Below are 57671 nucleotides of genomic sequence, written 5' to 3'. Positions count from 1 at the left end.
ACAAATACCACACGATGATCGTCAGCAAATAACACAAAACCCGCCCCGTTGGCCCGGGACGGGTTCTGCCAGTCGGAGTGAGGCTGCCGGCCTGCCTCCGATCTCACCTGCTGGAGACCTCACATGTCTACCACCTGCAGGGTGGCCCACGCTTGCGCGGACCACCCCATGATAGCGCGTACGGCGCACGATCGGCTGACGATCTTGTGGTGTGTCGTGCCGAGCCGGCGCCTGCGATGACCACGGCCCAAGCCTGGGCAGGACCACTACCTCCACACGACGAACAGGCTGAACAGTCTGTCCTCGGTGCGATGCTCCTGTCCAAGGACGCAATTGCGGACGTCATCGACGCCGTCCAGATCGGCGACTTCTACAGGCCCGCCCACCAGACCATCTTCGACTGCATCCTCGGCCTCTACGGCCGCGGAGAGCCGGCAGACCCCGTGATGGTCGCCTCCGAGCTCGGTCGGGCAGGCGTTCTGCAGAGGGTCGGCGGAGCGCCTTACCTCCACACGCTGATCGCCATGGTGCCCACGGCGGCAAACGCTGGGTACTACGCCGCGATCGTGGCCGAGAAGGCTGTGCTGCGCCGGCTGATCGAGGCCGGCACGCGCATAGTCCAGATGGGTTACCAGGCCAACCACGCCGAGATCGACGAAGTGGTCGACCTGGCTCAAGCCGAGGTCTACAGCATCACCGAGCGGCGCACCCGGGCCGACTACCAAGCGCTGGACGAGCTTCTCGAGCCGACGCTCCTGGAGCTCGAGGCCATCGCCAGCAGTGGTGGCGGCGCCATCGGCATCCCGACCGGCTTCGTGGACCTGGACCGCCTCACCAACGGCCTGCAACCAGGACAGATGATCACTGTCGCTGGCCGGCCCGGCCACGGGAAGTCGACCCTCGGCCTCGACGTCGCGCGCTCTTGCTCGATCAAGCACGGATGGACCAGCGTGATCTTCTCGCTGGAGATGAGCAAGACCGAGATCGTTTCGCGCATGCTGTCAGCCGAGGCGGAGATCCGCATGGCGGACATGCGCAGCGGCAGCATGACCGACGAGCACTGGACCCGGCTTGCCCGGCGGATCACCGAGATCAGCGAGGCACCGCTGTTCATCGACGACTCGCCGAACCTGACGATGATGGAAATCCGGGCCAAGGCCCGCCGGCTCAAGCAACGCCACGACCTTCGGCTCGTGGTGGTCGACTACATGCAGCTGATGACGTCCGGCAAGCGGGTGGAGTCCCGCCAGCAGGAGGTCTCCGAGTTCTCCCGGAACCTGAAGCTCCTAGCCAAGGAGCTGGAGGTCCCGGTCATCGCGATCAGCCAGCTCAACCGCGGCCCCGAGCAGCGCGTGGACAAGCGGCCGATGCTGTCCGATCTACGCGAAAGCGGATCGATCGAGCAGGACAGCGACCTGGTAATCCTGGTCAACCGGCCTGACGCCTACGAGCGCGACGACCCCCGCGCCGGCGAGGCTGACCTGATCTTGGCCAAGCACCGAGGCGGCCCCACCGCGACGATCACGGTCGCACACCAGCTGCACTACAGCCGCTTCGCCGACCTGGCCTCCGACTACCCGTCACCCCACCCCGGGCACACGGGTTCCGCTACGCACACGAGGGGAGGTTCGCCGGAGCACGCCCTAAACAGGATGGCGTCCTGACGCAGCTGCTAACTGCACCAGGACGCCGTCCTCAGTTGCCCCACCTTCCGTAACGACGCGCGCTTGCCGGCTCCGGGTCGCTACGTAGGTTGGCTATACCCAAAATCACTGGCAACCAGGGTAGCCGGACATGCGCTCATGTCCAAGACCACAGGATCCTTGTCACCTGCTCAGCCCCCCGGGCTGACACTGGTGACGTTCAACGCACGCGAGCCCGGGCTCGACCGGGACGCGCTCGAACTCGCGCTGGCGTCCGCCGGCGAGCAGCTAGAGCTGCTCCCGGACGGGCGCGTGCTGCGCGGACTGGAGAACAGCAAGTTGGCGCGCCGCATGAGCACGGCGGCCAGCAGGGCCGGGCTACGGCCGCGCCTAATGCGGGTGTTCAACACCGCCGTCCACTTGACCGTCCACTACTCCCGCCTGGTCGACGAGGTGTCGCTGGGCCAGCTCGCGCACGAGGCCGGGCTGGGCCCCGGCGCGGCCCGCAAGCTCGGCGCCGACCTGGCCGAACTCGTCACCGCCGGCGTGCTGCTGTACCGGCCAGGCCGCGGCCGCGGCCGGATGAGCACCATCGGCATCCCCGCGCGGTTCGCTAGCGACGTCCTGCTGCGGCTGCAGCGCGAAGGCCGCTGGACCCCACCGGTCACCGACCAGCCCCGCGGCGACAACATCGACAACGCCACGCCCGAACCCAGTGTTAGCACTGGGGGGCCAGACGTTGTCGACCAACCCGAAGACGATCTCCATGCCGATCTTCGGAGGCCCGATTCAGCTGCTCACGAGGGTCACAACGTCCCTCAAAACTCACCGGGTAGGGGTGGGGTTTCCGAGCGCGCCCCCTCTTCTTATGTGCCGAAGGCACCCCTCCCACCTTCCAGCGCACCGGCTGCTAACACTGCCTCCAGCCCCCAGACGAGGGGGGCGGCAACGCCCCACGACAACCTCGACAACGCCGGCGACAACGTCCGCCGGGTCAGCCCCGCCGACCTGGACTGGATCCTCAACCGCCTGCCCCAGCAGCTGCGCACCACGCCGGGCAGCCGCGGCCGCCAGCGCCAAGTCGCCTCGCTGTGCACGGCTCTGGCCGAGGAGTTCCGCCGGAAGGAGATCCTCGACCGGATCACCCACGCCCTGCCCGCTGTGGTGGACAGCGCGGCAGGGTTCCTGGCCTACCGCGTCAGCCGGTTGATGGACTGCGCCGAGAGCCCCCGCCACCGCCGGCTCCGGGACCAGGCGCTCCAAGAAGCCAGCCGCGTCGCCGCCCAGGAATCGTCTGCCACCCGCGACGCCGCGGCCGACTGGCAGGCGACCGTGCTGGCTGAGCTCAGCCCGGCGTTGCTGGCAGCGATGGCCGAGCTCAGCCTGGCTACCGTCTGGCGCCGGCCCACGGCCGCCCTGGTCGACACCCCCAACCCGACTGGGCTGGCGCACACGGTCAGCTCGATGCTCCGCGAGGCGGTGGCGGGGGTCGAACCCAGTGTTAGCACTCGGGGCGAGGGGGTCGTGCGTGAAGCGGCGTTGCGGCTCCTGGCCGATGCGGGCCTGGAGCCGAAGGAACTCTCCTCCGACGCCGTCGACGCGGTGGTCCAGGCACCCACTCTGGCCGCCGCTGTGGTGGCGTTGTGCCGCCCTGACCAGCGCAACAACGCCACTGACACAGTGCTAACACTGCCTCCAGACCCCCGGCCGGGCCCCGCCGCGGAGGAGTTGTCGTGCGTGGCGTGCGGCGAGGAGGACGACACCGTGCAGCAACGCCCGGAGCTGCCGAGCGGCAGCGCCGTCTGCACCGCCTGCTACACCGCCGCAGTGGACGACAACCTCGTCGTCGAGCACGAGGTTGTCGAGACCGACGACGAGGTTGTCGATCGCCAGCCGTGGTGGGCCACGATCCACGATGACGACGAGGGCGACCTGGACGATGAGGAGGTCGCGTGACCACCAACGAGCTCGGCCGGATGCCACAGCGACCTCAAATTGTCAGGGTCAGCCGCCATGCTGGTCTGGTGGGCAGCTCACACCATGGTCAGGATCCCGATCAGCTGCCGCTGCTGGAGCTGCCGGTTCCGGCCGCCACCGTTGAGCCGGCGGCACCGCGGTCGGTCGGGCTGTACCTGGTGCGAGACCTGGCCGCCGAGCTGGCCGCCAACCCCGCCATCGCCTGGCGGTTCTGGTCGAAGGTGTGGACCGCCAACGGCGACGACTCCGAGTGCTGGTTGTGGGTGAGCTCGCTCAATGGAGCCAGCGCCGACGGTCGCAGCGGCGCCGGCTACGGCAACCTCCACATCAAGTACGACAAGCACCCGGTCACCGGCAAGCTCGTCGAGTGGGTGGCCTATGCCCACCACGTTTCCTGGCTGCTGGCCGGCAACGCCGATCTCACCCCGGGCCAGGTGCTGCGCCACAGCTGCGATGAACGGTCCTGCGCCAACCCGCATCACCTGTCGGTCGGCACCAAAGCGGACAACTACTGGGACTTCCGGCTCCGAGAGTTCGAGTGGCGCGGTCCGATGAACGATCCGCGTGGGCCTGGCCGGCGTGCCGCCGACATCCGCGAGGCCCTGAGGGCCGCCGGTGCCGACGACTACCAGACCTTGCTGCTCCCTGACAGTGCCGACCTCGACCTCCAGCGCGCCGCGGTAGCCAAGGCGCGCCAGGCCGGCTTCGACCAGATCGGCCAGGGCACGCTGTTGCCGGACGACGAGCTGGCCGGCTGACTCCCGCCCGCGCCCACGAGCACCAGCCCGGCAGGGCCGTCTCCCCTCGAAGGCCCGCTGCGACCGGCGGGAGTAAAACGCACGTTTTGCTACCGGCACGAGAGCGATCTGGGCCGGAACGCTCCGGACGCCGGCCTCCGTCGACGCTTGCCGCGCACCCACCGGCGAGGTTGCCTCGCAGCTCACAGCACCCCGGCCGGCCGTGGCAACGGCGTGAAGACCGACGACAACGTCTCGCCGAACATCCCCTCTGAGCTGGGCGACAACGCACGCCAACGGTTCCACAAACCTCGCTGAGCAGCGTGAACGCCACCGGATCCCGCACCACGGAACCAGGTGGTCACGATGGCAACACCCAGCACTTCCTTGACGCCCGGCCGCACCATGGCGGCCCGGTGGACCCTTGCCTCGGCGCTGCTCGACGACCTGCACTCGCTGGACGCGACGCCGCAGGCGTTGCTGGCCCTGCGCGGCTGGGGCACCGACGAGCCCGCCTTGGTCGGCATCGCGACGTTCGCCGAGCTCCGCGACAGCGTCCACCACGGCAAGGACGCCGACCGCGTCGACGAGATCCTGCTGGCGCTGGCCCGGCTGGCCTCCATCTACGGCGCCGGCGACGCGCTGGCTGCCCGCGTGCTGCTCGCGCTGATGGCCACCGGCCTGGCGGCCTGGCGTCGGCGGCTGGCCGATCTGGAGATGGGCGACCCCTGGTGCTACGGCGACGAGGTCGAGCAGGCCCTGGCCGCCGAGCTCGCCGTGCGCATCCGCACCTGGCGAGGCACCCGGGCTGTGGCCGCGAATCTGCTGCGCAGCTCTGCCCGCGACGTTCGGGAACGGCTGCTGCGCCAGCGCGACCTGCCCGACGTCGGCGCGAGCCGGGCCAGCCTGGACGTGGTCACCGACCACGACAGCTCGGACGACGCCGCCGGCGCGGACAGCCTCGCCCGCCGCACGCGGGCCAGCACGGTCACCGACCCCACGGCCGACCCCGCCGGCGACGCTGAAGTCCGCGAGCTGTTCGAGTGGGTCGTCACCTCCGGAGCGCTCTCGGCCGAAGACGCCGAACTCGTTCGCGCTCGCCGGCTGCTCGGCTTCTCCGACGACGAGCTGGCCGCCGCGACCGGCATGACCCGCCGTTCCTTGCAGCGGCGCTGCCAGCGCGCCGAAGCCCGCCTGGTCGTCGCCGTGGGCGACTGGGCCCAGGCCAGCTGAGACCCGTCTGGCCACACCACCAACTTCCCGCGCCGTCGTTGTCGCCGACGGTCGCCGACAGCCGCCTATAGGCAACGGACAGACCACCCGGAAGGAGGCGGCCGTGCCCGCACACCACGGCGTCACCGCGACGCCCGACCCCGAGCTCGACGAGCTGCGCGCCCGCGCCGCCGAGGGCGAACGCCGACTGGCCGACCTGATGGCGCAGTTGCTGGCCAAGCCCAGCGTGCTGGACCGCGGCCTGCTCGGCGAACTGGCCGCCGAGCTGGACCACAACGCCTGGATCGCGGTCGACGCCGCCGAGCAGGTCGCCCGCCGCCAGCCGCCGCCGGCCGCCGTCCGAGAATCCCGGAGGGCCGCCTGATGCCGCTCAAGCTCGGCCGCCGCCCAACCCCGCCCGGCCCGGCCTTCTACGCCCCGGTACGTCCCGACCCGCAGACGCAGATCACCGACGCCGAACCTCAGCGCAGTGGATGGCGGCGGTTGCTGTTCGGCCCCGGCAACGGCGGCGCCACCACCGGATCGGCCCGCCGCGAGCGGTGGGGCCAGCGGCAGCCGCTGCGCACCCGCGCCCTGGCCACGCTGCTGTGGCTGCTGCTGGCCGTCGCGGCCGGCGGCGGCCTGCTGGCGATCCTGCAGGTGATGCGGCCGGCCACGGCCACGCCGACCAGCGCCACCAAGACCACCGCCGTCGCCGATCCCGGGGCCGGCGCGTTCGGCGCGCTGTTCCTGCAGGCGTGGCTGCCGGCCGGCCGCGGCACCGAACGCACCCTGGCCCGGTTCATGCCCGCCGTGCCGGACCTGACCGCGGTCGTGCCCGGCGCGCTGGTGGCCACCGGCACCACCCCGGTGTCGGTGCAGCCGGTGCCCGGCCCGGGCGGCGCCGCCACCCCCGGCTACTGGTCGGTGACGGTGGCCGCCACCGTGGCCGCGGTCAAGGGCGACGGCAGCCTGACCCAGCTCGGACTGCGCTACTACCAGATCCCGGTGGCCTCCTGCGGTGTCGCCAGCGGCCCGGCCTGCCCGGCCGGAACCTCCTCCCCCGGCTACAGCGCGGTCACCGCCCCGGCGCTGGTGGCCGGGCCGGGCACCTACGGTCTGGCCGGCGCCGCGCCCGGCCAGACCGTGACGGTCACCTCCGCCGCCGGCGACACCATCGCCCGCTACCTGTCGGCCTACCTGGCCGGCGACGGCGAACTGGCCCGCTACTGCCCGACCTGCACGTCCCTGCCGGCGCCGGTGATGACCCACGTCGACGTCACCGCGATCACCGCCACCGGCGACCCGAACCAGATCCAGGCCGCCCAAGGCACCAGTCCGCCGGCCGACGGCAGCCAGCTGACGGTGCTGGTCACCGCGCGCGGCGTGGACACCGCCGGCGTCGTCCAGACCTTGTCCTACCCGCTGCTGATGGTGGTGCGCGCCGGGCAGTGGACGGTCACCGGCGTCACCGCCGCGCCGCCCATGGCCCCTGCGGCCACCTCCACGCCCGGCACGTCGACCGCGCCCGCGACGAGCAGCCCGTCGGCCCCGACCACCAGCTCGACCAGCACCACACCGCCCAGCCCGTCGGCCACGACCCGCTAGGCCCTCGGGAAAGGACATCCGATGCTCGACGCCGCACGAACGCTCATCAGCACCCTCGAAGACATCGGCCGCGCCCTGCTGATCCTGATCTGCCTGTTCACCGTCATCAAAGTCGCCTTCAAGACGAGTTTCGCGCTGGTGCCGATGATCGGCGTCATCGCCGCGGTCTGGTTCGTCAACTGGGCGATCGGCAACATCAGCTGGGCGAGCAACCTGTTCAACAAGGACGCCCAGAAACTCAGCAGCGCCCCAGCGCCAGCCTGGGTCCGCGACCGGGAGCCGATCACCGCCGACAGCGTGGTCCGGCTGCGGCCGCCCACGCCGGCCGGCGCCACGACCACCGCCACCTCGAGCTCGACGCGGGACGCGACGTGAGCCGGCCCGCGCCGGCCAGCCGACCACGCCCGGGCCGGAGGCGAGGCCGGTGAGCGCCGAGGACGAGGTGATCGTCCGCCGCACCTACACCCGCGCCCGCCGGTTCACCCAGTGGGTCCGGTGGGTCATGGGCTACCAGCTGCCGGTCGCCCTGCAGGCCGCGCAGTTCGTGACCGGCGTGGGCACCTTGGCGCTGCTGATCCAGACCCGGGCCTACTGGGCCGGCGGGATGCCGTGGTCCCTGCAGATCCTGCTCATCCTCGGCCTGCCGGTGGCGGTCGGCGTGGCCACCCGCTACCTGCGCACCGACGGCACCGGTCCAGCCGCCGTCGCCGCCGGCCTGCTGTCGCTGGCCACCGCCCCGATCAGCGGCCGGGTAAACGGCCGCACCCTGACCCTGCCCCGCGCGCACCGGGCCCCGGCGTTCTACAGCGTCCTGATCGACATCGACGAGCTCGCCCGCGTCGCCGACGCGGCGGCCGCCACCCGCTGGCCCGGATCGCCCGCCGCTCCCGCCACAACGCCGACCGCGACAACGTCGTCCGCCGCGGCCCCGGCGGGCGCACCGCACCGGGCCAGTGCTCCGGGCCCGCGCCGCGCACCCGCGGCCGCCACCGCGCCGGGGCCCCGGCTCGTGTCGGTCGCCGAACTCACCCGGGCCGCCACGGCCTTGGCCAACGGCGAGTTCCGTCACGGCCCCGAGGTTTCGTCACACGAGTCCGGCCAGCCGCCGCTGCGCACGGCGTCCGGCCACTGAGGAGAACGCCATGCTGCGCGCCGCCCCCGTCCGTCACATCTCCGGCAACCTGCTGTGGACCGTGCACGGCACCGTATGGGGTCTGTGGGAGCTCACGCCCAAGACCTACCTGTACCTGACCCGCCAGGAGAAGCTGCGGTTCTGGCAGGCCACCACCCGGGCGTTGAGCCGACTGCCCCGGCACTGGAGCCTGCTGTCGCTGTGCGCGCGCATCGACGCCACCTGCGTGCTGGAGCGGAGCCTGAGCGACGTCGACCTGGACGTGACCCCGCAGCTGCGCACCAAGACCACGGCGCTGCTGGAGCGGCTGGACGGCGTGGAGATGTTCGAGCGGCGCTTCTACCTGACCGCCGAGCTGCCCTCGGCCGGCCAGGGCTGGTCGGCCAGCGCCTCGGCGACCGCGTCGAACCTGCGCCGCCTGTTCGGCCTGACCCCGCCGCCGGTGACCGTCGCCGACCGCAGCGACGCCTTCGCCGCCATGGCGCGCCTGGAGGAGTCGATCGGCGCGCACCTGCCACTGCGCCGGCTGACCGCGGCCGAGCAGGTCTGGATGATGGACCGCTTCCCCCGCCGCGGCCTGGACGAGCCGCTGCTGGAGGACTACCAGGACCCGAAGCTGTTCTGCGACCGCGTGGTCGGCCCGGACACCGGCCCCGGCGCACCGCTGCGCGGGGTGTGCCTGGCCGGCATCCTGGATGAGCCGGTCTACCGCGAAGGCGGCACGGCCCGCCTGCCCAGCTGGCGGGACCTGGCCCGCAAGACCGCCACCGTGCCCCGCTACCTGCAGGTCCAGGTCGCGCCCCGGCCCGGCGCAGACCTGGACGCCGAGGACGCCGTGCACGACCTGGTCGGGCACCAGGCGTTCGTGGTCCAGCACTCCCTGCCCGGCGAGTTCCCGTTCCCCGGCGGCGAATGGTTCGCCGCCGCCGAGAACGTCGCGTTCCCAGTGGACTGGGTCGTCACCGGCTGCTCCATCCCCAACACCGAAGCCACCCGCCGCAACGCCACCGCCCAGAAGCACCTGGTCGGCCAGCACGAGCAGTGGGCCGGCTCCCCCAACGGCATGCCCACCGAGCTGGACCAGGCCCACAACGCCGCCGAAGCCGAGCAGTTGGCGCTGGCCGAGGACCGCAACGCCCCCGAACTGGAGCTGACCGCGGTGTTCGCCGTCTGGGCCGAAGACCCCGACGAGTGCCAGCGCCGCGCCCGCGTGCTGACCGACCAGCTCACCGACGGCGAATACGCCGCGACCCGGCCCGTCGGCCGGCAGGAGGAGTGCTACTGGGCGTTCTGGCCCGGGCAGCCGCTGGGCGGGCTGCACAAGGCCTACCGGCAGTGGATGATGCCGGCCGACTTGGCCGCGTTCGCGCCGCTGGCCGGCAGCAACCTGGGCGACCCCAGCGGCGCCCTGCTCGGGTTCAGCCTGGACGGGGTGGTGCTGCGGCCGGTTCTGCTGGACCCGGGACGCGGCACCCGCCTGGTCAACCGGCGCTCCGGCAACATCGTGCTGACCGGCGAGCCCGGCGCAGGCAAGTCCTACGCCCAGAAGCGCATGGGCGAGGACACCCTCGACCGCGGCGGCCGCCTGATCATCTTGGACCGCACCCCGCGGGCGGAGTGGTCCACCTGGGCGGAGGTGGTCGCGCACAACCCGGCGATCGTGCGGCTGACCGGCGGCAGCGGCTTGTGCTTCGACCCGCTGCGGGTGTTCGCGCACCTGGACGACCGGGGCGTGCGCTACACCAACGGCTACCTCACCCTGCTCACCGGCGTCGAGCCGCGCAGCCTGCACGGCACCATCCTCAAGCGGGCCATCAAGGTCGTCGCCGACCAGGGCGGCGGCATCAACGACGTCGTCGAGGAGCTGCTCGCCGCCGGCGCCACCGACCCTGCCGCCCGCGAGGTCGGCGAGCGCATGGCCAACCTCCGCAACGACGAGCTGGCCGGCATCGTGTTCGGCGAGGGCATCGTGCCCGACCTGGACGCCCACGACGCCGTGGTGTTCGCCGCGCCGGAGCTGCAGCTGCCCACCCGGGAAGACCTGGCCAGCGAGTACGCCCGCCGGCACCTGTCCGACGAGCAGATCCACAGCCAGGCGCTGCTGTACCTGCTGACCGCCGTCGCCCGGCACGTCGCCTTCGACGTCGTCACCCGCTTCACCGCGCTCGTGCTGGACGAGGCCTGGGCCCTGACCGACTCCGCTGAAGGGCAAGCGCTGGTGCGCGCCGCTCTGCGGGATGGCTCCAAGCATGACTGCGGCGTGTGGCTGTCCTCCCAGACCGTCGAGACCTTCAGCCCCGAGATGATCGACCTGTTCTCCCGGTGGATGTTGTTCCGGATGACCACCCGCGCCGCCGAACGCACGTTGGAAGCGTTCGGGATCCAGCCCGAGCCCGGCCTGGTGGAGCTGTTCGACGGCCTGGACGCCGGCCAGTGCCTGCACTCCGACCTGGACCGCAACGTCGGCATGCTCCAGATCAGCGCCTCCGTGCTGGCCACCCACGAGATGGCCACCCGCACCGACTACGAAGCCGCGCTGCACTACCTGGCCGAGCAGCACGCCGAGCAGGACCAGCACGCCGCGGCGGTGCCCGGCGCCGACAACGCCGCCTGACCAGGGCGGCAACGCCCGTCCCGCCGGACTGGGACGGCGACAACGCCGGCAGCCGCGGCGACAACGCCCCTCCGGATCCGGCCGCGTTGTCGCCGCCTCGGCTCCCCCACCGCCTATAGGCAACGGAGGCCACCGAGACCTCCGCCCGACCAAGGAGTCCCCGTGGCCCTGCTCCCCCACCCCGCGCCCGGTCCTCGACGCCAGTCCCGATGGACGGTTCTGACCGCCGCCGGCATGCTCGCCCTGGTCTGCGCCGGTGTGCTGGCCAGCGCGGGCGCCGCCGCGGCTGACCCCGTGCCAGTGCCGCTGCCCGTGCCGACACCGTCCGCGCCGGTGGCCACCGCGCCGCCGCCGGGCATCCCGCTGATCCCCGTGCCGGGCACCTCCACTGCGGCCGCACCGCCGGCCTCGGGGACGCCGGCAGCGCCGGGGACGCCGGACATCTGCAAGGACCCGGCGATGCAGAACCTGCCGATGTGCCTGCACGGGCTGCCCACCGGGCCACCCGCGGGCAGCCCGCCGGGGACGCTGCCCACCGAGGTCATCCACATGCCCGGTGAGGAGTTCAACCTGTCGGGCTCCGGCGGCGTGATGCCGACCCTGCTCGGGTCCGGCGGCGCCGACTTCACCAAGTTCGACATCGGCTACGACCCGGGCAACATCTTCACCGGCTCCGCCGACGAGTGGTTCTTCGGCATGCTCACCCGCCTGGCGTTCAGCCTGCACACCTGGCTGGTCGGGGTGAACACCTGGCTGGTCGACCAGGCGCTGGGCTTCTCGATCGCCGGGTTCTTGCTCGGCCCGGTCAACGCGCTGGCGGCCACCTGGAAAGGCCTGGTCGTCGACCGACTCGGGCTGCCCCAGTTCGCGATGGTCGCCACCGCGTTCGTCGGCGGCACGCTGATCCTGTCCGGCCGCCTGGCCCATGGCTTGACCGAGATGGCGACTTCGCTCATCGCCGGCGCCGTGTTCGTGGTGATCCTGGCCAACCCCAGCGCGACCCTGCTGGGCGACAACGGGCTGCTCGGCAAGGCCAAGAGTTTCTCCCTGCAGACCGCGGCGGTGGTGCTCAGCGACAACCCCAACCAGCAGCAGGTAATGGACTACCAGGTCGCCGACCCCCTGATCACCGGTCTGGGCTACGCCCTGGTCGTCGAGCCGCACATGATCCTGGACTGGGGCAAGTCGCTGGACGACCCGCAGCACCCCGACAACAACTGCCTGGCCGAGTACCAGATGATCGTCGACAGCGGGCCGCACGGCACCGACAACAGCCCTCGCGACCGGATGCGCGACGCCGGCTGCGGCAGCCTCGCCGACTTCAACGCCAAAGCCACCCCCGAACGCCTCATCGGCGTCGTGCTGGTGACCGGCGGCTCCCTGATCCTGATCGTGCTGCTGGCCCTGATGTCGTGCTCGCTGGCGTTGGCGCAGGTCATCCTCGCCGGGATGGTCGTCGCCGCGCCGTTCGCGTGCGTCTCGGCCTACGCCCCGCGCGGCGGCCGCAACGTGTTGTGGTGGTGGTGCGTGACCGTGGCCGCCGCCGTGCTGCTGGTGGTTCTCACCCTGGTCGGCCTGGCCGTCTACATCCGCCTGATCATCGGCATCTTCCAGGCCAGCAACGACTCGTCGCTGATCATGCGGTTCGTCGTGTTCGACATGGTCGTGCTCCTGGGCTTCCTGCTACACCGCAAGATCAAGCGCATGGCCGGCCGCGCCGCGCACAGCCTGATCGGCAAACTGGCCCGCACCGCCTCGGGCGGCGGCATGTCCGGAGGCCTGGGCGGCTACGGCGGCTACGGCGGGGGCGGCATGGCTCCCTGGGCGGCCGCCGGCGCCGGGCTGGCGTCCGGCGTGGCGCTGCGCCACATGATGTTCGAAGGCCGCCAGGAATGGCGGTCGGCGACCCGCCCGCTCAAGCGACTCACGCGCTTCGGCCGCCGCGGCGCGCGCCGCCTGGCCCGCACCGCCCCGGGCAAGGCCGCCATCGCCACCTTGCGCCAGCAGCGCCAGCGCCTGGTCAACACCCGCAAAGCCGCCTTCCGTAAGATCAAAACCGAGAGCTCGAGGGCTCTACAGACCGGCGCGATCTATGGCAGCCTGCTCGCCGGCGAGGCCGGCCAGGCCGCCAGTGCGGCCGCCGCCCGCCGCCACCGCATGTTCGCGGCCCGTGTGAACCCGCCCAAGTTCCCGCGCCGCCCGGGCAACCCTGGTTACCGCACCCCCGACGGCGTGGCCGGCGTGACCGTCACGCCGCGGCCGGGCACCAGCGCCGGCGGCCTGCGCCCCGGCGGCATCCGGCCCGGCGCCCGCGGACCGGTCGCGACCCGCGCCGCCGGACCGGTCCCGCGCCGGGAAACCCCGCACGCCGACGCCGCCGTCCGCAGCCGCCTGGCCCGGCAGCTGGCCGACAAGCGCGCCCGGGAAGCCGCGTCCCGCGCCGAAACCCGGGCCGGCGGACCCACTCCGCACGGCACATCCCGGCTGGGCATCCGCCACACCACCGCCGAGGCCGACCAGATCCTGCGCAACGCCGCCTCCGTCACGACCGGCCACAACGTCCCCTACGGCAGCGCCGCCGGTGTCGACCGGGCCGGCCGAACGCGTATGCGTCCCTCCAGCGGGGCCAACGGCGGTCAGGTCCCCGGCGGGGGCAGCTCACGGGATCGGCGAGCTCGGCTGCGTGGCCGGCTGAACCCGCCGAACGTGTAAGGCCCGGCGGTGCCCGTGCTCACCCCGCCGCGCCCGTCCGCCCGCCGTGGTGGGCGGGCCGGGCGGGCGCTGGCCGCGCTGGTCGGCCGCCGCCGCGGCCGGCAGGCGGCCGCCGTCCAGCGCAGCGCGACCCAGGTCGCCACCCGGGTGGTTGCCCGGCTGGCCTGGCGTTGGATCCGCCGCATCCTGCTAGCCAAGGCGTCGGTGATCATCCTCATCGTCGCCGTGGTGATCGTCGCCGCGTGGCTGGCGGTCCTGGCCCTGGCCGCCGGGGCCGCCAGCAGCGCGAACAGCGCGGCCGGGGTGCCGTCTTCGGTGCCGGGGCTGAACCCGATCGTGCTGGACGCGATCACCAAGGCCGTCGGCCGCGCCGGCCAGCTCGCTCCCGGCTGCACGATCCGGTGGAGCCTTCTGGCGGGCATCGGCGAGGTCGAGTCCAACAATGCCGGCGGCCGCACCGTGGCGCCCAACGGTGACGTCAGCCCGCCGATCGTCGGCCCGGTCCTGGACGGCTCGGGCGTTGGCGGCAACACCACCCCGATGAGCGAACGCGCCCAGGGCCCCTTCCAGTTCATGCCCTCGACGTGGGCCTCGGTCGGCCAGGACGGCAACGGCGACGGCAAACGCGACCCGCAGAACGTCTACGACGCCGCCGCGGCCGCCGTGGTGTACCTGTGCGGCGGCAAACCGGCCGACCTGACCAACCCCGACCAGGAACGCGCCGCCATCTACCGGTACAACCACTCCAACGCCTACGTCGCGCAGGTCATGGCCGCCGTGGCCCGGTTCGACGCCTATGGCACCAACCCTGGCGCCGGCGGCCCGGCCGGGCCGGCCGTGGAGACCGCCATCGCCTTCGCGCTCAAGCAGCAGGGCCTGCCCTACGTGTGGGGCGGCAACGGCCCGCCCAGCTCCGCCGGCTTCGACTGCTCCGGCCTGACCAAAGCCGCCTACGCCCAAGCCGGCATCACCCTGCCCCGGGTCGCGGTTGACCAGTTCGCCGTCGGTCCCCAGGTCGCCGGCCCCGGCGACGGCCTGGCCAAGCTGCAACGAGGCGACCTCTTGTACTGGGCGTATGACCCGCACAACCCCGCCACCATCCACCACGTCGCCCTCTACCTGGGCAACAACCAGATGATCGAAGCCGCCGACTTCGGCATCCCGGTGCGCGTGCGGTCCGTGTACTTCGAAGGCTTCGCCGGCGCGACCCGCCCCGCCGCCCACTGACCGAAGGGGACACCGTCATGCCGTCGTCGCGTCTGCTGCGTCCACTGCTGGTTCTCGGCCTGGCCGCCGCCGTCGTCGCGCTCACCGTGACGCTGCTGGGCGGCGGACCGGCCACAACCACCGGCGCTGCCGCCTCACCGTCGGCCGCAACGCCCGCTCCTCATGCCGTCTCGCCCGCCCCGGCGACAACCACGAACTCTCCGGACGGCCAACGGGCCTATCCGCCAATCGACCCGGGATACCCGGTGCCGCCCGGAGCGGGAGCGCTGGACGGTCCCATCACCGACCAGGCCCTGCAAACGCTGCTGGACCAGGGCAGCGACCTGGACCCCGCCCTGCGGTTGTCGGTGTGCACGCTCGGCGCCGAAGTCATCAACGCCGACTTGACCACCACCGGCGCGGCCGCCCTCGCCCGCACCTGGCCCCGGTTGTGGCCCGCCGGCCCGCCGGACCGGCCGGTGGTCACCGGGTTGAGGGTGCACGCCATCACCGCCCGCACCGACCGATCCACCGGCGGCTATCAGGTGATCGCGGTCTACTCCGGCACCAACGCCATCACCACCGAGACCATCGACCACGCCTCCATCACCATTCAGATTCAGCGCACCCCCAGCGGACTCCAGCCCGTCGCACCGTCCTGACCTGGGCGACAACGCCACCGCACCGCCCTGGCCGCCGGGAGTTGTCGCCGCCGTGGCGACCCGGCCGCCTATAGGCAACGAGGCCCGGGACCACCTGGACCGCTTGCCGTCGACCACGTGGGGAGCGCGTGTCATGTCGAGCAGCCGCCACCAGATGACGCCACCAGCAGGCCCGACCACAGCCGAAGCGCCCTGCCGCCGGGCGTACCGCCGATGACCGCGGCGCCGCAGCTGACGGTCATCCCCAACCGGGTCTACCGCGGCGACGGCGAGTTCGCCGTGCCTCGGCTCCTGCTCCCCTCACCCCGCCACCGAGGACTGTGGCAGGGGGTCGGCGCCGTCGCCCTAACCACCGAGGCCGTCGTGGCCGCGGTCGCCGCCCGCCTCGCATGGACTGCGGGCACAGCGACCGACCAGGCGCTGCACCAACACGGGCTCAGCGCGCAGGTCGGCCTGATCACCTTCGTGGCGACGCTCTACGCCGGCGTCCGGTGGCTCGGGCTGGGTGAGTTTCTGCAGCGTCGGCTTTCACCGGTGGCCCTGCTCGGCTTCCCCTGGGAACGCGTGCCCGCTAGCCAGGTCGAGGTCGGCGACTGGGTGCGCGTGCCCGGCCGGCCCACCCGGGCCAGCCGGGTCCACCGCGTCGTCCACCACGGGCAGATGGTGACGGTCACCTTGCTCAACGGCCATACCGCGACGGTGTGCGGTTACAGCAGCCGCTGGTGGTGCGCCTGCACGTGGTGATCAGAACCCACCTGCCGGCCCCCTGCGGCAGCCGGTGACGGCAGGAACTCGACTGCCGCGTAGCTCCCTGGGCAGACGCCCGCGCAACCCCGAATGGGTTGCCACGGCGGCCCGATCGAGCCGGTCGCGCGTGGTGCTGGTCCGTACTGCCGCCCGTACTGCCGCCCGTACTTTCCTCCGTACTGCCGCCCGTACTGCCCTCCGTACTCCCGCCCGTACCGGACGTTCGTTCGCGTTCGATCGGATTCGCGCTGGTCACCGGCCGTTGTTGAGGCCGGCGACAACGCCGACATATCTCTATAGGGAGGGTAGGTGAGGTTCCGATCGGGGCAGGGAAGGAAGAAGAAGCGAGTTCCGAACGGGGCGGGTGCCAGGACGGGGTTCCCCTACGCGGTCAGGTCAGTATCAGTGCAGCGCAGAGCAGAGCGAAGTGGGGTGGTGGTGCGGGTTTGGTGGTGCTCTCTCGTTGATGTCGGTGTTCTCGGCTTGGTGGGTGTTCTGGTCGGCTGATGGGTCGGGGGTGGTGGGCGACGGGGCGGGCGCGTGATCAACACCGGGGGCGACCAAGATCGTGGATCATGGTCCGGCCGGGGGTGAGGATGATCTTGAACCGAGGTGATCTTGGTGTCGGGTGATCGTGAATCGCGGGGACGGCCGGCGCTGGGACTGACTGGGGGCGGACATGCGTCCGCCCCGGAGGATCGTCCTCCGGGGCGGTGAGAATCCGGTGTTGTGGGTCAGCGGCGGTCTCCCCCGACCCAGATCGCGTCGGCCGGCACGGTGAACTTGTCGCCGGCGCGGACAGTGGCACCTGTGTCCTTGGTCTGTACGTCGACGGTGTCGCCGTGGTCGGTGATCACCGCGACACGGACGCCCCAGCCTGCGCTGTCGCTGGTCCAGCGGTCCGCGCAGTTGCGCCACCGGGCGGGGACATAGCCGCGCTCGCCGCCGTGCTGCGTGGTCACCATGGTCGTCGTCCTTTCCAAATGAGGGACACAGGGATTGCGCGGCCTGGGGATTGGCCGCATCTGGGGGCGGGGCGGCGGCACGAGAAACGGCATCGATCAGGGGCGGGCCGCCGGGTGTTGTCACTCTGGCGGCCCGTCGATCAGTGCGCGATCGGAGTAAGGTCGTTGCCGTAGTGCTTTGCGTGCCGTGGGCACGAATAGCGCGGCGGCTGGTCGGGGGCCAGCAGCTCGGGGTTGACCATGAAGTTTGCCGGCTGGCCGCATGGCACCTCGTCGCCCATGATCTCGTCGCCGTAGACGACCTCGTTGATAACGACGCCGTACGTGCACGTCGCGCCGGGCTGGCCGTGGTTGGTCCGAATCTCTGCGGCGAACTTGGCGACCATGGTCTTCCGCCCTTCATCTGCGCTCTGTTGCCATAAGGCTACATCATCATGTTGCCATATGGCAACAGGTGTTGGCCGTGGTCTTGCTGTCGGTCGGGACTGAGAGCGGAAGGGGGCTTCCGGTGGGCAGTCGGGAGGTGTTCCGCCCAAAGGTGGTCGACGCGACCGGGCTGACCGCCTGGCGTGTTGTCATATGGCAACATGATGGTGTAGCCTTATGGCAACATCGGGATGGAGTAGAGAGGGAAGGTGGTCACGATGTCCACGTCCAGCATGGGAGCCCTGGCGATGGAACTCCCCGACGATCTGGCTCGGCGATTCGACACCGCTCACCGCGTTCTCGCGGAAGTGCGAGCCACCCCTCCGTACCTGATGACCCGGGCCTTGGACGAGACGCGCCTGAACGCGCTGGCCGAGCTGTCAACGGTCTGTTCTGATCTCAGCGACCGTGCCACGGGAGCGCTGGCGATCATGCTCGACGCCGCCGCTGAGCACTTCGGTGCCACGTACACGGAGTTGTTGGAGGTGTACGAGGAGGACGCGGAACTGGACGAGGAATGAGCTGGGCGCACACGCGTGTACTGCCTCACCTGCTTCGGGGGGACGATCCTCCGGGGCGGTTGATCCTCCATACTTCCGAATATCTGCGACCAGCCTCAGCGCCGCGAAGGTGGCGTCCGAGTACATCGCCACCGCGAGGATGCAGAGCCCCGTCGAAGGATGCGAAGAGGACGATGGAGACGAACGAGCCGAGGGCCGGGGAGACTGCGGACTTGGCGACCACTGGTCTAGTCGCCGGATTGTCCCCACTGCCCGCCGGCGACTGTTGGCTCGCCAATCCGCAGGTCGCCGCACTGGCTGGAAAATCCGTCAGGTGGTTGGCCGTGCAGCGGGGCCGCCCGCAGCGCGCCACGCCGCCGCAGGCCTACCACCTGTCCCCGAAGTACCAGTTCTTCAAGCTCAGTGAAGTCAGGGAGTGGCTGCAAGCCCTGGGCATTCGCGTCGACCTGGCCGCACTTCGCCAGGCGTATACATCCACGACCTCCGGCGACCAGGTGGACTGAACCGGGCCAGGTCTGTGAGGCCGGCAAGTACGCGCAGGCACGCCAGTAACAGTGGGTCGCGAACTCCGCGGGCGCCTGAAATAGGGGCCGAGCGCCGGCCGACGGCCACGGCCCCGTAGCTCGCTGTCTGGTCAAGCCAACACGATCGTTCTCGGTGTTGTTCGCGCCGCTTGTCGCGACGAGACGTCCACCCGCGTTCACCGACGCTGCGACGAACCCCAGTGAGGTTGTCGCTGCCGGCACCCGCAGGCCGCCTATAGGCAACGGGGGCGTCTCCGCGCCGCCCCGGTCCGGACCCCCGGACCGGACGTCGCCGCCGAGGAGAACACGGATGCGCTGGGCGAGTTCACCGGACGTGGGCACGGCGTGGTCGTTGTTCACGCGCTCGATCGCCGATTTCTTCGGCAACACCGCGCTCATGATCGGCTTGGCCGTGCTGGCCGGCCTCGCGGTGCTCGGCATCGCCGTGCTCCGCCGGCACGGCCTGCACCGCCGACTTGCCCAGCGCGTCACCATCGAACTCAAGCCGAGCGAGGAGTTCACCGCCAGCCTCGACGAGGTGCAGGCCATCGCGAAGCGATGGTCCCGGGTCCGACCCAGCGCGCACCGGCTGTTCAACCGGTGGCTGGGGCCCGCCGGGGCGCACGCCCTGAGGGTCACGTTGCTGACCGACGACGAGGGCCTGCTGCGGTACAGGCTGACTGTGCCGCCGCACGCGGTGCCGCTGATCAGCGCGTCGGGCTACAAGGCAGTCGAGGTCCGTCAGATCGACCGCGCCACCGGCGACGAGGAGCTGGTGCCGACTCTGGCCGCCTGGCTCCAGGCCAACGGCCTGCCCGCAGGCTTCCCGGCCGCGGATGACTCCGCCGGCGTTGTCCGCGCGGACGACGAGTCGGAGACTGCCGGCCAGGTCGTCGACGAGGTCCGGTCATGAGCGCGGGCAACCTCGACATCCCCGTGGTCGGCGAGACCGAGGACCTCGTCCCCGGCTTCTGGGCACGCCAGCTGCTCAAGTTGCCCGGCGTGCACTGGGAGCCGCCTGCGCCCAAGCCCGCGCCGGCGCCATCGAGGGAGGACGAACCTCCCCTGCACGTGTCCCGCTTCGAGGTGGTCCTGGCCGCCGACCCGCGCTACCCGTTGGCGCGGCCGAACTTCGGCGTCGACAACGACCCGCTGCACCAGATCGCCCAGGCGCTGACCGGGTTGTCCAACACCAAGGGCGAGTCCTTCGAGATGCACCTGGATCTGTTGCCGGTCGCCCCCGCCCGGCAGCGCCACCTGCGCAGCCAGGTGCTGCGCGAGGACGGCGCCGGCGCCGACACGGCCAACCGCGGCGCCTCGCTGCGGCAGAGCGTGCAGATGATCGCCTACGGGGTCGACTCCGCCAGCACGCGCGCCACCCGCCAGCCAGCCGCGCCGCGGCTGACGCCCCTGCAGCGCACCGCAGCCACTCAGCAGGCCCGCGAGCTCGGCGGCAAGATCCTCGCCCTCGACGAGGCGTGGTGGGACCTGCAGATGCTGATGGTCGCCCGCAGCCCCAAGGAAGGCCGCGCCGAACAGCGACTGGCCATGGTGTTCGCCGCGCTGCAGCAGTTCGGCGACCAGAACCACTTCCGGGTCTACGGGCAGCGGCTCGGGCCGTTCTACCTGGGCTCGGACATCGCTTGGCGCCGGCGCCGCTTCGACCACCGCCTGCGGACCGGGGCGTTCGCGCCGCCCAAGAGCGGCGGCTGGGTTACCACCGGCGAGATCGGGGCCTTCCTCAAGCCCCCGACGCAGAACCTCCAGATCACCAACATCGCCCGGTCCGGCGGGCCGGTGCCGCCCCCGCCCAAGACGCTGCCGCTCTACCGCGGCCCCCGCGACCGGCACCTGCTGCCCATGGGTTGGGTGCGTGACAACCGCGGCTGGCGCCCAGCCGGTGTGCCGCTGGAAGACACCTTCTTCGAGCTGCTCACCGGCAAGTCCCGCTCCGGCAAGTCCGAGCGGATGCTCGGCCAGTTCGTGCACCTGGCGCTGGCCGGCCACGGCGGCATGTACCTGGACCCGCACGTGCAGGCCATCGAGCGCATGAAGCCGTTCCTGGGCTCGGTGGCCGACCGGATCCTCGAGTTCAACCTGTCCCGGACCCGCGCGTCCAAGCAGGCCGGCTTCAACCTGCTGTCGATGACCGGCCGCGACCGGGCCGACATCGAAGGCCGGATCTCCGCGGTGGTCTCGGCGTTCTCCGCCGCGCTGAGCTGGTCGAACGTCAACAACCGGGCGCAGAACCTGGTCACCCAGAGCGTGTGGTCGCTGTGCGAACTCGGCCTGGTGCTGCCGCCCGACCTCCAGCCGACCGTCTTCCAGATCACCACGATCCTGTCCGACGAGGAATGGCGCGCGCACACCATCCCGCACCTGCCCCGAGACGTGGCCTCGTTCTGGCAGACGCGGTTCAACAACTTGGAGAAAAGCGCCATCACGCCGGTGACCAACCTGCTGGACCGGCTGCGGTCCTCGCCGTCGGTGGCCGCGCTGCTGGGCACCCCCCAGTCCACCTACGACGCACGCCGCGCGATGGACGAAGGAAAGATCATCCTCGCGTCCCCGGCCGGCACCGGCGACAAGGACCGCTTCCTGGCCTGCTTCTTCCTCTACGACGTGTTCCTCGCGGCACTGTCCCGGCAGGACACCGGGCTGCCGATGGACAAGCTGCGCACGTTCTGGCTGGCCGTCGACGAGATGCAGATCTACGACACCGCCGGTTCCGTGCTGGAGCTGATGTTGCGGGAGACGGCCAAGTACGGCTTGAAGGTGTTCGGCGCCACCCAGTCCCTGACGGTGCTGCAGAAGGCCACCCAGGACATGTGGCTGACCAACCGCAGCCACATCATCAGCAACGCCGAGCGCGCCGAAGCGGCCCGGATCCTGTCCAAGGAAATGGGCGACGTGGTCGAGCCCAAGACCTTCACCCGGCTCGAACGGTTCTGCTCCATCGGCCAGCTCACCCTGCACAAGCAGACCACGACGCCCATCTGGATGCGTGGCTTCGACTCCGCCGACATCTTCGCCGACTACCACGACCCGAAGGCCCCGGCGGCCATCGCCGCCGCCGTCGACGCGAACCTCGCGCGCAAGCCCGTGGAACAGACCCTGGAAGAGCTGCGCACGCTCGACGAGCGCATCGCCGCCTACCTCAACACCCACATCCCGCGTAGCCGGGTGGAAACGCAGAACAGCCACGGCGCCGCGCCCGGTGGCAAGACCACGGGTGCCAAGACCAAGAACGCCCGGCGCCGGGACGCCGGGGGCGGCGAGCCGCAGGGCGCCGAGGACCTGCCGCCCGGCGTCACCAAGCTGCGTCCGCGCCGTCCTCGCACCGACCCGCCGGCCCGCTAGGAGCACCATGCCCGCCACCAGCACCCCGCGCCGTCCCCGCGGCGGCAACATCACGCCCAAGATGTGGAGCGCCAAGCTGCTCACCGGCCAGGTCACTTTGTCGCCGATGCAGGAGCAGATCCTCGCCTGCCTGACCCAGCACCGGCTGATGACCACCCAGCAGCTGCACACCCTGGTAGCCGCCGACTACCGGCGCGAGTTCCTCCACCGCAACCTCCAGAGGCTCGCCGCCGCCGAACTGGCGGCCAGCACGCCGGTCCAGCACGAGCGCAACGCCAAGGCGTGGTGGGTCACCCCGGCCGGCCGCGCCCGCGTGGCCGCCGCCCTGCGGCCGCGGGCCTACGTGATGACCGCCGGCCGCGCCGACTCCAACCTGCAGAGCCACACCCTGCTCGCCAACCAGATCGGTGTGGAGTTCGTCCGCCACGGCCGCGCCCGAAACGTGCCCATCAGCTACCTGGACTGGGACAACGAGATCGGACACCGCGTGCGCGACGGCGAGAGCGAGGCCTCCAACCTCGTCTCCGACCTGCGGATCCGGTTCGTGCTGACCGACGACGCCGACGGCGACTCCGGTGTGGTCTGCCTGATCGAGGCCGATCGCGGCACCGAGACCGTGCTGGCACTGACCGAGAAGATCCGCAACTACACCCGGCTGTTGACCTACATCCCGCTGGAGGCCCGCCGCGCCGGCGACACCGTGCCCAACTGGCGGCGCCACTACCGCCGCTTCCCCCGGGTGCTGATCGTCTTCGCGGACAAGGCACAGTCCACATTGGAACGCCGGGCCGAACAACTGCTCGGATTCTGCGCCGAGGACCCGTACATCAACCAGCACCTCGACCGCCTCGGCCTGCTGTGCACCACCATGACGCAGCTGACCGACCACGGCCCGTTCGAGCCGATCTTCTGGGACGCCTACGGGCACAACGTCAACCTCCTCGGCACGGCGCCCAAACGCCGCACGTCCGGCAGGTCGACATGAGCACCGCCCTGGCCGCGGAGGAGCAGCGCGCCGAAGCCGGCGGGCTGGAGGCCGCCGTGCGCGGCCTGGACAGCTCGCCGCGGCTCGCGCAGCGCCGGTTCGCGTGGCTGCCGGTCACCGGTCCCGGCGCCGTGCACACCGGCCTGCAAGGCCGCGGCCCCAGCGAGTCCACCAGCCTCAACGGCCTGGGCGAGCTGCTGTCGTCGATCGCCGTGCACGGCGTGCTCTCCCCGATCCTGGTCGAGGAGCTGACCGACGCCGACACCGGCGAGGTCCACCTGCGGCTGGTCACCGGCGAAGGCCGGCTGCGCTGCTGCCGCATCGGACTGCGCGAGGACCCGGACAACACCTACTTCCAGCGCGTGCCGGCGATGATCTGCCCCGGCCCGCTGACCGAGGAAGAACGCAACGCCTGGCAACTGATCGAGAACCTTGCCCGCCAGGACTACCAACCCGGCGAACTCGCCTCGGCGCTGCTGCTGGAGCGCTGCGCCGTGCTGGCCACCCGGCTGACCGAGGCCGGCGCGCCCGTGCCCGAGGCCGACCTGGCCGACACCGACGACCCGGTCGCGCGCTGGACGCTGCTGGACAAGACCCGCCTGCGTCACGCGCCGCAGGTCGGCGCCCCGTGGGAGCTCGTGCTGCGCCGGCTCGGTGTGTCCTTCGGGCCCCGCAAGGCACGGCAACTGGTGGCCGCCTTCCAACACCTGCCCCGGGAGCTGTCCACCGACCTGGACGCCCACCAGATCGCCCTGACCACCCGGACCGGGCTGGTGCGCCTGGCCCGCGATCCCCGCCAGAACGTCGCCGAACTGTGGACCGCGGTGAAGGCCCTGGGCCGCCCGGAACTGCTGGCCGCGGCGACCGCGGCCGCGCAGGCATCCGCGGCCGCCATCGGCGCCCGCGCCGCGCTGCCGCCAGTCGAGCAGGCCGTCGAAGCCGCGGTCGCGCTGCACGACGCCGCCAACGCCGCCCGTGCGGAAAAGCTCAGCCGCACCGACCTCGCCACCACGCCGCACCCGGACGACGACGCCGGCCACACCACCGTCGCCGGCGGGCCGCAGGACGACGACTCGGTCGGCGCCGACGACGCCCGGGAGCACGCCGGCATCGACCCGCACCTGGTAACCGACGTGCTGGACCGGCTGCGCGAGCTGAACGGCGAGCTGCGCGCCGGACGCCGACCGCCCCGCTACGCCGTGGGATCCCTGCAGCTGCGGCTGGCCGAGACCACCGACCTGCTGGCCACGCCAGCACCGTCCCAACCCACCACCATCAAGGAGGCGGGATGACCCCGGTGTTCCTGTCCACACCGACCCTCGGCGCGCCGACCGGGCCCCGCCCGGCGCCCGGCTGCAACTGCGCGGTCTGCGACTTCTGGATCGACAACCCCCGCGCGGTCGAGCCGATCTGCAGCGGCACGTCCTCCAGCTGCGAGTACTGCAGCTGCGCCCGAGCAGAAGACCCGTCCCGGGCCGCGGTGCGCGACGGGGGCGCCTGCCGCACCTGCCCCATCCGCTGCGGCTCCCGACCCGACGTCGGCGACTGGATCGCCGCGGTCGGCGGCACCCTGCGCTTCACCGACCTGCACGTCACCCAGCCGGCCCCCACCGGGCTCCCGCGGTTCATCCCGATGGGCGACGGCGACGACATCGCCCCGCTCGACGACGGCCTCGGTTGGCCCGCCTACGCCGTGGGCATGCGCCGCGTGCTGTCCACCGCGACCGGCAAGATCATGCCGAAACTGCACGACACGACCGCCCACCAGGCCTTCGCCATCCCCGACACCGCCAAGGCCATCCTCGTCGGCTACGGCACGGACCCGCTCGTGGAGAAGTACTGGAGCGGCCGGCACCGCGACGGGCTGATGCTGTCCATCGCCGCCCAGGGCTGGGACCTCGTGCTGACCAGCAACTACAGCATGTACCTCAACCAGCCCCGCACCGAGCACCTGATCAATTACCGGCGCAACCTCCTGATCGCCGCCGAGCTGGCCGACCTCGGCGTGCCGACCGCGCCGTGCCTGTACTGGGCCCGGCTGGAAGACCTCGAGCGCTACCTGGACTGGGTCGCTGACACCGAGCCGGCGCAGGTCGCGGTCAACCTGCAGACCTTCCGCGACGCCGAGGAATGGAACGAACTCGTCGTGCCCGGCCTGGCCTACCTGGCCGGCACCCTGCCCGCCGACATGCCGATCTGGCTGGTCGGCGCCTCACGCCCGGATCGGATCCGCACGCTGGGCGCCCTGTTCGGCGAGCGGCTGCACCTGGTCGCCCAGAACGCGCTGCAGTACGCCCGCCGCGGCGCGGTGATGACCGACCAGGGCCGCCAAGACGTGCACGCCCTGACCCGGGACGCCTTCCACACCAACGTCCGCTACTACGCCGACCTGCTCGACGGCCACGCACCCGCCGGAGGAACCCCGTGACCGAGCCGATCTCGACCAGCCCACGCTTCGCCGTCCAGCGCAACCCCGCCGAAGCGGCCGACGTCCCGCCTGTGCCCCCACACCCCGCCGGCCGGCCCTGGCGGTTCGAGATGATCTTCGGCGGAGGAGCCTGGCGTGCCTACGCCGACACCGCAGCCGACCTGGTCGCGGCCCTGATCCCCGGCTACGACGGTCTGGTCGCCCCGACCGAGCGCGCGCACGCCCGGCTGCGCACGGCCTGCGACCTGCAGGTGCGCCTGCAGGCCGCGCTCGCCGCGGGGCCACAAATCGTGGAGTGCACCGCCGAGCAGCGTGAGGTGCTGCTGGGCAACTTCTCGCAGCCGCCGGTGCTGGTCTGGTGGGACGCGCCGGTCCCGCTGGTGCTGGTCAAGACGTTCTACGCGCCCTACCGGCCCACCCCGGCCCCCGAGGGGAACGTGTGGTGGCTGGATCCCAGCGACGAATGGGAGCTGCTGGTCACCCTCGCTCAAGCCGACGTGATCCGCCTGCACGCCCGCGACGACCTCATGCCGCCGATGCCGGCGCCCGACCCGGACCAGGACGGCGACGATGGGCGCCGGTAGCCGCTCCCACCACCAGCACCACCACGTCGACCCGGGCACGGGCGGTGCTGGCGGAGGCATCGCGCTGGTCGACGAGCCCGACGACGAACTGGGCCAGGTCACCCAGCGCGACGTCGACGCCGTGGCCGCCGAAGAGGCCGAGCTCGCCCGGGCCGACGCGGACAACTACCAGCGGCTGCGCGCCGCCGCCGGCGACCAGGGACAATTCACCACCGACGGCGTCGAGCACATCCTGCCGGACTCCTCCGCGGTCCGGCTGCTGTCCTACGCCCCGGGCTCCGGGCCGAACCAGCTCGGCACCCTGGAGGTCTGCTGGCGCAGCAACGGCAGCACCTATCGGTTCGCCGAGGTTCCCGGCCCGATGTGGGACCGCCTCCAGCAGACCCACACCGCCGGCGGCAGCGTCGGCCATCTCGTCTCCACCGAGGTCGTCGGGCACTTCAGCAACCACCTCGTCGGTGACAACGACACCCTCATCGCCCGTGCCCGCGTCCCCGCCGCGCTGCCCGGAATCGGCCCTGGGCAACAGCATTGCCCCACCTGCGGGCAGTTCGTCGGCGCTGCGGCACACCACTGCCCCATCAGCTCCTCGATCACGATCCAGGATCAGCGGCCGAACGCCGGCGGTGGCCCACACCTGGCCATCCCCGGCACCGTGACGATGCCCGACGTCTCCACGATGCGCGCCAACGCCGACTTCGCCCACGGCCCGCTGCTGGTCCCGGTCACCGCCGGATACGACAACGACAGCGGCGAGCCCCACCAAGTCACCGGGCACGCGCAGCTGCTCCGCGACACGAACGACATCGTGTGGGACGACGCGATCGCGCACCTGGACTGCACGTGCGGCGAGAATCCGTGCTCGCACCGCTACGACACCGTTCTGGCGCTGAGCAACCAGTTCCACGGCATTCGGGGTCAACGCCGATGCCCAACCTGCGGCCAGTTCGTCGGCGCGATCACGACACACGACTGCCCGGTCCCGGCTGCGTCGACCTCCTACTTCAGCGGCCCGATCACGTTGAACTGCCCGTCGATCACCGCGATGCAACGCCACTGCGCCTTCGGCGAGGTGTCCATCCCCGTACCCATCACCGCCGCCGTCGACGTCACCCCGGAGGACGACGGGAACTCCGTGCATTTCGTCGAGGGCACCGTCAACGTCTACGGGCGCCAGGTGCCGGTCGACCCCGCCGCCGCCGCGGCGGGGCTGTCCTGCACGTGCGGCCAGCCAGCGTGCCGGCATGCACAGCTGGCGGCCGCCGACCTCATCGAGCGGGTGCACTCGCCGCTGGTCAACAGCCCCGACCGGCGGGCCACAACGGCCGTGCTCGGCGAGCTCGCCGCCGAGCACTTCGCCTCCACCCAAGCCCAAGACGCCGCCCGCGCCGCGCCCGCCGCGGTCACCACCTACAGCGGCAACCCTGACGCGTTCCAGGCCGCCTACCGACAGGCGCTGGCGCGCGTGGCCAACGGCGAGCCCGCGGTCCCCTACATGACCGAGAACGCCACCGGCGGCCTTGGGTCCCGCGACGGCGGCCGGGCCTTCGGCGTCGAGTTGGAGTTCGACCTGTCCGGCCCCAACCAACGGAGCCGCCTCAACGCCATCGCGCGCGACCTGCATGCCGCCGGTCTGAGCACCACCACCATGGTCGGCGGCTACCACTCCAGCGAATACGCCGGATACACCGAGGCCCGCAACGGATGGCGGCTGGAAGAGGACTGCACGGTCTCCGGCGAAGTCGTCTCGCCGATCCTGTGGGACACCCCGGAAACCTGGAACGACCTGCAGACCGTCTGCGACATCATCCGACGACATGGCGGCCGTGCCACCACCCGCACCGGCGGCCACGTGCATGTCGGCATCGGGAACTTCGACCACACCGTGGGCAACCACAACCGGCTGATGCAGTTGGTCGACGCGCACTCCGACACGCTGTTCCGGCTGGCGTCCAACCCCGAACGCGGCACCCACCGCGGCACCTACTGGTGCCGCCCCAACCACGTTCCCAGCCAGGGATACCGCAACATCGGCCATGCCCGCGACGCCAACAACGGGCACAACCTGGCGGTGAACATGCAGTCGGTGTCCGGCAGGCGAAGCGACCACGTGGAATACCGCATGTGGGACGGGAGTCTGGAGCCCAGCATCGTCCAGTCGCAGATCAAGCTCTCGCTGGGCCTCACCGAGGCCGCCTTTCGAGAAGCCGGAAGCACCTCCGCGCCCAACGACGGCCACGTGGACCACGTCGGCGCGCACCGACGGGTCTTCGGCCGCCGGCGCCTGCACGGCGAGGACTGGCGCGCGTCCACCCGCGGGTTCCGGTCCCTGATGGACACCGTGTTCCACCGTGACGAGGACCGGGCCCAGCTGACCGGCCTGTTCGCCATCACCCGCTGGCAGCGCTAGCGCCACCACACCGCACGAGGGAGGAGAACACCATGGGCGGCGGTCGTCGATCCCACCACCAGCACCACCACGTCGATCCCGGCCTCGGCGCCGGCGTGGCCACTCTGCAGGACACCGCGCCGTCCGAGCAGCCTCAACCGGTCCGCGTCGAGCACCTGTCCACGCCGAGTTCACGGCTCATCGACGGAGTCCGTTTCAGCTACGCCGACAACGACGCCGACCATGGACTGCTCGACGTGACCTTCCGGAACGTCACGAACGGCGACCTCCAGACCATGCGGTACGCCGACGTGCCCGTCGAGCTGTGGCGGCGGATCCAACAGGCTGGTGACGACGCGAGCGTCTCCCGCGCCGTCAACAACGACGTCTTCGGCGCCTTCCCCTCCCACCCGCTGGATGAGGACGACCTGCGCCCCCAACCCGACACGGCCGAACCCGCCGCAGCGCAGGAGGAACCGACCACCAACGCCGCCGCGACGTCGCGCGGTGCCCAGGCCCACTGCCCGCACTGCGGGCAATTCGTCGGCGAGACCGAGCACCACTGCCCGGTCACCACCGCGGCGCGGCGCGTCTACGTCAGCGACCACGGCCAACTCGCCATCCCCAACGCCACCGCGCTGCGCGAGCACTGCGACTTCGGCGACGACGCCCAGCTCCGCATCCCGCTGGAGGGCTACTACCGGCTGCCCGACGATCCCCACGGCTACGCGGTGTTCGGCGACGCCACCATCCCCGGCCCCCGGGCCGAGTTCGATCCGGCCGCGGCCGCCGCGGACCTGGCCTGCGGCTGCGGCCGCGCCGGCTGCCAGCACGCCCAACTCGCCGCGGCCGAACTGGTCGACCTGATGCGCTCCCCACGCGTGCGAACGCCCGACCGGCGGGCGAGCACGGCGGTGCTGGGCGAACTCGCCGCCGAACACGACGAGTCCGTCCGCGCTCAGGAGCGCTCGCGATCCGAGCCCGGGACCGCCGCGATGTCCTATATGGACAACCCGTCCGCGTTCGAGACGGCCTATCGCCAAGCCCAGCAACGAGTCGCCGCCGGCGAACCACCCATCCCCTACCTGATCGAGAACGCCACCGGCGGGCTCGGCTCCCGCGACGGCGGCCGGCCTTTCGGCGTCGAGTTGGAGTTCGACCTCCCCCACGACGTGAACCGCGCGGCCGCCCTGCGGTCGATCGCCGAAGACCTCTACCAGGCCGGCCTGAGCCAGAGCCGGACTATGGACCGCTGGCACGCCAGCGCTCGGGACGGCTACACCGAGGCCGCCAACGCCTGGCGGCTGGAACACGACGCCACCGTCGCCGGCGAGATCGTCAGCCCGATCCTGTGGGACACCCCAGAAACCTGGCGGAACTTGGCCACGGTCTGCGACATCGTCCGCCGGCACGGCGGCCAGGCCAGCGTGCGCGCCGGCGGCCACGTCCACGTCGGAGCCGGAAACTTCGACCACACCGTGGAAAACCACAACCGGCTGATGGAACTGGTCGACGCGCACTCCGACACCCTGTTCCGGCTGGCGTCCAACCCCGAACGCGGCACTCACCGCGGCGTGCGCTGGTGCAGTCCCAACAGGATCCCCGCCCAGGGCTATCGCGACATCGGCCATGCCCGAGACGCCAACAACGGGCACAACCTGGCGGTCAACATGCAGTCGGTGTTCGGCGGGCACAGCGACCATGTCGAGTACCGGATGTGGGATGCCACCTTGGACCCCGCGGTCATCCAGTCGCAGGTCAAGCTCTCCCTCGGGCTGACCGAGGCCGCGTTCCGCGACGCCGGCTCGCCGTCGCGGCCCAACGGTGGCCGCGTGGACCGGCTCGGCGACCACCACGCGCAGTTCGGCCGGCGGCGCCTGGTCGGCGAGCAGTGGCGGCAGGCCACCCGCGGGTTCCGGTCCCTGATGGACACCGTGTTCCACCGTGACGAGGACCGGGCCCAGCTGACCGGCCTGTTCGCCGTCACCCGCTGGCAGCGCGCCCGCGCGACTCGGTGAGGAGACCAGGAATGGGCAGCGGTCGTCGCACCGACCACCAACACCACCACGTCCACCCCGGCACGCCCGCCGGGGGCGGCGCCGCGCCCGCCGGCGCCGCAGGCGCCCTCGTCACCGAGCCCACGAGCGCAGACCTCGCGCTCGACTACGACACCCGCCTGCGACGCGCGACCTTGCTCGAGTCCGAGATCATCCCGACACTGCCGCCACCGCCCGCCCCGTCGGCGAACGAGCGGTGCGCCCGCTGCGGCCAGTTCGTCGGCGCGACCACGCACCACTGCCCGCTCGACACCATCCCGTACGTCACCCGCCACACCCCCACCATCGGGATGCTGATGCCGGACCCGCATGCACTGCCCGGCGCGGTGAACTTCGCCGGCGGCGTCCTGCTGCCGGTCCGCGCCGCCGTCGACGACCCGCGCATCCCTTCGGGCGGCCACCTGGTCGCCGGCGAGGTCCGCATCGCCGCCCCACTCACCCACATCGACCACGACGACCTCGGCGCCCGCCTGTTCTGCAGCTGCGGCATCTCCGACTGCCGCCACGCCCGCCAGGTCGCAACCGCCGTCCTGGACCAGGTCGTGCCCGACCACCGCCAACGCGCCACCGCCAGCCGCCGCGCCGCCACCACGGTGCTCACCGAGCTCGCCGCCGACCACCAGGCGTCCCAGCGGGCGCACCAAGCCAGCATCGATACCGCCGCCGACGCCGGCTCCGTGTCCTACCTGGACGACTTCGACGCCTTTCAGCAGGCATACCGGCAGGCCCGCCGGCGCCACGACGCCGGCGAGCCAGCGGTGCCGCTGCTGCTGGAGGACGCCACCGGCGGACTGGGCGTCCGCGGCTTCGGCGTCGAGCTCGAGTTCGACTTCGAGGGCGGAACCTCCCGCACGGCACTGCGCCGCATCGCCAGTGACCTGCGCGACGCGGGCCTGAGCCAGCACTCCGAGATGCTGGGCTACCACCAGGGCCGTCGCGACGGCGGCTACACCGACGCCCGCGACGGGTGGCGGCTGGAGGCGGACAGCACCGTCGCCGGCGAGATCGTCAGCCCGATCCTGTTCGACAGCCCACAGACCTGGACCGACGTGCAGACCGTGTGCGACATCGTGCGCCAGCACGGCGGGATCGTCTCCCGCCGCACCGGCGGCCACGTCCACGTCGGCACCGCGAACTTCGACCACGAGGTCGGCCACCACAACCGGCTGCTGCACCTGGTCGACACCCACACCGATACGTTGTTCAGGTTGGCGGCCAACCCCATCCGGGGACGGCACCGGGGCTTGTTCTGGTGTTCCCCGAGCCCGGCGCCCGCCAACGGATACGCCACGCTGACGCAGGCCCGCGACTACAACTACTCCCACAACTACGCGATCAACCTCGGCGGCGTGCACGGCGGAGCCAGCGACCACGTCGAGTACCGGATGTGGGACAGCTCGCTGGACCCCGCGATCATCCAGACCCAGGTGAAGCTCAGCCTCGGACTGACCGAGGCCGCGTTCCGCACGTCTGCGCAGCCGCGGGCCACCACCGACATCGAGCGCGTCGGACAGCACTGGCGCGCCGTCGGCGGCCGCGGCCGCGGCGCCCGCCTGCGCGGCGAGGAATGGCGCTCCTCCACCCGCTCCTTCCGAGCCCTGGTCGACACGGTGTTCCACCGATCGGTGGACAAGGCCCAGGCCACCGGCCTCTTTGCCATCACCCGCTGGCAGCGAGGCTGAAAGATAACGTCCCGCCACCCCGCCTCGACCACCTGGAGCACCACGATGACCACACCGCCGACTTCCGTCCCCGCGGTCGACGACGACGGCCCCGTGATCCTGCGCAACCCGGCCGCGGCCGCCGACGCCCCGCACGCCCCCCGACGGCCCGACGGCACCCAGTGGCGCTTCGAGATGATCCACGCCGGCGGCAGTCTGCGCACCTACGCGCAGACACCAGCCGCCCTGGTCGAGGCGCTCGTTCCCGGCTACCGCGCCATCACCACCCCGACCGAGGCCGCCGCCGCGCGCATCCGGCTCGCCTGCGACCTGCAGGTGCGCCGCCAGGCCGAGCTCGCCACGGCGCCGCAGCTGGCCGAGTGCACCCCCGAGCAACGCCAACTGCTGCTGGGCGACTTCTCCCGACCGCCGGTGCTGGACCAGTGGGACGGCCCGATTCCCCTGATCCTGGTCACGACGTTCTACACGCCCGTGGGCCGCATCGCCGCTCCCCAAGGACGCGATATCTGGTGGCTGGACCCCGGCGAGGACTGGGAACTGCTGGTCAGCCTCGCGCAGGCCGGGATCATCACATTGGCCAGCAGCCAGCCGGCCGGTGCCGGCGCGCCCGAGGACGACGATGGGCTCGGGTAGGCGCGCCAACCACCAGCACCACCAGGTGAACCCCGGCCCGCCGCCTGCACACCCGGTTCCCCCGGCCGGCGCCGTTGTCGGCGCCGCGGCCCAGGACGCTCCCGAACCCGTCCCCGACGGCATCGAACACCTCGCCCCACACCGCCAACGCCTGGTCAGACACCTCGCCTACCAGCCCGCGACCGACAACACCGGCGGCACGCTCGAAGTGACCTTCCGGACCGGCGGCACCTACCGCGTCAGCGGGATCCCGACGCAGACGTGGAACGAGCTGCAGGACGCCGCCGAGCGCAACCGGTCGGTGCACTACCTGTGGTCCACCGGCGTCCTGGCCCAGCCCGCGGCCGAGATCGAGGCCGGGACGAGCTGGTACGCCGAACTGCTGCGCGATGGCCGGCCACGAACCCGGTGCTCCCGGTGCGGCCAATTCACCGGGCTCGCCGCACACCGCTGCCCCGTGGCCACCATGCCCGAACGCCGCCACTACTTCGAGCACGGGATGCTGTACGCGCCGCTGCTGTCGCTCGTGCGCGAGGCGGTGGTGCTGTCCGACGAGCCCGTCCTCGTCGACGTGCACGGCCAGTACCACGACCCCGCCACCGGCGTCGCCGGCGACATCACCGGCGCCGTCGCCGTCTACGCCCCTGCTTCCCCCGACGCCGGCGAGCATGCCGCGGACGGACTGAACTGCACCTGCGGCCAACCGCACTGCGCGCACCGTCAACTCGCCGCCGCCGACGTCACCGGCAGCATCAGCTCGCCGACCAGGCTGGCCACCGCCCGCCGCGCCAGCACCACCGTGCTGTCCGAACTGGGCGCCGAGCACGCCGCGGCGCAGGCGGCGCAACAACGCGCCCAACAGACCTGGCCGGCGCCGGAGGTGTCCTACCTGGACGACTTCGATGCCTTCCAAGCCGCCTACCAGGACACGCTGCGCCGGATCGAACGCGGCGAGGACACCGTGCCCCTGCTGTATGAGGACGCCACCGGTGGGCTCGGCGCGCGCGGACACGGCCGCGGCTTCGGCGTGGAGATCGAATTCGAACTCGGCGAAGAGGCCAGCTACGGCGCACGACGCAACATCGCCCACGACCTGGCCGACGCCGGCCTGGCCGAGGACAGCACGATCTGGGGCTACCACGAGCCCCGCATCGGCGGATACACCGACGCCCGCGACGGCTGGCGGCTGGAGGAGGACTCCACCGTCGACGGCGAGATCGTCAGCCCGATCCTGTTCGACACGCCGGAAACCTGGCAGGACATCGAAGCGGTCTGCGCGATCGTGCGCGCCCACGGCGGCATCGCGACGGTCAGCACCGGTGGCCACGTCCACGTCGCCACCGGAAACTTCGACCACCTCGCGGCCAACCACGCCCGGCTGCTGCGCCTGGTCGCCGCCTACCAGGACACCCTGTTCCGGCTGGCGACCAACCCGGACCGCCGGACCCATCGCGGAACCGCGTGGTGCACGCCGAATCCCACGGCCAGCGCCGGGTTCGAGTCGGTCACCCAGGTACGCCAGCGCAACAGCAGCCACGGCGTGGCGCTGAACCTGAGCGCCGTACACGGCCATCCCAACGACCACGCAGAGTTCCGGATGTGGGACGGCTCCCTCGACGCCGCGGTGATCCAAACCCAGGTCAAGCTGTCCCTCGGGCTCACCGAGGCGGCCCTGCGCACCGCGGGCCACGCCGGCGATCTCCAGGTGGACCCACTCGGCGGGCACCACCACGCCTTCGGCGACCGCGGCGGCCGCCTGCGCGGCGAGGACTGGCGCGCGGCCACCCGCTCCTTCCGTGCTCTGGTCGACACGGTCTTCCACCGCGCCGTGGACAAGGCCCAGGCCACCAGCCTGTTCGCCATCACGCGATGGGCTCAGCCCGCGACGCGCTCTGCTCGCTGATCGCCGTGCTCTGCCGGCCCGGCACACGACGGACGTCGCCTCGCCGGCCTGCGGCATCCACAGCAGCAGTCACCGGGACACCCACTGGTGCGCGAAGCCGGCCGAGTGCGGCCGGCGGCCGGCCAGCACCGGCTTGTCGGCATCGCGATGATGGACACCGGCGGTCCAACCGGTCGAGAGAGCGCGGAAATACAGCTGGTCGGACACGACCACGCTGCTTTTCCGGACTAAGGAGGCTCGCAACTTCGAAGTAGCGTCAGCCCTGGTCAATCGCCTCCTGGGCGATCATCCGCTGGGCAAGGCTGACTTGCCGTCCTGCTCTGGCGGCTCGGCGGTCCGTGCTGCTTGATCCGCAGCGTGTTGGAGGGCGGACAGGCATGCTGCCGGATCGCGTACCAGGTCCGGGTTTCGTTGCAGGTGGGCAAGTTCCAGCTGGGTCAGGTTGCGTACCATCGGCACGCCGTCGACCTTGATCAGCAGCACCGAGCCGATCTGGATGGCTGCGGCAGAGGTGCTCGCGAGTGCGGTCAACAGCTTCGCGACGACATCGCCCTGGGCAGCGTCGACCTGGGCTTGCGCTTGGTCGACCGCCCGCAGCTCCACAGCCCGGCTCAGGTCCCCAGCCAGTCGGCGCGTCAGCTCGTGCTGACGGGCCTTGTTGATGGAGACCCGCATCCTGCGGAACCACGAGCTGCGGATCGGTTCGCCCCAGCTATGGACCTGGAAGCCGTACTTCCTGAGCACCGTGACGAGGACCGACTCCACCGGGTCTGCGGCTTCCTCGACGTCGAGATACACCGAGACGTCTACGTCAACCCGCTCATGTTGTCCAGGGGCCTCAAAACTTCCGAGGTTGACGATAATTTCGTTCCGGCGATAAATGATCGTGCCATTGTCATGTTCGTTCTCGTGGCCGGAATCCGTGTTTTCGTCATCCGCCATATCGACGTCGTCGCCGGCCAGCACCGCAATGCCGCCTGTGCTGCCGGTCTTGGGCACGCCGGCGTTGCTCCCGGCCTGTTCCGACCAGATAGGCGCAGGTGCAGCCGCCTCGGCTCGTTCCCACAAGTCCAGTAGTTCGGCGGCGAAGACGGGATCAGCCTTGCAGGCTCGATCAAGTACCTCAGCCAGCAACGCGATCCAACCCAGACTGTCCGGGTGCGCCGACGCCTTGGCGAGCACGTCCTGTGGACCTGGTTTGTCGGTGAATCTCTCGTTAACTCGCAGCCGCAACTGACGCATGATGTTGGCTCGGACGCCCGTGCCGGTTTCCATCGCGTCGTCGGCTGGCTCACCCTGTTCCCGGGCCAGTGCGGCGGCGATCGCCTTCAGGATCTCGTCCATGCGTCCCCCGGTTACGGCAGTCGGCCTACCACGGTAGTGCACCGGCAGGTGATCACGGGCAGAAACGCGACTGCGTGTCAGCCACGCGGGGTGGGCCGGCAGCCGGCCCACCCCGCGCCCGTCTCAGGCCAAGGTGATGATCGGCATACCGAGGTCGGTGATGGTCGGGCGGGCAGTCGTGGTCGTCCGGTCGAGGCTGGTCAGCTTCGCGGCCGCGGCGTTGAGGCTGGTCTGGAGCCCTTCGACTTCGCCGAGCCAGCCGTTGTGGCGGGCCTCGGCGATGCGGTCGCGGAGGTTGGCGATGATCTCCACCAGCCGCTGTCGTTGGCGGGGATCCATGCGGAGCACGGGGCAGCGGATGCAGGCGTGCTCGTGCTTGCACGGGCTGCCGTAGGGGCGGCCGCAGGTACCGAGGGAGACCTTGCGCAGTTCGAAGTGCTGCTGGAACTCCAGCCACTCCTGGTCGGTGGGCTCGCGGTACTCCTCCGCCGGCCGGTCCGCGCGACGCCGATCAAGGAAGCCTCGGTAGGTCCGGACCAGATCGTCTTGGAAGACCGCGAGGTACGCCTGAGTGGTGGACAAACTCTTGTGCCCCAGCAGCCGAGCGGCGATGTGAACGGGCAGGCCGCCGGTGACGGCCTCGGTGGCGAACATCCGCCGGAAGTCGTGCGGGGTGTAGCGCAGCGGTTCGCCGGCGGCGTCGCGTAGGCCGGTGTGGGCCAGGGTGGCGTCGAGCAGGCGTTTGATCGCCGCGTAGCTGAACACCTGGTTCTGCCAGTACGGCCGGCGCTGGAACAGGTGCGGCAGCGGCGGTCCGGTCACGCGTTCGTGGTGGTCGTAGCGGGCGACCAGCGGCACCTTGCCGCCGTTGTTGTTCCGCAGCCGGGTGATAATCGTGGCCAGCACGCTGGCCAGCTCCGGGCTGACCAGTAGCAGCCGCTCCTCGTTGCTCTTGGACGGCACGATCTGGAGCAGCGGTACGACCTCACCGGTGTCGGGCAACCGGTAGGAGACCAGCGCGAGGTGAGTGATCTCGGTCAGTTCCTCGACGCGAACCCCGGTGTGCCGCAAGGTCTCCACCACCACCCAGGCCCAGAACGCATCGTCCTCGGCATGGGTCTGGTTGATCGAGTGCAGCGCGGTGCTGCCGACCTCCCGGATGTAGACGTCGGTGACCTCACGGCCGGGCGTCTTGTTGCCGGCGGGCAGGATCCGCAGGTACCGGCGGCCGGCGTGCTCGAACTCGGTGCCCAAGACGGCGGCGGCCGCCGCCGCGAGCAGGTCGGCGGCCTCGTGGCGCACTCGTTCGGCGGTCTCCACCAGCACGGGCAGGTGCGGCAGGCGTTCCCGGACGCGTTGGTGCATCCGGGCCTGGGTCTGCGTGACGATCTTCAGGCCGCCGGCGCCGTCGCCGCGGTTGATCGGGCTGGGCACCGCGTGTGGCGCCCAGAACGGGTCCTCGTGCGCCCACTCCTGGATGTCGAGGTAGAAGCCCCGGACGCGCATCATGATGTCGACTCGCCCACGGCGTTCGCGGACGTTCCCGGCCTTGTCGACGTAGGTCAGCAGCCGCTGTTTCCAGCCGTCGACGACCTCAGGCGGCAAGCGGAGGGAGTCGATACCGGGGTGGTGGGTCTCGATGTCGACCCAGAACACCTTCACGAGTTCGCCGACTAGGCCGCGGAACGAGCCGTAGTCCAGCCCGGGACGGCGTTCCTCCAGGTAACGGACCAGGACGTTGCGGATCGTGGTGCTCTGCACGTTGTGCTGGTCGACCAGCTCGGCGGTCGGGCGTTGGCCGTGCCGCAATGCGTCCTTGAGGGAGTCCTGGGACTGGATGACCCCGACCGCCCGCAGCAGGTCCCATGCCGGGAACGTGCCCGGGAACGCCTCGCCTCGGCACCGGCGGCCCAGCGCCCGCACGCTGATGATGTCCTCGGCGGTCAGCTCGGGAAGGTCGCGGCCGGTGTGCAGCACGAGCGAGGAGATCACCCGCAGACCCTGCTGGAGATGCGATTCCGACATCCCGACGGACTCGACGAATCGGCGCATCGTGTCCAGCGTGCCTGGCGGGAACATCAGCTGGGCGTACTTGAACAGCCGCATTGCCTTGTAACCGCGGAGAAACAGCATGTCGGGCAGCACGATCTTGTTGAGGAACAAGAAGGTCAGCCCCGAGACCAGCTGGTTGAACCGGAGGCCCTCGCAGCCCGGAAGGTCGGCGACGGCGGCGGCGTACCACTGCTTGTCCCGGTCGCATCCTGCGGTGCGCCATCGTGCTTGCCATCCGTCGCCGGGATGGGTCTCCAACCAGGTCAGCACTGCCGCGGCGCCGGACATCCGTCGGTGGTTTCGGGTCGCTTCGTTCTTTCCGCCGGCCAGGGGCGTGCCGTCGAGGTCGAGGTTCCAGATCGGCAGGGTGGGCAGCAGCTCCAGCACCTGGGCGCGGCTCAGGTGGTCGTGAGGGCCGACCCGGGTGTGGTCGGTCGTGACCTCGTGGTCGACGAACAGCGGCTGAGGCGGCAGCGCGGTGACCGTGTCGGCGAGCATGACGCGGTTGGCGCGGCGAGGGCTCATTCCGCACCACCGCCGAACAGCACGTCCAGGTCGGTGCTGGCGTAGCCGGCGCTCGGTGCGGCCGGGCGCTGTGCTTGCTCAGCCCGATCCGCGAGGTGGCACTGGACTCGGCGTACGACCTCGGCCTGCTGCTCGATCAAGTAGGTGTCGCCGGTGGTGGCCAGGTGGGCGTGCCCGAGGATCTCCTGCACGTCCCGCAGCGAAAGCCGCTCGTCGCGAGCCATCCTCAGCGCGGCGGTGTGCCGCAGATCGTGCATCGACCAGTTGGTGCCCAGCAGCGTGTTGATCCGACGGAGCACCGCGCGCAACGCCTCGTAGTTCAGCGGCTGGAACTCCAGGCCGGCGCCGTAGTCCCGTCGGCGAAGCGTTCGCCACACCTGTTCCTGCGGGTCGAGGGGCGGCAGCTCTGCCAAGTAGAGGCGGGTCCAGACCAACGCCTCCGAGCTGACCGGCAGCCACTGCTCCGCGCCCGTGCCCTTTCGGAACACCCGCACCATCTGCTCGCCCCAGTCCAGATCGACACCGCGCACGCCCAGCAGTTCGGCCGCGCGGGCGCCGTTGCTGACCGCGGTGGCCGTGATCGCACGGTCCCGGTTGAACCGCAGCGCGCCGAAGAAGTCCTTCCAGCGGTCCTCGGGCATCTCCCGGGGCCGCCGCTTGGGGATCTTGGGGTTGTACCGCAGGCGGCCCTCGCCGGCCCGGTAGGGCTGGAGCGGGTTGTGGTGGGCGTGCGGCCGCCGGTGGCCGGAGCGGTCCAGTGGCACCGGGTTGACCAGCGGTGTGCCGTCCTCGTGCACCCAGAACTCGTAGAAGGCGCGCAGCACCGCATTGGAGTGGGCGATCGAGCGCGGCTTGTACTGGTCGTCGAGGTACTGCTTGCCGGTGACCGGATTGAGCGTGCCGGCGGTCGCCGCCGAGACGGTGCGGGCATGCCGCCGCACTTTCCGGGCCTGTTTCATCCACAACACGAAGTCGCGGACCTCGGCCGAGGTCGCCTTGTCCCACGCGACGTCGACCACGATCAGCCAGCGCCACCACCGAAGCAGGTCGTAGGCGTAGCTGCGGACGCTGCCGAGCCGGGTGTCCCGGGCGACGAAGTCGATGAAGTACCGGTGCACCGGCAATACGGCCTGGCCGTCGTCGTCGACGAGCAGCCACGGGACCGGGCCGGATGCCGCGCGGACCGCGCCCCACTTCGGCAGCTGGATGGCCGTGAGGTCGCGGAAGGTCGTGCTGGTCAAGACGGGCACCTCCATGATCTTGAGGTGCCCACGAGTACCGATCAGCCGGGCAGCGCCACGAGCTACGTGCCGGCGTGTCGGTCGTTAGTCCGGTCAATGGGTCGATGACGGCCGCCGACGCAACCAGCCGCCAGGTTGACCGTGCCGAGTCCGAGCTGGACGAGTTCACCCGCAGCGCGGAACACCTGGTTGATGAAGCCGCCGACGCCGGGCGTGCTCAGGACGTTGGCGATGACTTCGGGATCACGGCCGGTCAGCTCGCGCAGTCTCGACGAGACATGCGGGTCACGAAACCAGGGGCGCAGGTCCAGGACGATGTCGGCGGCCGGAGCGGGGGCGTGCCCGAAACCGAACGAGGTGACCCGCAGTTGCGGGACGCTGCCGTGGTCTCTGGTGCTGATCGAATCCGTCGCCATGACAACACCATCGAGGAGAAGCCGTTGTGCGGGAAGGGGTTGCCCGACGGCAGGCAACGGTCAACCCCCGACTCAGTGTCTTGGACGCCCTTGTCGGCCAGCAGGGGACGTGGAGGGAGGATGCGCGCGGCGTTGCCGCCGCGGCCCGAACGCGGCGAAACCGTGAAGGAATCTACGGCCGCAGTCGGTTCACAGGGCTGAGTCTCTAGGCCCGGCGTCAGTGTCAGTCGAGGTGGATGGAGTACGCCTGCGGGTACTTCTTGCCGGGTGCCGGCTTCGGCGACCCGGTGAACGACACCGGTGTGTCGATCGGTAGATCTTCATAACCGTCGGGAAGCTCGTCGCGCGAGGCGAACCAGGAGACGCCCTTGCTGTCGGTGATGAAGCCGTGCGTGCGTCCCGGAGTCCATCCGGTCACGGTCCCGTGCCAGCGGCCGTTCTGCGGCTTCGGGGGCGCGGCCGTAGCGGATCGCACGAACGGGAACTTGAGCGGGTAGTCGTCGGCATCGCCAGGAGCGAAGAGTTGGTCGAACGTGGGCGTGTCGCTCGTCGCTGCTCGCAGTTGCGCCGCGGTGTGCAGTACCTGGCCGCCCGCGTCAGTCGCGTCCAGGACAGGAATGATCACGCGGACGTCCCGGTCGATCAACCGGGTCACTAGTGGCGCGAAATCGGCGTCGCCGGTGATCAGAACGACGTAGTCCAGCGGCAGGGTGGTCGCGCACTCCCATGCTTCGAGCGCGAGATGGACGTCGACGCCTTTCTCCTTGCCTTCGTGTAGTTCGAGATCATGGCGGGTCACGCCGGCGTTGGCCAGAACGGCATCGAAGGCCGTCGAGGGCACAGGGCTGCGTCCGCGGACATAGTGCGCCTGGGCGACCTCGACGGCGTCGAGGTCGACGCCGTCGACACGGTGTACGTACCACCGCACGGCGTCGTGCAGACCGCCCAGAGAAGGTCGTGCGGCGCGACGGTGGTGGGTGGCGTAGAAGTCGCTGACGTGGGCGAACCAAGTTCCGTCGTAGAACACGCCGATTCGGTAGCGGTCACCCACAGCGCCGATCGTACGCGCGGTGGGTGACCGCCGTGCCGTTACGAGGATGGGCGTGCCGACGATGTGCGCCCGATACCACTCGATGGTGCTCGCCACGCGGTTGGTCGCGCACGACAGTGCCGGCGCGTCCTCGCGGCGGATCACCGCCGTGGGCGACACGGTGCGCCGACATCCGCGAGGGTGGCCAGGATCTGCGCGACCGCGTCGCCCAGGTCGGAGTGCGCCGGCATCCGGGGCCTTGTCGGATCTGCAGGCGAGGACGAGCGCGGATCCGCCCAGCGTTGCCGCCGCGGTCCGAACACGTCGAAATCGCGGTGGCCCGCCACCCACACGAGGTGACGGGCCACCGCGGTCACAGCCGGAATAAACCGGTCAGGCGACCTCCCAATCGAAGTCGTCCCAGTCCGGGTCGCCGACCAGCGGCTCACCCGGCATCGGCCAGTCATCCACGTCTTCCGCGCCGAACACCGGCCACGGATCGCTGCGCCACCGGCTCGTTCGGACCGCCGTGACCAGCTTGTTCCTCAACCTCGCCTCGTCGTCGGCGCGATCGGCCCGAGTGAAGCCACGCCACGCCGCGATACCGGCCACACGCCGATCCTGAAGCCGGACGAGCGGGACGAACGCCGGGCTGATCTGCACATCCAGATCGCCGTCACGGCCACGAACCCGCAGCAGCGAGCCCTCCCGCAGCATGCGGGGCGCGGACAGGCCGAGGCCGAAGTGCTGCTCGACCCGGCGCAGCCACTGGGGATTGCTCGCCCACCACAGGCCACCCTGCCCGTCGCCGGCGACCGCCAGCGGGCTGAGCGCCCCGCGCGCGAGCCACAGCCCGTGCGGCTGGCGATGATCGACCCACGTGAGCGCAACCCGGCCCTGCACGGTCTCCAGCACCGACCGCACCGCAGCGGCGGTGCCATCGGTGGCGCCCAACGCCGCCAACAGCACCTCGGTGTCGGTGCTGCCCGCCAGCCGAACCTGGTCATCGACCAGCTCCCGAAGAGAGCTGACCGCCACATCGCCATTGTGGCAGCCCACGATCGGGCCGATCACCAGAGGACTGGCGTTGACCAACTTGTCGCCGCCTTGCGTTGCCCACCGGGTGTGGCCCAACGCCACGCGAGCCCGGCGCAGATCACTGTGGATTGCGCCCTGGTCCAACGTCGAGAACCGCCCGCGCGTCTTGACCACGCGCCAACCGTTGACCCGGACGTCGGCGAACCGCGTGATGTCCGCCCGCCGCGTGCCGCTGGCCGTACGACCAACAGCACCGCGCATCGCCAGCCCCGCCGCGTCGACACCCCGCTCTTCGGCGAGCAATCCCAGCATCACCAGCGCTCCGGCGGCGCGGTCACAGCGCTCGTGCGACCAGTTGCGCACGCGCATCATGCCGAACAAACCACACACCTCGGTTCACCTCCTCCCACGCCATCCCGGCGTGCACTTCCCTTGCGCCTCAGCGCTTGTCCTTGTCCTGGTCCGGCTTCGCGCCTGCCAGGACCGCGAGCACGGCGGCCAGTTCCTCGTCGTTGAGCTGGCCGTGCTGGCGCATCAGGTGCGCGATCTGTTCCGGCGAGTTCTTCAGCAGCTCACCGAAAGCCGTGCTGACCAGCGACCCGATCGACACGTTCATCGCCGCCGCCGTCAACCGCATCTGCGCGATCGACTCCGACGTGGCCGGCGTCTTCCACACCGTCATCGGGTGCAGGTTCTTGCGGTTGATGACCGGGTTACGCGGCATGCCGGTTCACCCAGTCCCCGCCCGGAATCAGGTCACCCTCGTCGAACCGCGCGATCGCGCGGCTGCCGGCCAGGTACAGGTACGCCTCTCGCGGCATCCACTGCCCGTCGATCTCGCACCGCACCGTCCGGGTCACCCGGACGTAGTGCGAGGACTCCGGGCGCTTCTGCTCGTATCCCTCCAGTATGTCCAGATGGCGCAGCACCTCGTCGTAGCGCTGCGGGTCGATGACCATCAGCTCGCCGACGACCACGCCGCCCTCGCGGACAGCCGCGTACGGGAACGCGAACCGCGTGCCGTACAGCGCCAACCCCTCGGCCTGAGCCGAGAACTCCGCCGTGGTGCAGCCCTCCAGCAGCGCTTCGTAGTTACCACAGCCGTGCCGCAAGGTGCCGTAAACGAACACCGGCAACTGCTCGTTCATGATCTCCACCTCCTCCAACTTGTATAGACCCATTATAATGGGACATTAGATGTCCTGTCTAGTCGGCGGTTTCCGCGTTCTCGGCACACCGCTGTCGCCGCCCTCGGTGCGCCGGTGCCTATAGGCAACGGGGAGCGCACCCGCCCACGACGAGGAGGACTGGATGCCCACTACCCCCGACCGCCCTGCCCCTGTCGCCGCGGCCATCCCCGAGCCGGCAGACGCATTCGTGGGTGAGCTCCACTGGCTGACACACACGGGCCTCGTTCGGGCTCAGCAACCCGCCCGGCTCGCGCCGCGCGATCGGAACGCCGACGGACCCGCGGCCGCGGACGCCCCCGGCCTCGCGCCAGCCCGCGTCACCCTGGTCCTGGGCGACGCCGGGTGCGGGAAGAGCCGGCTGGCCTACCTGCTGGCCGGCGCGGCTCGCCCAGTGCGCTGGGGGACGATCCTCCCCCGCCCCGGGCAGACGGTCGTCAGCGACCATCACCCCTGCGAACTCCTCGCGACCGACCGCCGCCGCACCATCGCGCACACCGTCGACAGCGGCCTCGTCCGGGACACCCCGCACACCGGACGGCTCATCCTCGTTCGCTCCGCCGCCGAGCACTACGCCCACCTGGCACTGGATCCCTCGGTCGCCGTGTTCCTCTTCCGCGTGCGCGACACGGCGCACCCCACCGACGACCAACTGCGCATGCTGCTCGGACTGACCGCCCAGGACGCGCCCCACCTGCTCGAACACGCACGCCACTTGGCCGACTACCAGTGCCTGTATCGCGCCCCCTCGGATCACCTGAGCACCTACGGCCCTCGCGCACTGCTGGACGTGGCCGCCCCGAGCACGGTGTTGACCCGCGGCTGACCGCCCAGCGACCAATCCACAAGGCGTTACGCTGATGTTCTAATGAAACATCAGCGTAACGCCCTTTCTGGTGGAAGAACCCGGTGAAGCCCGGACTCGACGTTGGCGCCGCAGCCCGCAGGCGACGGCCGCTGAATCGGCCGCCGCGGCGGCGTGGATCCGCGCGGTTGGGCGGCGCTTGTCGCCGGCCGCACCCGGCCGACGCCTATAGGCAACGAAGGCCCGACACCAGACCCGCGAGGAGACCTCGATGCGCACCACCGGCCGACAGCGCACCACCAGCGCCGCGCCGCCCACCGAGCAGTCCTCGCGTGTGCGCTCGCTGCTGACCCGCCTCCGTCCCCACGGGACACTGGGCTGGATCCGCCGCTCCCTCGGGATCACCGTGATCGGGCTGATCGCCCTGGGCCTCTACCAAGGCTTTCTGGCCACCACGCCCGCCACCCAGCACACCGTCACGGTTGCCCAACCCCCCGTTGTGGGAGCGGTCGACGTCTGGCTCAGCCACGGCAACGGCGCGGTCCGGCTGACCACCGCAGCCGTGGTGGTCGTCGACTCGCTGACCGTCGACGGCCACCACGGCCCCGTCCAGCGCGTGCTCTACGACATCCCGGCGACCGCGAAGGTCGGCGACCACATGTCCGCCTGGATCTCCGAGGACGGCCTCCAAGTCCGCGTCGGACCACTGCCCGGCCCGCCGGTGCTCCCCGGCCCGCAGGGCGCCGCCCTGCTGTTCGGCGCAGTCGCGTGGCTGGTGCTGGGCCTGGTGATCCGACGCCGCGCCCGCCGAACGGCGGTGGCCTGATGTCGACCGCGTCCAGCTCGCTCACCGGCCTCATGCCGAAGTTCCGCGACCGCGCCGTGTGCGCCGAAGTCGATCCGGAGATGTTCTTTCCCGACAAGGGGCAGTCGCCCCGCGCGGCCAAGAAGATCTGCCTGGGCTGCGAGAGCCGGACCCAGTGCCTGGAATGGGCGCTCAGCCGTGGCGAGGAGTTCGGCGTCTGGGGCGGAACCACCCCCACGGAACGCCGTGACCTGCGCCGCGGCCGCCACTCCGACGGTAGCCACGCCCCCGGCGACCAGCACGACGACCCCGACGACACGCGACCCGCCTCGCCGCTGGCCGCCGCCTGACCACGGAGACACCGATGCCCCGCGCCGCCACCGTCGTGCTCATCCTCGCCGCGACCTTCGCCGGCAGCTACGCCACCGACCTGTTCGGGTTTCGCGTGCTGGTCGACGCCGTCGGCTCCGAGATCAGCCAGCAGGTGCGCGGACTCCACACCCCGGCCGGCAGCGGGGACGGCATCGGCTTGTCCACCGCCGAGGCGACTCGCGTGCCCGACGGCACCCTGGACCTCGACCAGGCCCGCGAGGCGCTCACCCGCCTGGCCGTCGCCCCGCAGGGCACCCTGCAGGGATTCGCCGACGACCAGTTCGGCCCCTGGGAACGCGTCGGAGCCTGCGACACCCGGGAAGAGGTCCTCCGCCGCGACGGCACCGACGTGCGCACCGACCAGAACTGCGCGGCTCAGTCAGGAACCTGGTACAGCCCCTACGACGCCCTCGTCGAGAAACGCCCGGCCGACGTCGACGTCGACCACGTGACCAGTCTGACCGACGCCTGGCGCTCCGGCGCCGCCAGCTGGACGCCGGCACGCCGGGCGGCCTTCGCCAACGACACCCGCAACCTCCTCACGGCCTCGACCTCGGCGATCCACGCCAAAGCCCAACGCGACGCCGCGACCTGGCAGCCCACCCGGATGGCCTACCAGTGCCCCTTCGCCCGGATCGTCATCACCGTCAAGGACGCCTACCGACTCACCGTCACCGCCGCCGAGCGCGCCGCTCTGCAGAGGCTGCTGGACACCTGCCCGCTCGGGCCGGCGGCCCTCGCGTCCGGCGCCGGGCCCGGTTCTGCCCTCTCCCCCGCGCTCACACCGGCGAGTGCCGTGCGCCGTGACAAGACAACATCCCGAACATCCGTTACGCTCAAGTTGCTATGCAACTTCATCGTAACGCCAGTGGTGACGCGGGAGGGACCGTCATGACCGCTGCATGCCGAACTGGGCCACCCGACACGGCCGACTGGCGCGACCGCGCGGCCTGCGCCCGGCACCCCGAGCCCGACATCTTCTTCCCGACCGGCCGCGGCACGGAGGAAGTCCAGGCCAAGAACATCTGTGGCCGGTGTCCCGTCGCCGAGGAATGCGTCCGAGAAGCCGTCCGCACCGGCTCGATGGGCATCTGGGCGTCGACCAGCACCCGGCAACGCCAACGTCGCCACCGCGCCGCGCCGACCGCGCGCTGCTGACCCAACCCCTGGCTGACGCACCGCAGTCCGAGTGTCCCGGGGCCCGCGTCAGCCCGCCGGAGGTCCTGCAACTTGCCGGCCCCCTCTCACCGCGCGAGAGGAGGAAGCAGGACCGCCCCGGGGCCTCACCGCCGACAACCGGACGCCAGACGGAGAGGACCGCCACAGGCTCCACCGACGCGCACCGTCGAGCACCACAGGGAGACACCGATGCAGCCCGACCAGGACATCACAATCCGAGCAACGCTCACCATCCGGGCCCGCCGCTGGTCCGCCGACATCGTCGGCCGCCCGCCCCTGCAGCGGATCAAAGCCGACGACAAGACCATCGAGCAGGCATGCCAGCGCCTGGCCGACGCCGTCCTCGACGCCCTGCCCACCCTGCCGGCCGAGCATCGAGACGGGCTGGAACTCGACGAGATCGCCGCCGTGCGCGTGCTCGCGACAACCAGCCGCATGATCGCGGCCGGCCCCGGCGACACGCTGACCGCGATCCCGGTCCCCCGGCTGCCCGACCAGACCTGTCTGACCGTCCCCCTCGAGCAGAACCTGGTCGAGGGGCGAGTGCGCGTGAGCGTCGACCCCGACGTCGCCGTCCTGGGCGGACTGGCCGCCGTCGGCCCGACCCTCGCCGTTGCCGAGCACGCCCTGATCGCCGCCATCCGCGGGAAGCTCGCCGTCCCGCCACTGGCCGACCTCGGCATCGTCTCGCTGCGGCTGCTGCGCACCACCGCGTTTCGGTTCCCCGTGGACACCACCTGTCACCGGAGCGCGTCGTGATCTGCGTCCGCCACCGACCCACAGCGACCGAGACCCCGCAGGCTCCGACCAGTGACCTTCTCCGGATCCGCTACCTCGGCGGCCTCATCGACTTCGACCACCGCCGCCACCGCGTCGCCCGGATCGCCACCACTCGCACCGGCAACTACCTCGGTCTGCTGTGCGGGCACTACTGCCCCGCCGACCAACTGCCCGCGTCGGCCGACCAAGTCGAACCCGCCGGCCCGGACTGCCCCGGCTGCCAACTGCTCGACCCGGCCTTCCATCAGGCGCTCAAGACCGGCGGAACGCGATGACCTCCCACCGCTGTGTCCACTGTGGACGTCAATGCCGGATCGACTGCCGCACCGCCAGCTTCGCCCGCAAGGCGTTGCGGGCTCGAGGCTGGCGGTGGGCGGACAGCAAACACCGCGACCTGATCTGCGACAGCTGCGCCAGCACACCCAGCGTCGACACCGCGCCCGTCGAGTGGGTCACCCACCACCTGGAAGCCCACGGACAGTTGCTCGTGCGCGCGACCACCCTGGCCACCGCGCAGGAGATGGCGTTCGCGGCCCTGGGCCACAGCCCCGTGCCCCTTCCCGGCGCCGCCGCACAGCTGCGGCTGATCCGCTCCGGTTACTGGCGCGCCGTGCTGTGCCAGTGCCGGCAGCACGCCGGCAACGCCGCCCACCCGCGATGGCACTACATGCCCGCCGACCCCGGTGAACCGGGCGCGTATGCCGGCGCCGAATTCCGCCTGGCGCTGGACGGCGCCGTGAGCACGAGCCCCCGGAGGGCCGCATGAACCACACCCCCATGCCCCGCATGCTGATCGCCATCCGCGCGGTCGCCACCGACCCGGACCGCCGCTACCCAGACGCCGAAGTGCCGCTGGTGGTGGAGACCACCGCCGACCCGCACCTGGGCGTCGGCACCTACCCAGTGCTGCGCGGACCGAACGTGGTCGAGTTCGGCGGCGACTTCGCCGTCATCCACATCCCCAGCGGCCTGGCCATCACCGCCAGCATCACCCACAGCGTCGCCAGCGCCCGCAATTTCGCGGCGCACCTGGCGACCACCGCGGTGGACTGGTCACGAGCCACATTGTCCGAAGACGACGACGAGCTGTGCAAACAGGTCAAGCGCGCGGCGGCGACCTATCTCGCACAGGACACGTCCGCGCATCTGCAATGGGAAGCGGTATGACCACCGCCCCACCGCGAGCTGCCGACGCCGACGACTCCCCCTCCGGGACCCGGCCCGCCGTGCTGACCCGGGCGTTGGCCGCCTGGATCAGCACCGCGACGAACAACCTGTCCGGCGGCCGCCCCTGCCCGGCCGCCGAGCAGGCGATGGTCACCTGGGCCCACACCACCGCGCTGCTGCGACACGCCGAACTCCGCCGCCTCGCCCCGGTCGCCCTCGGCCCCGGCGGCGGCGAGCCGCCGGCCGGCACCGACACCCGCACCTGGATCCGGCGCGCGCTGCACGACCTGGCCGCCGCCCACCCGGACCTGCGGCCGCTGGCCGACCCGGTGATCAACCCGATGCTCACCACCGACCCGACCGCCGCCGACGCCGCCGCGCTGCTGCAGCTGTGGCGCACCGGCACGGGCCTGTCCGCCGACCTGATCGATGGACCCCACCAGTGCCGGGGCCACCGGCTCGGCGACCTCTACCAGGCGCTGTCCACTCAGGCGCGGTCCGGCCGCGCGCTGGTCCAGACGCCGACCTTCGTCACCCGGCTGCTGCTGCGCTGCACCCTGGACAAGGCCCGGTTCGAGACCCCGGTGCCCACGATGATCGACCCCGCCTGCGGCACCGGCCACATCCTGGTCGAGGCGCTGAGCGCCACGTTGTCGCACCAGCGCCACCGCGACCGCCTGGACGCCGTCGCCGCCGCCCTCGCGGCCGTGCACGGCGTCGACCTGGACGGCTACGCCGCCGCCGTCGCCCGCTACCGGCTGCTGGCCCAAGCCGCTGCGGTGCTCGGCGGACACACGCTGGCCGACATCCCCGACCGGCTCCGGGTGAACATCACGCAGGCCAACGCGCTGCTGGACGACCACCCGCTACTCGAGGCCGGCCGCTACGACGTCGTGCTCGCCAACCCGCCCTACATCACCTGCAAGGACCCCACCGACCGGTCGGCCATCCGCGCCGCCTACCCCGAGGTCTGCCACGGCAAATTCAGCCTGGCCGTGCCGTTCGCCGTGCTGGTGCACCGACTCGCCCGGCCCGGCGGCTGGGTCGGCCAGCTCACCGCCAACAGCTTCATGAAACGCGAATTCGGCCGCCCCCTGGTCGAGGACTACCTGCCGAGCGTGGACCTGCGCTGGATCATCGACACCTCCGGCGCCTACATCCCCGGCCACGGCACCCCGACGGTCATCCTGATCAGCCGCAACCAACCGCCGTCGACCCCGACCATCCGCGTGGTGCGCGGCAACCGCGGCGAGCCGTGCGTCCCGGCCGATCCCGCCCGGGGACACGTGTGGAGCGCCATCCGTGAGCAAGTCTTCGCCGCCGAAGCCCGCGAGGAGTTCGACATCGGCTACGGGCGCCACCTCGCCGCGCAGGCCGTCACCATGCTCGCCGGCGTCGCGGCCACCGGAACTCTCCCCGCTCCTGTCACGAGGCCTGACCTGACCCGACCGCAGCCCTACCCCGCCCTCGGCACGCCCTCGCTCACCGCGTGACCACCCACCACCCAGGAAGGTGCCTCCTCCCGTGCGTGCACACCTCGCCGGCCGCCTCGGTCGAATCCTCGCCGCACTGGCGCTGCCCGTGGCGCTGGCCGCCTGCCACCCCGGCTTCGCGGCCACCCCGGCCGAAACACCGGCCTCACTCGGACCGCTGATCACCGAGCCGGACGAGCACTGGACCGCGGTCCGGCAGTTCATCACCACCGCCCAGCACACGCTGGACATGACGATGTACGAACTCGACGACACCACCGCCGAACAGAACCTGGCCAACCTCGCGGCACGCGGCGTCACTGTCCGCGTCATCCTCGACCACAACCGCGAGGCCACCCACAACCAACCGGCGTTCGACTTCTTGACCCGCAACCATGTCCACGTCGTCTGGGCACCGACCGCGTTCCGCGCCACCCACCAGAAAACGATCACCGTGGACCGCGGCGCCGCGCTGATCCTGTCGGGCAACCTGACCAGCCGCTACTACGCCACCGGACGCGACGTCGGCGTGCTCGACCGCGACCCCGCCGACGTCGCCGCAATCGAGCACACCTTTGACGGCGACTTCACCGCCACGCCCGTGACCCCGAGCTCAGGCACCGACCTGGTCTGGAGCCCGACCACCTCGCAATCCAGCCTGCTGCAGCTGATCGGTTCGGCTACCACCACCCTCGCCGTGGAGAACGAGGAGATGGCCGATCCCGCCATCGTGGCCGCGCTGGCCACCGCGGCCCGACGCGGCGTCGCCGTCACGGTCACCATGACCAGCAACCCCAGCTGGAACACGAACTTCGCCACGCTGACCCGCGCCGGCGTGCGCGTGGCCACCTACTCCACCTCGGCCCGGCTCTACATCCACGCCAAGATCGTCCTCGCCGACGCCGGCACGCCCCAGGCCCGCGGGTTCCTGGGCTCGCAGAACTTCTCGACCGCCTCCCTGACCGCGAACCGCGAGCTCGGCCTGATCACCACCAACACCGCGATCCTGCGACCGCTCGCCGCGACTGTGTCCAGCGACCTGGCCGGCGCCACGCCCTGGCGGGGCTGACCGAGCCCGCCATCCCGCCGCATGACCAGCCCCCGCGAGGACCCACCGATGTCTCACCCGAAACCCCAGTCAGCCGGCCGACGCGGACGGAGCGGGCCGGATGACTCCGGCGTACAAGAGAGGTCCAAAGACTCTGAGACTTCAGTGGCGACCGATAGCAGCGCTCCGGCAACCGAAGACCACACCGATCCCGCCCAGGACACCCCCGCGCCAGACCATGCGACAGCCGGTCGAATCGTCACGCTCCTGACCGCGATCAGGTATCAACACCGTGACGAAACCCAGCTGCAGCAACTGGTCGCCCAGGTCCTTCTCGGGGGCGGCTACGCCGCGACCCGCGAAGTCAGCCTGACGCCGGCCAGCCGCATCGACCTGGTGGGCCCCCGAATCGGCATCGAGGTCAAGGTCGCCGACCCCCGGGCGCCGTCGCCGGCAGATCCAGCGCTACGCGCACCGGCCGCCTGGACGTGCTGGTGCTGGTCACCACCCGCGCCGAGCACACCACGCCGCCCGACCAGCTCGGCGGCCTTCCCTTGCTGGTCGCGCACCGCCCCCTTGCACTGGCCCGACCCGCGCCACTCCGTCCGATCCCACATCAAATCCCGTTGAAGGAGCACCGAGTTGTCCACCACCCCGGCCGGCAGGACCGCATCCACGGTGCTCGTGCTCATCGCGTTCGCCACCTCCGTGGTCATGACCACGCCGACGGTCCTGGGCTGGTGACCACGATGTTGCCCGCCGCCACCACGCCGCCGAGCCGCTGCGACGGCAGCATGCGCCCGGCCAAGTCCGTCGTCGACGGCCACGCCTCCACCTCCGGCGGAGCCGTAGTGGCCAAGAAGTGGGCCAGCTGCTCACACTGCTGCGCCACGGACCTGACCGTCGTCAGCGGCACGCCCGACAACCTGCTGCAACCGCACACGCCCTACTACCCCGACTAGCGCAGATCGCCTGGCACCCAAGGGAAATCACCAACTCGTCCGCAGTGGACACAGACCGGACAAAGGACCGCCATGGACCGCACCTACGGCACCTTGACCTACCTCGGGGCGCCGCATCCCACGCGGCCGCCAGTGCGCAGGACCGCGGCCCGGTGGTGCGGTGCTGGGCCGTCACCACCGACCACATCCACTGGCTGGCCACCACGGTGCTGCACCGCGCCGGAATCCCCCTGCCCACGACCGGGCAGCACGACATCACCCTGCCCGCCGCCGGCTGACCGAAGGGAATCAGCGTGCGCTACACCGTGATCACCACCTTCTACGACGACGTGCTCTTCAATCCGGCGGCGAAAATCACGCGGACCGAGCGCGTCACCGGAACACCGATCGAGGCCCTGGCCGCGGCGATCAGGCAGAACAACACACCGGACGATCGGGAGATCGCCATCCACCGCGAGCCCACCGGCCAGAAAGCCGACCTCGCCGAACTGGTCGTCGCCGCCCGGGACACCTCCACCAGCCCGCACACCCGCAGGCAGTGGATCACGAGCATGGTCGACCTCATCCACGGGTGGGTCTTTCCCTGGGACGACTGGCCCCGCCTCGAGCCACCGCCGCCCGTCTACTGGGAACAGGCCGCCGACAACTGGGCTCGCCTGTCCCCGGCCGCGCCGCCGGACGATCTCGTCGCGGTGCTGGGCACACGATCGGACATGAGCGGGCACATGGTGTTCGTCCACGCCGCCCGTCTTCGCGTCCGCGAGCACTGGCCGGTGGTCATCGAAGTCGAGGACGACGCCGGGGCGACGGCGCTGATCGGGCCGTTCACCGGCATCGGCGGCGCCCTGGCCTACGCCGGAGTGCGGCTGCCCAGCTGCGGCCCTCGCCGGCACCGGTTCCTCAGCGTCGTCCCGCCCGAGGCCGCCCCGGATCACGCCCTGGCCCTGACCCAGGGCATCACCACCGACGATGAGCCACCGCTGCTCGCGCTGCTGCGCGCCGCGATCAACCCGCACGGACACGAGCCCGGCGAGGACGCGGAACTCGACTGCCTTCTCGCCCACCTGCGTGGCCACCGCCCGGTCCAGCTGTACGACGCCCGCTGCCTGGACGACGAGTGCGAGCACGCCGACGCCGCGGCCGACGGCCGCTGCCACCGGCCCGCCGAGCTGGGCACCGCCTGCTGGGGCTGTTCGGCGATCTACGCCCCGGGCGGCGAATGGGGCGCATCACCGCTGCCCGGCTGCACCATCCCCTGGCCGTGCCAAGTCATGCTGACCATGGCGGAGCACTTCTCGATTGACATCGCCCCACACCGCCCACGCCACTTCCCGCCCCAAGCCGTCTGATCAGCGCACTTGCCCGGAAGGACCCACTGTGTCCCCTCCACCGCGCGGCCCGGACACCGGCGACCAGTTCACGCTGCAGCTGCCGGCGTCCACCTCGCACCCGCCGGCGCCGCCGATCACCGTCGCAGGCCGAGCCCTCACCCCCAGCCCGGTCTTCGACACTTACTGGCGGTTCGCCGCCGCCCGCCACGCCCTCTACCAAGCGCGCCTGGCCGGCCACCCCGGGCCCTGGACCAGCGACCCGATCTTGGCCCGGCACCGGTTCACCAACGCCTTCCGCGCCGCCGACCGCGTCAGCCAGCACCTGATCAACCAGGTCATCTACGCCGCCGACCCGGCCCCGACAGAGGTCGTGTTCCGGACCCTGCTGTTCAAGTCCTTCAACCGCATCTCCACCTGGCAACTGCTGCACACCGAGCTCGGCGAGATCAGCTGGGCTCGGTTCGACCTCGACCGGTACGAGCTGATCCTGGGCCGGGCGGCGCAGGCCGGGCAGCGGCTGTACTCGCCGGCCTACGTCATCCCGCCGCCGCCGATGGGCGCCGCCCGCAAGCACACCAACCACTTGCGGCTGCTGCAGCACGTCATGGCTGGCGGCCTGGTCGAGCGGCTGCTCGCGGCCGGCGGCATGGCCGAGACCTTCCGGCTACTACACGACATCCCCAGCTTCGGTGACTTCCTCGCCTACCAGCACACCGTCGACCTCGGCTACTCCGACATCGTCAACTTCGACGAGGACGACTTCGTCGTGGCCGGCCCCGGCGCACGCGACGGCATCCGCAAGTGCTTCGGGCCGGCCGCCGACGGCATCGAGCACGAGATCATCCGCTACGTCACCGAGCACCAGGAGCAGCACTTCGCCCGACTAGGCCTGCGTTTCGACGGCCTGCTCGGCCGCCGCCGGCTGCACCTGGTCGACTGCCAGAACCTGTTCTGCGAGGTCGACAAGTACGCCCGGGTCGCGCACCCCGACGTCGCCGGGCACAGTGGCCGCAGCCGCATCAAGCAGACCTTCCGACCGCTGGCCGAGCCGCTCACGGCGTGGTTCCCTCCGAAGTGGAACCTCAACGACGCGGCCACGGCCGACAGCGCCGAGGCGACCCGATCATGCTGGCCGTCCCAAACGCCGACCCCGTCGGCCACCACGCCGTGATCACCGGGTCCACCACCCGCACACCCGCCGTGACGTACCGTCCTGCTGGGCGGCGACAACGTCGCGTGAGTGAGGAGGAGCGCGTGGGCCGACCGAGCATTCCGCTGTTCGATTCGGCCGCCCTCGCACGCGCCCTCGCGGACGCCCAGATCAGTGCGTCTGAGCTGGCCAAACGGCTCGGAATCGACTCCAGCTGGGTGCGGCAGTGGGCTGGCGGGAACCGCGGCATCAACGCCGAGCGGCTGCGAGCTCTGGCCGCCGCGCTCGGGCTCACCCCCGACCAGCTGCAGACCCGGCCGACCAATCCCACCCTGGCCGAGCTGCGCAGCCTCGCGGCCAAGACCCAAGCCGAGGTCGCCGACGAAATCGGCGTCGCGCGCCTGGTGTTGGTGAACTGGGAGGACGGCGGCCGGAAAGGGCTGGCCCGGCCGAGCGCCACCTCCAGCGCTCTCGGTCTCAGCGGTGAGGACCTGAAAAGCACTCCGGCAGGCCAGCTGCCCAGCCAGGTGGCCACGAAGCTGGGCCGGGCGCTGGGCGTGGACGCCGAGCAAGTTCAGGCCGCCTACGCCGCCTCGGCGGCCCGAGACCAGTGAGCACCGTCGGCGCCGTCCTGCTGGCCGGTTTCCTCGCCGCGTTGGTGATCGGGCCGATCGTGCTGGTCCTGGCGAACACGACCAGCTCCTCCCGCACCGGATTCTCGCTGCGTTCGCCCGCGGTCGTGATCGCGACCGTCACGGTGTGCGGCGCTGTCGGCGCGACCGCGGCATACCGCTGGAATCCGGTGATGCTGTTGGCCAGCCTGCCCCTGCTGGTGCTCGCCGGCCCGGCCGCGCTGGTAGACCTGCGCGAGCACCGGCTGCCCACCGTGCTGACGCTGCCGTTCACCGGCGCCGGCGTCGTGCTGGCCGGACTGCCCGCCTTGGTGAGCGGACAGCCCGCGCCGGCGGTGCACGCGGTGATCGCGGCCGTCGTGGTTGGTGTGCTGATGCTGGTGCTGGGGCTGCTGGGAGGGCCGGGCCTAGGCGATGTGAAGTTCGCCCCCGGACTGGCCGCCTATCTTGCGGCCGCCGGCTGGACGACACTGGTCACCGGGCTGCTGGCGTGGTCGCTGCTCATCGCCGTCAGCGTCGTCATCAACCGGCTGGCCGGCGCCCGCGCCATGGACATCACGCCCTACGGACCCGCGCTGTTGCTCGGTACGTGGCTGGCGCTGCTGATCGCCTGATCAGATCCTCACGCGGCGGCCGACACCGGCTCGAGCTGGAGTTCTTGCCTGGCCTCGGCGAGGTCGGTGGCCCACATGCGGCACTGCTCGCACCGGTCCAGGTGGTTCTCGAACGCGGCCAGATCCGCGGCCCGGAGCCGCTCGAAGACCCAGTCGACGAGCTGGCTGCTGACCTCGCACCGCCGGCGGCGGTCGTGGTAGCTCGCCTGCACCTCCAGGAAGGCAGCACGCAGGCCGCGGCGGGCCCGGTAGGCCAACGCCGAGACGCCGTTCGGCGACATGCCGAACATCCCGGCGACCTCGGACGGCGCCATGCCCTCGACCTCGACATGCCACAGCACCCGCTGCCACCGCTCGTCCAGCCGGGCGAACGCGTGGGTCACCCAGACCTGCTCGAGCTCCGTGACGGCGAGATCCTCGAACGGCACAGTCAGCTCCGCGCGCTTGCCCAACAGCTCACCCAACCGGGCCTCGAGATCGTCGCTGATCTCGAGCCGGCGCTGGCGTCTGGTCCGGTCGTACGCGATGCGCCGCAGCACGGTGAGCAGGTACGCCCGGAAGGCGCGGATCTGACGGCCGGCCTTGACGGCGCCGAGCACCTTCTCGAACGCCGCCTGCACCAGGTCGTCGGCGTCGGACCGGGAGCACGTCAACTGGCCGGCGAGGTTGTAGGCGGCGATGACGTGCTCGGCGTACAGCTGGCCGTAGGCGGCGATGTCCCCTCCGCGCACCTGCTCCAGCAGATCGGTGTCGGTCGGCGTGCCGCCGGTGCCGTTCGCGCGCGTCCGAAGTGGCCTCGGGGGCTGGGACGGCGAGTCCACGGCGGTGCTCATCGGAGGCGTCCTTCCACGATCGGCCACCGACGTGGTCCGGTCGGACCAGGATCGGCGCGAGCGAGTCAGCGCGTGCGTCGACGCGGTCGCGGACGCACTGCGAGAGGTGAGGGTGAGGGTGGTGGGTCGGGGAACGCCGTAGCCGGCACAACACCGGCGCTCCCCGACCCACCACATCCGTCATGGGCACCAGGGAGGCACCTGCCCATGACGACGGAACTCGGCCCTCGGCAGCTCGGGATTCTGCCTAGGACGGCCGGCGGGGGTCTCAGCCGTCCGGCGAGTTCCAGGAAAGGGCACGCCGGCGCGTCGCCGGCCCGGGGGGCGCGTCGCGGTCGGCGACGCAGCGCATGAAGATGACGTGCCCGTCGGTTTCGATGCTGTTGTCGGTTACGGCGCTTCGCCGATGGCGTCTCAGGGACGCCCGGACGCCGCGAAATTGAGCTGATCTGGTGCCGGTCGCGAGATGCCGTCCCGGAGACCGGTCACGGTCGCGGACCTCGCAGACGACGGCCGCAGCGATCAGCAGCACCACTGCCGCGATCACCGCTGCCCACATCTGCGACACCTCCGAGGTGGAAGCGGCGGACCTGGGCCCGGGGGATAAGCCCAGGTCCGCCGCGTCTGAAGCCGTAACGACGGCACCGGCACAGGTAGCGGGGAGCACACCCGCCCCGGTTGCCGCCGTTCGGCTTGGGGTCCTGCTCGGCTGCCCGGCCAGGCCTCCGAGTGGGTGACCGGCACAGGCCCTGTACACCCCAACCCCAAGTCATTACTACCATTCATTGGTAGTAATGGAATGATCGAGCACGGCGCGTCGGAGGTCAAGCTGTATGGGACTATTTCTGGGTAGTAATCACCTGAATGGCGGCGGGGAGGCCTCGTTGTCTACACCGCCAGCCGAGCCGAGCCATCGAGGCTGAGCGCCAGCGACCGAGCCGACGCCTTCTTCGCCGAAGTCAGGGCCCAGGGCCGGATCCC

The 57671-nt window shown here is 71.2% G+C and carries 57 protein-coding genes (1 of these 57 running past the window's edge); 44 read left to right on the top strand and 13 right to left on the bottom strand.

Translation table 11 applies throughout. The features are described from left to right. From BCF44_RS45885 to BCF44_RS45820, 14 genes are all read left to right on the top strand, one after another. On the top strand, positions 1-32 hold the 3' end of the coding sequence (locus BCF44_RS45885) for a hypothetical protein (protein WP_116180858.1). 451 nt of this gene lie to the left of the window's left edge; only the last 32 of its 483 coding nucleotides appear in the window; its start codon lies off the left edge, out of view; it ends in the stop codon at positions 30-32. 204 nt (positions 33-236) lie between these two features. Further along, the gene (gene dnaB, locus BCF44_RS45880) at positions 237-1664 is read left to right on the top strand and encodes a replicative DNA helicase (RefSeq protein WP_116180857.1); all 1428 of its coding nucleotides are present in this window, start codon (positions 237-239) and stop codon (positions 1662-1664) included. Between the two features lie 192 nt (positions 1665-1856). Next, positions 1857-3599: a hypothetical protein gene (locus BCF44_RS45875; protein WP_116180856.1), complete on the top strand. Its 1743-nt coding sequence runs from the start codon at positions 1857-1859 to the stop codon at positions 3597-3599. 68 nt (positions 3600-3667) lie between these two features. Beyond that, positions 3668-4378, top strand: coding sequence for an HNH endonuclease family protein (locus BCF44_RS45870; protein ID WP_116180855.1), 711 nt, complete (start codon positions 3668-3670; stop codon positions 4376-4378). A gap of 345 nt (positions 4379-4723) precedes the next feature. After that, entirely contained in the window at positions 4724-5590 is an 867-nt protein-coding gene (locus tag BCF44_RS45865; protein ID WP_147328890.1) for an RNA polymerase sigma factor, read from the top strand. Positions 5591-5693: 103 nt separating this feature from the next. Beyond that, positions 5694-5954 (top strand): hypothetical protein, encoded by a 261-nt coding sequence (locus BCF44_RS45860; protein ID WP_116180853.1) that lies wholly within the window; start codon positions 5694-5696, stop codon positions 5952-5954. Next, positions 5954-7177: a conjugal transfer protein gene (locus tag BCF44_RS45855; protein WP_116180852.1), complete on the top strand. Its 1224-nt coding sequence runs from the start codon at positions 5954-5956 to the stop codon at positions 7175-7177. The genes BCF44_RS45860 and BCF44_RS45855 overlap by 1 nt, the downstream gene beginning before the upstream one ends. A 21-nt stretch (positions 7178-7198) precedes the next feature. After that, the gene (locus BCF44_RS45850; RefSeq protein WP_116180851.1) at positions 7199-7552 is read left to right on the top strand and encodes a hypothetical protein; all 354 of its coding nucleotides are present in this window, start codon (positions 7199-7201) and stop codon (positions 7550-7552) included. 49 nt (positions 7553-7601) lie between these two features. Further along, a complete protein-coding gene (locus BCF44_RS45845) occupies positions 7602-8309 on the top strand; it encodes a hypothetical protein (protein WP_116180850.1) in 708 nt (235 codons plus the stop codon). Positions 8310-8319: 10 nt separating this feature from the next. Next, positions 8320-10923, top strand: a complete 2604-nt coding sequence (locus tag BCF44_RS45840) for an ATP-binding protein (RefSeq protein WP_116180849.1) — start codon at positions 8320-8322, stop codon at positions 10921-10923. A gap of 162 nt (positions 10924-11085) precedes the next feature. After that, positions 11086-13635, top strand: coding sequence for a hypothetical protein (locus BCF44_RS45835; RefSeq protein WP_147328889.1), 2550 nt, complete (start codon positions 11086-11088; stop codon positions 13633-13635). 9 nt (positions 13636-13644) lie between these two features. Beyond that, positions 13645-14862, top strand: a complete 1218-nt coding sequence (locus BCF44_RS45830; protein ID WP_116180847.1) for a C40 family peptidase — start codon at positions 13645-13647, stop codon at positions 14860-14862. A 17-nt stretch (positions 14863-14879) separates the two neighbouring features. Then, positions 14880-15503, top strand: coding sequence for a hypothetical protein (locus BCF44_RS58815; RefSeq protein WP_116180846.1), 624 nt, complete (start codon positions 14880-14882; stop codon positions 15501-15503). Positions 15504-15716: 213 nt separating this feature from the next. Beyond that, positions 15717-16247: a hypothetical protein gene (locus BCF44_RS45820; protein ID WP_116180845.1), complete on the top strand. Its 531-nt coding sequence runs from the start codon at positions 15717-15719 to the stop codon at positions 16245-16247. 737 nt (positions 16248-16984) lie between these two features. On the opposite strand, the gene BCF44_RS45810 is transcribed toward BCF44_RS45820, so the two are convergent. Next, positions 16985-17215: a hypothetical protein gene (locus BCF44_RS45810; protein ID WP_116180843.1), complete on the bottom strand. Its 231-nt coding sequence runs from the start codon at positions 17213-17215 to the stop codon at positions 16985-16987. A gap of 140 nt (positions 17216-17355) precedes the next feature. Beyond that, the gene (locus BCF44_RS45805) at positions 17356-17601 is read right to left on the bottom strand and encodes a hypothetical protein (RefSeq protein WP_116180842.1); all 246 of its coding nucleotides are present in this window, start codon (positions 17599-17601) and stop codon (positions 17356-17358) included. Positions 17602-17859: 258 nt separating this feature from the next. Here BCF44_RS45805 and BCF44_RS45800 point away from each other — a divergent pair, with 258 nt between their 5' ends. The 13 genes from BCF44_RS45800 to BCF44_RS45740 all read left to right on the top strand — a co-directional run bounded on the left by BCF44_RS45800 (position 17860) and on the right by BCF44_RS45740 (position 34707). Then, positions 17860-18162, top strand: coding sequence for a hypothetical protein (locus BCF44_RS45800; protein ID WP_147328888.1), 303 nt, complete (start codon positions 17860-17862; stop codon positions 18160-18162). 323 nt (positions 18163-18485) lie between these two features. Beyond that, the gene (locus tag BCF44_RS54965) at positions 18486-18665 is read left to right on the top strand and encodes a hypothetical protein (protein ID WP_147328887.1); all 180 of its coding nucleotides are present in this window, start codon (positions 18486-18488) and stop codon (positions 18663-18665) included. A gap of 331 nt (positions 18666-18996) precedes the next feature. Beyond that, a complete protein-coding gene (locus tag BCF44_RS45790) occupies positions 18997-19599 on the top strand; it encodes a hypothetical protein (RefSeq protein ID WP_147328886.1) in 603 nt (200 codons plus the stop codon). After that, positions 19596-22046 (top strand): type IV secretory system conjugative DNA transfer family protein, encoded by a 2451-nt coding sequence (locus BCF44_RS45785; RefSeq protein WP_116180838.1) that lies wholly within the window; start codon positions 19596-19598, stop codon positions 22044-22046. Before BCF44_RS45790 ends, BCF44_RS45785 begins: the two co-directional genes overlap by 4 nt. A 7-nt stretch (positions 22047-22053) precedes the next feature. After that, positions 22054-23031, top strand: a complete 978-nt coding sequence (locus BCF44_RS45780; protein ID WP_116180837.1) for a replication-relaxation family protein — start codon at positions 22054-22056, stop codon at positions 23029-23031. Then, positions 23028-24323 carry a ParB N-terminal domain-containing protein gene (locus BCF44_RS45775; RefSeq protein ID WP_116180836.1) on the top strand — a complete coding sequence of 432 codons (1296 nt, stop codon included), beginning with the start codon at positions 23028-23030 and terminating at the stop codon, positions 24321-24323. The genes BCF44_RS45780 and BCF44_RS45775 overlap by 4 nt, the downstream gene beginning before the upstream one ends. After that, positions 24320-25459, top strand: coding sequence for a hypothetical protein (locus BCF44_RS45770; RefSeq protein WP_116180835.1), 1140 nt, complete (start codon positions 24320-24322; stop codon positions 25457-25459). Before BCF44_RS45775 ends, BCF44_RS45770 begins: the two co-directional genes overlap by 4 nt. After that, on the top strand, positions 25456-26043 hold the full coding sequence (locus tag BCF44_RS45765; protein ID WP_116180834.1) for a hypothetical protein: 588 nt from the start codon (positions 25456-25458) through the stop codon (positions 26041-26043). The genes BCF44_RS45770 and BCF44_RS45765 overlap by 4 nt, the downstream gene beginning before the upstream one ends. Next, entirely contained in the window at positions 26030-28453 is a 2424-nt protein-coding gene (locus BCF44_RS57055) for an amidoligase family protein (RefSeq protein ID WP_211353550.1), read from the top strand. Before BCF44_RS45765 ends, BCF44_RS57055 begins: the two co-directional genes overlap by 14 nt. Positions 28454-28485: 32 nt before the next feature. Beyond that, the gene (locus BCF44_RS45755) at positions 28486-30450 is read left to right on the top strand and encodes an amidoligase family protein (RefSeq protein ID WP_116180833.1); all 1965 of its coding nucleotides are present in this window, start codon (positions 28486-28488) and stop codon (positions 30448-30450) included. 11 nt (positions 30451-30461) lie between these two features. Continuing rightward, complete coding sequence (locus BCF44_RS58810; RefSeq protein ID WP_116180832.1) at positions 30462-32171, top strand: amidoligase family protein; 1710 nt, start codon at positions 30462-30464, stop codon at positions 32169-32171. A gap of 45 nt (positions 32172-32216) precedes the next feature. Further along, positions 32217-32804: a hypothetical protein gene (locus tag BCF44_RS45745; protein WP_116180831.1), complete on the top strand. Its 588-nt coding sequence runs from the start codon at positions 32217-32219 to the stop codon at positions 32802-32804. After that, positions 32791-34707, top strand: coding sequence for an amidoligase family protein (locus BCF44_RS45740; protein WP_116180830.1), 1917 nt, complete (start codon positions 32791-32793; stop codon positions 34705-34707). Before BCF44_RS45745 ends, BCF44_RS45740 begins: the two co-directional genes overlap by 14 nt. A 69-nt stretch (positions 34708-34776) precedes the next feature. Here BCF44_RS45740 and BCF44_RS56135 read toward each other — a convergent pair whose 3' ends face one another. The 9 genes from BCF44_RS56135 to BCF44_RS45700 all read right to left on the bottom strand — a co-directional run bounded on the left by BCF44_RS56135 (position 34777) and on the right by BCF44_RS45700 (position 43501). Beyond that, positions 34777-34914, bottom strand: a complete 138-nt coding sequence (locus BCF44_RS56135; protein WP_170218109.1) for a hypothetical protein — start codon at positions 34912-34914, stop codon at positions 34777-34779. A gap of 78 nt (positions 34915-34992) precedes the next feature. Next, positions 34993-36051 (bottom strand): hypothetical protein, encoded by a 1059-nt coding sequence (locus tag BCF44_RS45735; RefSeq protein ID WP_116180829.1) that lies wholly within the window; start codon positions 36049-36051, stop codon positions 34993-34995. A 123-nt stretch (positions 36052-36174) separates the two neighbouring features. Then, the gene (locus BCF44_RS45730) at positions 36175-38628 is read right to left on the bottom strand and encodes a tyrosine-type recombinase/integrase (RefSeq protein WP_211353549.1); all 2454 of its coding nucleotides are present in this window, start codon (positions 38626-38628) and stop codon (positions 36175-36177) included. Continuing rightward, a complete protein-coding gene (locus tag BCF44_RS45725) occupies positions 38625-39869 on the bottom strand; it encodes a tyrosine-type recombinase/integrase (protein ID WP_246016202.1) in 1245 nt (414 codons plus the stop codon). The genes BCF44_RS45730 and BCF44_RS45725 overlap by 4 nt, the downstream gene beginning before the upstream one ends. A gap of 62 nt (positions 39870-39931) precedes the next feature. Continuing rightward, positions 39932-40285 carry a RapZ C-terminal domain-containing protein gene (locus BCF44_RS45720; protein ID WP_116180827.1) on the bottom strand — a complete coding sequence of 118 codons (354 nt, stop codon included), beginning with the start codon at positions 40283-40285 and terminating at the stop codon, positions 39932-39934. 223 nt (positions 40286-40508) lie between these two features. After that, complete coding sequence (locus BCF44_RS45715; protein WP_246016201.1) at positions 40509-41495, bottom strand: NYN domain-containing protein; 987 nt, start codon at positions 41493-41495, stop codon at positions 40509-40511. A gap of 213 nt (positions 41496-41708) precedes the next feature. Then, positions 41709-42743 carry a class II glutamine amidotransferase gene (locus BCF44_RS45710; RefSeq protein WP_147328885.1) on the bottom strand — a complete coding sequence of 345 codons (1035 nt, stop codon included), beginning with the start codon at positions 42741-42743 and terminating at the stop codon, positions 41709-41711. Positions 42744-42792: 49 nt separating this feature from the next. Then, positions 42793-43077: a hypothetical protein gene (locus tag BCF44_RS45705; protein WP_116180825.1), complete on the bottom strand. Its 285-nt coding sequence runs from the start codon at positions 43075-43077 to the stop codon at positions 42793-42795. Continuing rightward, positions 43067-43501 carry a gamma-glutamylcyclotransferase family protein gene (locus BCF44_RS45700; RefSeq protein WP_170218108.1) on the bottom strand — a complete coding sequence of 145 codons (435 nt, stop codon included), beginning with the start codon at positions 43499-43501 and terminating at the stop codon, positions 43067-43069. The genes BCF44_RS45705 and BCF44_RS45700 overlap by 11 nt, the downstream gene beginning before the upstream one ends. A 163-nt stretch (positions 43502-43664) precedes the next feature. On the opposite strand from BCF44_RS45700, the gene BCF44_RS45695 reads away from it, so the two are divergent. The 17 genes from BCF44_RS45695 (at position 43665) to BCF44_RS45615 (ending at position 55857) form a co-directional block, all read left to right on the top strand. Continuing rightward, positions 43665-44366 carry a hypothetical protein gene (locus BCF44_RS45695; RefSeq protein WP_147328884.1) on the top strand — a complete coding sequence of 234 codons (702 nt, stop codon included), beginning with the start codon at positions 43665-43667 and terminating at the stop codon, positions 44364-44366. A 250-nt stretch (positions 44367-44616) separates the two neighbouring features. Continuing rightward, the gene (locus tag BCF44_RS45690) at positions 44617-45171 is read left to right on the top strand and encodes a hypothetical protein (protein ID WP_116180822.1); all 555 of its coding nucleotides are present in this window, start codon (positions 44617-44619) and stop codon (positions 45169-45171) included. Beyond that, positions 45171-45500, top strand: a complete 330-nt coding sequence (locus tag BCF44_RS45685; protein ID WP_116180821.1) for a WhiB family transcriptional regulator — start codon at positions 45171-45173, stop codon at positions 45498-45500. The genes BCF44_RS45690 and BCF44_RS45685 overlap by 1 nt, the downstream gene beginning before the upstream one ends. A gap of 14 nt (positions 45501-45514) precedes the next feature. After that, a complete protein-coding gene (locus tag BCF44_RS45680; protein WP_116180820.1) occupies positions 45515-46417 on the top strand; it encodes an HNH endonuclease family protein in 903 nt (300 codons plus the stop codon). After that, entirely contained in the window at positions 46414-46680 is a 267-nt protein-coding gene (locus BCF44_RS45675; RefSeq protein ID WP_116180819.1) for a WhiB family transcriptional regulator, read from the top strand. Before BCF44_RS45680 ends, BCF44_RS45675 begins: the two co-directional genes overlap by 4 nt. Positions 46681-46890: 210 nt before the next feature. Then, entirely contained in the window at positions 46891-47460 is a 570-nt protein-coding gene (locus BCF44_RS45670; protein ID WP_116180818.1) for a hypothetical protein, read from the top strand. Further along, a complete protein-coding gene (locus tag BCF44_RS45665; protein ID WP_116180817.1) occupies positions 47457-47756 on the top strand; it encodes a hypothetical protein in 300 nt (99 codons plus the stop codon). Before BCF44_RS45670 ends, BCF44_RS45665 begins: the two co-directional genes overlap by 4 nt. Continuing rightward, positions 47753-48247, top strand: coding sequence for a hypothetical protein (locus BCF44_RS54960; protein ID WP_170218107.1), 495 nt, complete (start codon positions 47753-47755; stop codon positions 48245-48247). Before BCF44_RS45665 ends, BCF44_RS54960 begins: the two co-directional genes overlap by 4 nt. Beyond that, the gene (locus BCF44_RS45655) at positions 48244-48648 is read left to right on the top strand and encodes a hypothetical protein (RefSeq protein ID WP_116180815.1); all 405 of its coding nucleotides are present in this window, start codon (positions 48244-48246) and stop codon (positions 48646-48648) included. Before BCF44_RS54960 ends, BCF44_RS45655 begins: the two co-directional genes overlap by 4 nt. After that, a complete protein-coding gene (locus BCF44_RS45650) occupies positions 48645-50141 on the top strand; it encodes an Eco57I restriction-modification methylase domain-containing protein (protein WP_147328882.1) in 1497 nt (498 codons plus the stop codon). The genes BCF44_RS45655 and BCF44_RS45650 overlap by 4 nt, the downstream gene beginning before the upstream one ends. A gap of 31 nt (positions 50142-50172) precedes the next feature. Continuing rightward, entirely contained in the window at positions 50173-51189 is a 1017-nt protein-coding gene (locus BCF44_RS45645; protein WP_116180813.1) for a phospholipase D-like domain-containing protein, read from the top strand. 719 nt (positions 51190-51908) lie between these two features. Next, positions 51909-52130, top strand: coding sequence for a hypothetical protein (locus tag BCF44_RS45635; protein WP_116180811.1), 222 nt, complete (start codon positions 51909-51911; stop codon positions 52128-52130). Between the two features lie 152 nt (positions 52131-52282). Beyond that, positions 52283-52408 carry a hypothetical protein gene (locus BCF44_RS58805; RefSeq protein ID WP_281283230.1) on the top strand — a complete coding sequence of 42 codons (126 nt, stop codon included), beginning with the start codon at positions 52283-52285 and terminating at the stop codon, positions 52406-52408. 15 nt (positions 52409-52423) lie between these two features. Then, complete coding sequence (locus BCF44_RS45630) at positions 52424-53479, top strand: hypothetical protein (protein ID WP_116180810.1); 1056 nt, start codon at positions 52424-52426, stop codon at positions 53477-53479. Between the two features lie 28 nt (positions 53480-53507). Further along, the gene (locus BCF44_RS45625; RefSeq protein WP_211353548.1) at positions 53508-54632 is read left to right on the top strand and encodes a nucleotide kinase domain-containing protein; all 1125 of its coding nucleotides are present in this window, start codon (positions 53508-53510) and stop codon (positions 54630-54632) included. Between the two features lie 83 nt (positions 54633-54715). After that, on the top strand, positions 54716-55225 hold the full coding sequence (locus BCF44_RS45620; protein ID WP_170218106.1) for a helix-turn-helix domain-containing protein: 510 nt from the start codon (positions 54716-54718) through the stop codon (positions 55223-55225). Then, positions 55222-55857 (top strand): prepilin peptidase, encoded by a 636-nt coding sequence (locus BCF44_RS45615; protein WP_116180808.1) that lies wholly within the window; start codon positions 55222-55224, stop codon positions 55855-55857. The genes BCF44_RS45620 and BCF44_RS45615 overlap by 4 nt, the downstream gene beginning before the upstream one ends. Before the next feature lie 8 nt (positions 55858-55865). Here the strand turns inward: BCF44_RS45615 and BCF44_RS45610 are convergent, their stop codons facing one another. Both BCF44_RS45610 and BCF44_RS54955 read right to left on the bottom strand, forming a co-directional pair. Beyond that, entirely contained in the window at positions 55866-56690 is an 825-nt protein-coding gene (locus BCF44_RS45610; RefSeq protein ID WP_170218105.1) for an RNA polymerase sigma factor, read from the bottom strand. A gap of 268 nt (positions 56691-56958) precedes the next feature. Then, a complete protein-coding gene (locus tag BCF44_RS54955; RefSeq protein ID WP_147328881.1) occupies positions 56959-57249 on the bottom strand; it encodes a hypothetical protein in 291 nt (96 codons plus the stop codon). Between the last annotated feature and the right edge of the window lie 422 nt (positions 57250-57671).

The sequence above is a fragment of the Kutzneria buriramensis genome (assembly GCF_003387475.1).
Taxonomy (GTDB): Bacteria; Actinomycetota; Actinomycetes; order Mycobacteriales; family Pseudonocardiaceae; genus Kutzneria; species Kutzneria buriramensis.
Note: the sequence above shows the minus strand (reverse complement) of the source record. Positions and strands in the feature narration are given on the sequence as shown.

What these genes read in the sequence shown, in the direction of transcription:
- dnaB (WP_116180857.1), top strand. Translation starts at nt 237, where the DNA reads ATGACCACGGCCCAAGCCTGGGCAGGACCACTACCTCCACACGACGAA.
- BCF44_RS45865 (WP_147328890.1), top strand. Translation starts at nt 4,724, where the DNA reads ATGGCAACACCCAGCACTTCCTTGACGCCCGGCCGCACCATGGCGGCC.
- BCF44_RS45855 (WP_116180852.1), top strand. Translation starts at nt 5,954, where the DNA reads ATGCCGCTCAAGCTCGGCCGCCGCCCAACCCCGCCCGGCCCGGCCTTC.
- BCF44_RS45850 (WP_116180851.1), top strand. Translation starts at nt 7,199, where the DNA reads ATGCTCGACGCCGCACGAACGCTCATCAGCACCCTCGAAGACATCGGC.
- BCF44_RS45840 (WP_116180849.1), top strand. Translation starts at nt 8,320, where the DNA reads ATGCTGCGCGCCGCCCCCGTCCGTCACATCTCCGGCAACCTGCTGTGG.
- BCF44_RS58815 (WP_116180846.1), top strand. Translation starts at nt 14,880, where the DNA reads ATGCCGTCGTCGCGTCTGCTGCGTCCACTGCTGGTTCTCGGCCTGGCC.
- BCF44_RS45820 (WP_116180845.1), top strand. Translation starts at nt 15,717, where the DNA reads ATGACCGCGGCGCCGCAGCTGACGGTCATCCCCAACCGGGTCTACCGC.
- BCF44_RS45810 (WP_116180843.1), bottom strand. Translation starts at nt 17,215, where the DNA reads ATGGTGACCACGCAGCACGGCGGCGAGCGCGGCTATGTCCCCGCCCGG.
- BCF44_RS45805 (WP_116180842.1), bottom strand. Translation starts at nt 17,601, where the DNA reads ATGGTCGCCAAGTTCGCCGCAGAGATTCGGACCAACCACGGCCAGCCC.
- BCF44_RS45800 (WP_147328888.1), top strand. Translation starts at nt 17,860, where the DNA reads ATGTCCACGTCCAGCATGGGAGCCCTGGCGATGGAACTCCCCGACGAT.
- BCF44_RS45790 (WP_147328886.1), top strand. Translation starts at nt 18,997, where the DNA reads ATGCGCTGGGCGAGTTCACCGGACGTGGGCACGGCGTGGTCGTTGTTC.
- BCF44_RS45785 (WP_116180838.1), top strand. Translation starts at nt 19,596, where the DNA reads ATGAGCGCGGGCAACCTCGACATCCCCGTGGTCGGCGAGACCGAGGAC.
- BCF44_RS45780 (WP_116180837.1), top strand. Translation starts at nt 22,054, where the DNA reads ATGCCCGCCACCAGCACCCCGCGCCGTCCCCGCGGCGGCAACATCACG.
- BCF44_RS45775 (WP_116180836.1), top strand. Translation starts at nt 23,028, where the DNA reads ATGAGCACCGCCCTGGCCGCGGAGGAGCAGCGCGCCGAAGCCGGCGGG.
- BCF44_RS45770 (WP_116180835.1), top strand. Translation starts at nt 24,320, where the DNA reads ATGACCCCGGTGTTCCTGTCCACACCGACCCTCGGCGCGCCGACCGGG.
- BCF44_RS57055 (WP_211353550.1), top strand. Translation starts at nt 26,030, where the DNA reads ATGGGCGCCGGTAGCCGCTCCCACCACCAGCACCACCACGTCGACCCG.
- BCF44_RS45755 (WP_116180833.1), top strand. Translation starts at nt 28,486, where the DNA reads ATGGGCGGCGGTCGTCGATCCCACCACCAGCACCACCACGTCGATCCC.
- BCF44_RS58810 (WP_116180832.1), top strand. Translation starts at nt 30,462, where the DNA reads ATGGGCAGCGGTCGTCGCACCGACCACCAACACCACCACGTCCACCCC.
- BCF44_RS45745 (WP_116180831.1), top strand. Translation starts at nt 32,217, where the DNA reads ATGACCACACCGCCGACTTCCGTCCCCGCGGTCGACGACGACGGCCCC.
- BCF44_RS45740 (WP_116180830.1), top strand. Translation starts at nt 32,791, where the DNA reads ATGGGCTCGGGTAGGCGCGCCAACCACCAGCACCACCAGGTGAACCCC.
- BCF44_RS45735 (WP_116180829.1), bottom strand. Translation starts at nt 36,051, where the DNA reads ATGGACGAGATCCTGAAGGCGATCGCCGCCGCACTGGCCCGGGAACAG.
- BCF44_RS45730 (WP_211353549.1), bottom strand. Translation starts at nt 38,628, where the DNA reads ATGAGCCCTCGCCGCGCCAACCGCGTCATGCTCGCCGACACGGTCACC.
- BCF44_RS45720 (WP_116180827.1), bottom strand. Translation starts at nt 40,285, where the DNA reads ATGGCGACGGATTCGATCAGCACCAGAGACCACGGCAGCGTCCCGCAA.
- BCF44_RS45705 (WP_116180825.1), bottom strand. Translation starts at nt 43,077, where the DNA reads ATGCCGCGTAACCCGGTCATCAACCGCAAGAACCTGCACCCGATGACG.
- BCF44_RS45700 (WP_170218108.1), bottom strand. Translation starts at nt 43,501, where the DNA reads ATGAACGAGCAGTTGCCGGTGTTCGTTTACGGCACCTTGCGGCACGGC.
- BCF44_RS45695 (WP_147328884.1), top strand. Translation starts at nt 43,665, where the DNA reads ATGCCCACTACCCCCGACCGCCCTGCCCCTGTCGCCGCGGCCATCCCC.
- BCF44_RS45690 (WP_116180822.1), top strand. Translation starts at nt 44,617, where the DNA reads ATGCGCACCACCGGCCGACAGCGCACCACCAGCGCCGCGCCGCCCACC.
- BCF44_RS45685 (WP_116180821.1), top strand. Translation starts at nt 45,171, where the DNA reads ATGTCGACCGCGTCCAGCTCGCTCACCGGCCTCATGCCGAAGTTCCGC.
- BCF44_RS45680 (WP_116180820.1), top strand. Translation starts at nt 45,515, where the DNA reads ATGCCCCGCGCCGCCACCGTCGTGCTCATCCTCGCCGCGACCTTCGCC.
- BCF44_RS45675 (WP_116180819.1), top strand. Translation starts at nt 46,414, where the DNA reads ATGACCGCTGCATGCCGAACTGGGCCACCCGACACGGCCGACTGGCGC.
- BCF44_RS45670 (WP_116180818.1), top strand. Translation starts at nt 46,891, where the DNA reads ATGCAGCCCGACCAGGACATCACAATCCGAGCAACGCTCACCATCCGG.
- BCF44_RS54960 (WP_170218107.1), top strand. Translation starts at nt 47,753, where the DNA reads ATGACCTCCCACCGCTGTGTCCACTGTGGACGTCAATGCCGGATCGAC.
- BCF44_RS45655 (WP_116180815.1), top strand. Translation starts at nt 48,244, where the DNA reads ATGAACCACACCCCCATGCCCCGCATGCTGATCGCCATCCGCGCGGTC.
- BCF44_RS45650 (WP_147328882.1), top strand. Translation starts at nt 48,645, where the DNA reads ATGACCACCGCCCCACCGCGAGCTGCCGACGCCGACGACTCCCCCTCC.
- BCF44_RS45610 (WP_170218105.1), bottom strand. Translation starts at nt 56,690, where the DNA reads ATGAGCACCGCCGTGGACTCGCCGTCCCAGCCCCCGAGGCCACTTCGG.
- BCF44_RS54955 (WP_147328881.1), bottom strand. Translation starts at nt 57,249, where the DNA reads ATGTGGGCAGCGGTGATCGCGGCAGTGGTGCTGCTGATCGCTGCGGCC.